Here is a 54067-nt window from a genome sequence, read left to right on the forward strand (position 1 = left end):
TAAGACGTGCATAGCGGTAAAGAAGGCGGAAGACAAAGAGAATTCCATTCCGGTAGCAAAGGTCCCGTTGGGCAGCTAGGCAGGTAATTTCTGCAAGCTTTCGTCCCTGGGCTCGCAGTTTGTCAAGTTCTGCTTTGTAGGTACTGTCACTGGGGAGACCAGTTCAGGGTCAATTACCACCGTAGAGGTGCTGGTTATCTTGGAACTCATCTTATTATAAGCTACGCAGACTCGCACTAGACTTTTTGTATTTTTACGATTTTAAGCTGCTTCTTCACACATAATCATATCAAATTTAAGAGAGAAGAATTTCTGAAATTGAGGAGGAAAGGAGGGGAAAATTGTCCAGTAATCCATAAAAAAGAACCAGAAATCTTTCGCACTCATATTACGCACTTTAGACAGTTCTAAAATGTCATCTAGATAATCTATGTGGACAAAAAAATCAGCAAAAATTTTTCCTTCAGGAAATTCATTGTAAATTTTATAAAAATATTCATAACCCACGGTCAAATCGAGTCTTTCTAAAACAACTAAAGTATTAAAATAACTTTTATGAGGTTTTTCTTGTCCTATTTGCTTAAAAAGAAGGATTTCTTCATAAAATTTTTTATGTTTAGGTCTGATAGAAATTATAAAATCAGTAACACCTTTTTGGCAAGCATAACGATATATGAGACGAAATATTGAGAATATACCGTTACGGTAATGTATATCATGTTTAGCAGCTAAACAGCTTATTTCTGCTAATTTGCGGCCTTTTGACCGAAGGTTATCTATCTCTTTTTTATATATGCTATCACTTGGTAAACCAAGTTCTGAATCTATTACTATAGTAGCGGTGCTAAGAATTCTTTTGTCAGAAGGGTTATAGGCGAAGCAAACTCTGCTATCTGGTAAGGCTTGATAAGGGGTATAAAAAAGTTTTTTTTCGTTGGGTTTTATATAACCACTTTTTAAGTAGCGATCATAAACCAAACTAAATACATTTAAAAATTCTTTTCTTTTGGAAGCAAATTTGACTCGGAAATTATTTTTATTTACTAGGTCAGGGATTTTAGATAATATAAATCGCCTTTTTTCCCAACATAATTTACTTTTTAAGCTTTTTTCTTTTGAACAGCTGTTCACGATTTAAATATTTAATTTTTAAAAGTTGTCATGATCTAGAACTTTTTGTAAAATAGAATAGAAGCTTTCTCTCCTCTCAGGCTATTAGCGGCCCTGATATCATTGCCATAAAAAGAAACTTTCATAATTACTAAAAACCAATTCTAAAAAGTTTGCAAGTTAAAATTTTTGGGACTGGAGGCAGGGCCATTTTTTAAAAATGATTTCTGATTTGATCCCTTGAAAACGGTTTGAAAGATGTATAGCGACGCTTTCTCAAAATAGCAACAGCTTCCATGTATACTTAAAATTTAGTTTTTTTCTTTTAGAGCCGATATAATTAATCAGGAGGAGAAATCCATGATAGCAGTTTTAAAGCAAAGTATACCTAGGGCTTCCTTTGATTTTGATAAGGAAAAAAAATTAATTTTAAAAAGGCTTAAATTGTCCGGTTTCCCTGAATTCATTAAAACTTGGCAAAAAGAAGTTAATATAACCTTTGTTAGAGAGCCCAAAGCTTTAGAAAGAATTTATCGTTTTGTACACGATCGTTATATTGACGCAGGAATAATAGACCCTCAGCCAGATGGAAAGTGGGTTACAAAGTATCTTCTTTTTCCTGATACCAGAATTGTGGCTGCCTACAAAAAAGAAGATAAATTACTAAAAAATCCTTTGTGTACAGCAAGTATTGTTTTTGACAAAGTTGGTCGTGGCTTACCATGTGACGCCATTTATGGTGATATAATTGATGATTTAAGAGCAAAAAATAAAAAAATAGTAGAACTTTGTTCCTTAGCCGCTCTTCCTAATTTAAAAGCTAGAAATATTTATTTTCCTATTTTCAAAGTCATTTATGAATATATAGTTAGTAAAAATTATACTGATATCGTAATAGTAATAAAACCCAAACACAGGTTTTTTTATGAAAAAATACTACGTTTCAAGTGTTTTGAAGAACGCAAATACTCTCGCTTTAAAAATGTTACAGCCATGCTTGCTCACTTAGATTTAAAAACGGCAGAAGAAGAATTCAAAAGAATTTATGGAGATTTACCGTCTGAATATAATATTTATCTGTTTTTTAAAAAGCAATTTTTAAGTTAGAACAAAAATAAAAGGGAGGGACTTTTCCCTCCCTTTTATTTTTATTTTCTACCAAGTTTTCTGCGGGCAAGATAGGAAGTTAAAAACAGCCCAGAACCTACTAAAAGAACAGTACCAGGTTCTGGAACAGCCTGAATCTTTAACGTAGCGTCACCTTCGCCATACTGAGCTATTTTGTCCGTCCAACCATAATTATTAGCTATATTGCCATCTATCCAATGAAGAGCATCTGCTTCGGCGCTTTCACTAGCTATACCTAAGAGCATATTAAGGGTTACTAATTGTCCTAAGTCAAAGGAGTCACTTGCAATATAGTTAGTATCTACATATGTAATTTGAGCCAAAAGAGATGCTGTCCGCGCAGGATTGCCTATAATGGTATGTAAAGGAGCCTCGGCTTGTCCTCCAATAATAGTTCCTTGTAATACTAAAAATCCATCATTAAAGCCAGAATCTGTATCCATTTGAACATTTGTACCATCATAATACTCAAATGGGGAGCCACTTACTCCATCATCAGCATCTGGAGAATAATCTATATAAAGATAAAAAGTTCCAGATGTATATTCTCCCTTTATTGAATCGGTTGTAATTTCAGTAATTGTTCCTGCAAGATTCTCCCAAACTAAGGTTAATTCCCAGTCTGTATTCATATTTTTATCATCAACTTGAATTCCCCAAAGGGTCCGTAATTCTGTGGCTACAAAGTTTCCATAATCCCTAAAGGAGTCTCCTACCCGAAGATCAAAACGATCTATTGTGCCATCTCCGTTTCTATCGCTAAGACCTGAATAATAAGAAATAACATCATCATCACCTTCTATTTGAGCAAATCTATCTGTTTCTCCACTAGGGGTGTTTATATAAAGATCGTCTATCGTAACCGGTTGAGCCCAAACTGAACTCGAAAGCAAGATCAATGCAAAGAAAAAACTTAGAAATACTTTCATTTTAACCTCCTAAAAATAATTTTTTATACTTTTAATTGTTCCTCACCTCTTTCCTATCTTTATAGGAAAAACCTACTTCACCCCATTTTCCACCTCCTATCCCAAAATTTTCTTAGCTTGTATTAAATGCAAAGATGGTGCCAAGATTGATTACGATAAAATCAGTGGTTATGAGGCAGAAAATTTGGGGATAGTGGAAAAAAATTTCACACTGAGGGAAATTTTTTTCCATTTTATTTTGCTTTGTTTTGGAATGTATTGGAAGTAAAGGGTTTTATAAGTTTTTAGGTGTCTGATTCTCTTAAACAAGGGAAAAATTTTTCCACGGCCAAGACTTATGCTATGCTGGGCACTTAGTTGTCACTGCGAGGAATCTTCTATTTGCCTGACATAGGCGAAACAATCTCTTGTTTCCTCTATTTGCTGAGACTGCTTCGCTTCGCTCGCAGTGACAACTGATGGAGCCTTTGCGAAGGGCGAAACCCCGAAGCAATCTCTTTCCCGAGTGATATCGGAGAGATTTAAGATCGCCACCGCGACTTAGTCGCCTCGCGATGACACCTATATTTTAATAAAAGTTATTTTGAGGGCCGATAATAAATTATGAATTTCTCTATGGAGAAAAGCAGATGTTTAAAGTGCCACCACGAAAGCTCGAGCCAGAAGTCATGCTAACCCTTGAAGAAGTGAGGGCTTACGACGGCCTGGTTAGAAAATACTTAAAAATATTACACTATGGTTTTCTTGAAACCATTATCAACTTTTCTCCTGAAAAAGGTCTTTTTCTTGACGTAGGCACAGGAACTGGCCATCTTTCTGTAGGGCTGGCCAGGTTTTGTCCAGAGGTTACTGTTTTTGCCGTTGACCTTTCGGAAAATATGTTAAAGGTAGCCCGGGAGAATGCTGAAAAAGAAGGAGTTTGCGAACGCATTATCTTTTTAAAGGCCGATGCCAAAAGGCTTCCTTTTAGAGACCACACTTTTGATTGTGTATTTTGCCACGATATGCTTCACCATTTACCCGACCCCCTTGACCTGCTCCTTGAAATAAAAAGGGTTGCTAAAGAAGATGGAGCTATTCTCGTTCGGGACTTGATAAGACTTTCTCCTTTAGAGAGGAAACTTCATGTAAATTTATTTGGCCTGACCTACAATGAACTCATGAAAAAAGAATACGAAGATTCCATCAAAGCAGCTCTCTCTAAAGAAGAATGGCTTGAACTGGCAAGGCTTGCTGACATTCCTCAAGCCAGGGTGACTTACCAGTTCGTAACTCACCAGAGCCTTGAAAGGCCAGCAGCTAATCGCAGGCGCGTTTACCTTGAGTTGCCTGTTCCATCTCATCTTAGGCCTGCAACTAATTTTTATGTATCAAAGCCAGCTCAAACCGCTTTGCCTTCACTTAAAAAAAAGCAGAAAATTTCTCCACGGATTAAAACCCTTATTAAGGCTGCAGTGATGGCTCCTTCTGGGGATAATCTTCAGCCCTGGCGTTTTCACATCAAAAGCGAGAAAGAAATAGACTTTCTTTTAGACCCGCGGGTGGATAAGTCCTTTTTTAACTTTGAGCAAAATGCCTCTATCTTTGCCGTGGGCGCGGCGGTGGAAAACGCAAGCTATCTTCTTGATAAGGAAAATATTAGGTACGAATTTGTTTTTGACTATGCTGAAGAGCAAGGCTTAATAAAACTTGGCACTTTAAAAATTAATTGGCCTGCCGACAACTTTGAGTTTAAAACTTTCCTTGCCAGAACAGCTATTATGAAACGCCATACTAACCGCAAATTTTACGAAAAAGCAAATCTTTCGGAAAAAGAAATTGAAAGGCTTTCCGGGCTTGCCGCTGACTTACCAATAGAAGTTAGGGTATTGAAAGGTGAAAAATTAGCCCTGGTGGCTGAACTAGCTTATTATGCCGACTTAATTCGCGTTGAAAGAAGGGACTTACACGAATTTTTACACGAAACCATCCGCTGGAAAGAACAGGAAATATTTGCCACGCTGGACGGCATGCCTATCGCCGCTCTTGAGGCCGGGATAGCTGGAGAGGCCTTTTTGCGAATGACCCGCCCCTGGCCTGTGATGAAGGCTTTTCTGCGTTTAGGAGTCTCTAAACAGCTGGCTGACTACACCCGCAAGCTCGTTCTTTCTTCAGAGGGAATAATTGCTTTAAGTGCCGAAAAATATACCCCACACCGTTATTTTGAAGCTGGCCGGGTGGCTGAGCGCCTGTGGCTGGCCTTAACGGAAATAGGCCTGGCCGTGCAGCCCATGGCGGCGGCTCCCTTATTTATGATCCGCTGGCGCAAAGGGCGCTTCCTTGATTTTTCTGCCAGGCACCAGTTTTTTATGCGCAAAGTTGAAAGAGGCTTTGAAAAACTTGGCTTAAACTATCCTTTAATGCTTCTTCGTTTTGGTAAGGCCCCTCTTCCATCAGCCAGAGCCTTACGAAAAGAAGTAGCGGAGTTTCTGGTAGATTGAAGTAGTTTTGGCTCGGTAATTTTTATAGATAAAATTTGGGAGCTGTCATTGCGACTGAAGCAGTCTCAGGGACTGCTTCGCCTGTCTCGAGCGACGAGCGAAGCGAGGGATCTCCTCGCAGTGACAATTTGAAAAAGCGCTTCTCTTAATTACCCGCTAGGGTCACATCGTGGCCTTCGCCTCCTCACAGTGGCAAAACGACCAAGTCCTTTGCGGGGCACAAGGTGGTAAAGCAATCTTTCCCCGGCCGAGCGAAAAAAAACTTCCACTTTTTACCACCATATAGGCTCAAGATAATGTAGTTTGTTTCCGCTTTTAGTCCAATATTTTGTATCTAAAGTTTTTATTGACATCTACGATATATTTTTAATAGTCTAGGTGGTATAAAGTGGAAAAAAGTGGTCGGAGGTGGTTTTGAGTTTTCGGGGGCGTTCCACCCATAACCTTGACCCGAAAGGACGCCTGAGTATTCCGGCGCGTTTTCGGGAGGTGCTTAAGCAAAAATACGGGAACGCCACCCTTATTGTTACCAATACACCGGAGTGTTTACAGGTATATCCCTGGCCGGAATGGCAAAAACTTGAGGAGCAACTTTTGATTTCGCCATTTGATCCGCCAGAGTTACAACTTTACAAGAGATATTTTTTGGGCTCTGCGGAGGAGTGTCAGCCAGACCGCCAGGGGAGAATATTGATTCCTCAGCATTTAAGACAAGAGGTCGGCATAGACAAAGAAGTCGTCCTTTTAGGGATGATTAACTACTTTGAAATCTGGAGTCCAAGGCGTCTTGAAAATGAATTTAACCGGGTGCGTGAAAAATACTCAGAAATCAGCGCCTCGGTGGCCAGCTACTTCGTCCCCAAGCCCTCGGCATGAGAGTGTTTTGCTTGATGAGGCGCTTGAGTGGTTAAGGGTGGCCCCAGGTGGCACCTACGTAGATGGTACGGTGGGGCTAGGGGGGCATAGTCTGGCCATTTTAGAGCGTAGTGCCCCGGATGGGTTCCTTATAGGGCTTGACTGGCACGAAGAATCCTTGGCTCTTGCTAAAGAAAGACTTAAGCCATTCAGTGGTCGCTATGTGCTTGTACGCGAAAACTTCGCCAATCTTAAAGAGGTTCTTGAAAAGCTTTCTCTGGGGCCGGTTGGCGGCATTCTTTTAGACCTGGGTATTTCTTCCTATCTCCTTGAAGGAAGTGGTGGAGGGTTTAGTTTCAAGCTGGACGAGCCCCTTGATATGCGCATGGATAAAAGGAATATCCAAACAGCCAGGGACCTGGTTAATCAACTAAGTGTTACCCAGCTTGAGGAATTGCTCAGGTCTTTCGGTGAAGAGCGCTTTGCCGGTCGTATTGCCCGGGCTATTTGTGAAGAGAGAAAAAAGGGTTCTATTAGAACTACCAAGCAGCTGGCAGATATCGTCTGGCGAGCATATCCCCCAAAGGCCCGAAGAGGTAAAACCCATCCGGCTACCAAGACTTTTCAGGCCCTACGTATTGCTGTGAATAAAGAGCTTGATAACCTGGCTAAATTTTTGCGAGAAGCACCAGACCTTCTCAAGCCAGGCGGGCGGCTGGTAATCATTTCTTTTCACTCTCTTGAGGACCGTCTGGTCAAGCAAGCCTTTAAAGGAGATGAAAGGCTTAAGGTGTTAACCAAGAAACCAGTTGTTCCTTCGCCAGAAGAAGTATCAAAAAATCCCAGGGCTCGAAGTGCCAAGCTTAGGGCCGCTGAAAGGGTATAGGAGGCTAATATGGGAGCCAGAACAGCCTATGTGCTTAACCATAAAACCAGGAAAAGTGAGTCTGTAGTCAATGCGTTAGGGGACATAATCAAAAAATTGGCTTTGTTTATGATAGTCGTTTTATTACTGGCAGGTGGAGTGGTTTTAGGCCAAAAATATTTCGAATATCGGGGACTGAAAAAAGAGGTTGCTCTTCTTTCTCACCAGGTAACTGCGCTGAATATTGAATATCAGTCTCTTACCACCAAAGAGGTGGTTTATAAAAAAGCCAAAGAGATGGGGCTTCATCTTCCTAAAAAAGAACAAATAGTTCGTTTAAAGTAATTAAGATGAAAAAGTTCTGGTTTTTGAGCCTAATAGGGTTGATATTACTGGTTCTGGCAGGAGAAAAGGCCAAACTTTTCTCCTCTCCTGAGCCTGTTTTATCTGAAAAAAGCGGGGTCAGACCGCTTGGGCCAGTCTATGACCTTGAAAGAAGAGTTCTTGCCGAATCAGTAAGCCGGACCGGGTTATTACTGGTGCCAGGGGCCTTTTCACCGTCTCCTGTAAATTTAAAAATGCTAGCTGATTCTCTGGGGAAAGAAGAAAATGACATTTCAATGCTTCTTGCTACCTATAAGGAGCCGGTTTTATTCCGCAAAGTGAAAAATGTTCCCCAAATAGAAGGGGTTTTTCCAAAAAAATACTTTGAAAGAATTTATCCTTACCAGGAGGTATGTAACGCTTTTCTGGGAAATGAAGGTTTTTGGGGGATTGAAGCCTATTATCACAACCTTTTAAGACGTAAAGATTCTTATCTGGTAACAGCTATAGAGATAGAAAAACAAAAAGAGCTTTTTGAAGACCTGAATCGCAGTTTAAAAAGGCTGCGGGCCAAAAGGGGTGGGGCTTTAATCCTTGATCTTGAAACAGGAAGAATAAAGGCCTTTGTTACCAAAGGAGATAGAGACCTTCTGCTAAAACCCCGCATTCCCCTTGCGTCTTTGAGTGAGGTATTTGAAAAAAGCTTTGAACAAAGCAGCTATAGTGACCTGGCCACCTTTTTACGTGACCTTGGCTTTGGTGAAGCCACAGGGGTTGACCTTCCAGGAGAAAATCCCGGGTTTCTTCCTCCATCTGTTTCTTCTCTGGAAGATGTCAGGACTTCTGGTGTTCAGCTAGTAAGGGCCTTAGCCGCTCTTTATACAGGAAAACTTGTGTCTCCCAAACTGGCCCAGGAAATAAACCTTGAAAATGGAAAACAGCTCATAACAGTTGAAACGAAAACACTTGAAGACCTTCTCCCTCTTAAAAAGGGTGGTGTTTGGTGGTGGGGTGGAAGTTACCGGGTGGGGGCTTTTGTAATAGCTGGCCTCTGGCCGCGTAAAAATCCCAAAGAGGCTTTTTTAGTTTATCTTGAAGGGGTAAGGGCTTACGGGCTTCCCTGTTACTATACCCGTTTTATTCCTCAGGCGGTGAAAAATAGCCGTTTTTATATGGCCAGGCAAAAAACGAAGCGTTCTCAAAAATTGGCCGAAAACAGGATGCCAGACTTAAGAGGGCTTACTCTAAAAGAGGCCCTTGAAAGGCTTTCTGCCCTTGGGCTTGAGGCTGAGTATCAGGGCTTTGGCGTTACCGTTAGCCAGTGGCCAGCACCGGGCACACCCCTAAAAAAAATTACCAGATGCAGGCTTGTTCTCAAATGAAACGCCTTGAGGAGCTTATAAAAAACCTAAAACCTGAGTTTTTACATAGGCCTGAGACGCCTATAGCCGGCTTAACGGCGGATTCTCGCGAAGTAAAGCCGGGAGACGCCTTTGTGGCCTGCCGGGGCACTTCAGCTGATGGCCATAGTTTTATTCCGCAGGCAATAAAGGCCGGAGCAGCGGCCATTATTGCCGAAAAAAAACTGGATTTACCTGAAAACATAGCCCAGGTAGTTTTACCTGACACGAGGAAAGCCTTACCAGAGATTGCCAGCGCTTTTTATGATTATCCCGAAAAAGACCTTACTTTAATAGGTATTACAGGAACAAATGGCAAGACCTCTGCTACCTACTTTATTTATCAGATTTTTAGAGCACTCACCGGCCAGGCCGGCCTTATTGGCACGGTTTTTTACGATACCGGGCTTGGCCTGGAAAAGGCCTCACTTACCACGCCAGGGCCGGTTAAGTTAAGGGCCCTTTTGGCCAATATTCGCAAGGCCGGTTATCGGCACGTGGTTATGGAAGTCTCTTCACACGCCCTTGACCAGGATAGAGTGGCTGGCCTTGCCTATCAGGTGGCAGGGTTTACCAACCTTAGCCGTGACCACCTGGACTACCACGGCACCATGGAGGGCTACTTTCAGGCCAAGAAAAAACTTTTTACCAAATATTTGAGAGCTTCGGGCCAGGCCGTTATAAACGTGGCCAATCCGTGGGGAAGGAGGCTCGCCCAGGAAATCTCTGCGCCCGTTATTAAGATAGGGGAGGAACTTAGGGGGATGGTGACAGAGCGCTCCCGGGCGGGTTATTCCTTCCGCCTGGAATTTGGCCACCATAAGCATTCCTTGGCGACGACCCTCTACGGAGATTTTCAACTGGAAAATCTCCTCATGGCTATAGGATGTTGCCTGGCCCTCGGCTTTTCTTTTAAAGACATCCTTTCCTGCTCCCGTGAGCTTAAGCCTCCTCCAGGGCGGCTTGAGCTTATCGGCCAGAAAAACGGAGCCCTGATATTCGTTGACTACGCTCATACTCCAGAGGCTCTAGCCGTAGCTCTTAAGAGCCTCAAACCCATTGCCAGAAGGCTTATTGTTCTTTTCGGCTGCGGGGGCGATAGAGATAAGGGAAAACGTCCACTTATGGGTAAAGTGGCTGAGGAGCTTGCCCACGTGGTTATACTTACCTCTGATAATCCCCGGGGTGAAAGCCCGGAAGACATTATAAACGATATCCTAGCTGGCATGGAAAATTCCCCATTTCTGATTGAGCCACACCGTGAGGAGGCTATCTCTACCGCGGTTTCTATTTTAAGGGAGGGTGACGTGCTGCTGGTGGCAGGTAAAGGCCATGAAGATTATCAAGAAATTTCCGGGAAGAGGATTCCTTTTTCTGACCGCGAGTTTTTGCGGGCACTACTGGCAGAGGAGGCGGCATGATTTCCACTGAAGACGTGGTAAAAGCTACAGGGGGTGTGCTTCTTAACGGAGACATGGGGATTACCTTTACCGGGGTAAGCCACGATACCAGAACCATCAAGCCCGGAGAGCTTTTTGTGGCTATAAAAGGCCCGCGCTTTGATGGCCATGACTTTGTGCTTGAGGCCATTGAAAAAGGAGCAAGGGGAGCCCTTGTTTCTTACTGGCCAGAAAACATCAATATTTTTGAGCTTCATAAAGCCGTTTCCATAGTCAAAGTCCCTGATACTTTAAAGGCTCTGGGGGATCTGGCGGCCTATTGGCGTAAAAAGCTTAATGCGAAAGTTTTCGCTATAAGTGGTACTTGCGGAAAAACCACCACTAAGGAAATTTTAGCCACCCTGTTAGAAGACTATCAAACTTTTAAGACGCCTTGGAACTGGAATAACCTTATCGGGCTTCCCCTAACTATTTTAAATACCCCGCTTGAGGCCCAATTTCTGGTGCTAGAACTTGGCACCAATATCCCCGGTGAGATTGCGAGACTTACCGAAATAGCTTCTCCTGAAGTAGCGATTTTTCTGGGCTCAGCCCCTTCACATCTTGAGGGCCTTGGCACACCGGAAAATGTTTTCAAAGAAGAAATAGACGTCCTGTTAAAAGCCTCGCAGGCAACCTGGGTTTATCCTTACGATTCAAGTGAAACGAGAGATTTTATCGCCTCCCTGAACCACCAGGGCCGTGAGATCTCTTTTGGCTTTGAAAAAGGGGCTGACTTAAAGGGTGAGATAATAAAAGTTAGTTTAGACGGCACCCAGGTAAAAATTTACTACCAGAATGACATTTATGACGCCAGAATCCCCCTTCTGGGGAAACCGTTTGTTTTTGATACCCTGGCGGCCCTGGCCGGAGCTTTGGGCACCGGGCTTGACCTGCAAGAACTCATAACCAAGCTTGAGAAACTAAAGTCTCCTCCTCATCGCCTTGAACCCAAACGCGGAGATAACTTCTGGGTCCTTGATGATACGTATAACGCCAACCCGGCTTCTTTTAAGGCGGCGGCAGAAGTTTTAGCGGCTATTAAACCTCAATTTTCTAAGGTTCTAGCGGTAGTGGGAGACATGAAAGAGCTCGGCGAGAAAGCTTCTTTTTATCACGATGAAGTTGGGCGCATGCTTGCCGAGGTCTGTGATCAAATACTGGCAATAGGTGAATATGCCAAAGACTTGGCCCGTGGTGGCGGAGAAAAGGTCAAGGTTTTTTCTGATAAGGCGGCTCTTCTTGAAGAGTTAAGGCAGGTCATTGTCCCAGAAACCCTTGTATTTGTAAAAGGTTCGCGAGCTATGGCTATGGAAAAAATCGTTGAGGAGCTTTTGGGAGAAAAGGTCTAAATGCTTTACCACTTACTTTATTCTTTACATGAATGGCACGTTTTCTTTAATGTTTTCCGTTACATCACTTTTAGGACTTTTTGTGCCGCTTTTACCGCGGCTTTGATAGTTTTTGTTTTAATGCCCCGTTTCATAACCTATATGCAGGCTCGCCAATTTGGTCAGGTCATTAGAGAAATCGGCCCTGATCATCAGCACAAAGCCGGCACGCCTACTATGGGCGGAGTGATAATTATTCTGGCGGTGTTGGTAGCAACTCTTCTTTGGGGGAAACTTACGAATATTTACCTCTGGATAACCCTTGGGCTTTTTCTGATTTTTGGCTTAATCGGCTTTTTTGACGACTGGCGCAAGGTTTCTCGACAAAAAAGTCTGGGGCTTACGGGGAAAGAAAAACTTTTTCTTCAGTCCTTAACAGCGGGCATATTCTTGTTTCTAGCCCTTAAGTACGGCTCTTTTGATACCAGGCTATCAGTACCGTTTTTCAAAGAATTTAGGCCAGACCTTGGCTTTTTATACTTCCCTTTTGTTATGATAGTGGTGGTTGGGGCTTCAAACGCCTTCAATTTGACAGACGGCCTTGACGGCCTGGCCACCGGGCCTTTTATCGTTACAGCAGGGGTTTATCTGCTTTTTGTATATTTGGCCGGCCATGCTAGATTGGCCTCTTATTTGCAAATTCCTTATGTAGCTGGAGCTGGAGAGCTTTGCATATTTTGTGGGGCCCTTTTAGGAGCAGCCCTTGCTTTTCTCTGGTATAATGCTTATCCGGCAGAAATTTTTATGGGAGATGTTGGTTCTCTCTCGCTGGGGGCTTCTCTGGGGGCGTTGGCGGTAATTTCCAAACAGGAACTTTTGCTGGTTATAGCTGGTGGTGTTTTTGTGGCTGAGGCTTTGTCGGTAATGCTTCAGGTGGCTTATTTTCGGCTAACAGGGGGCAAGCGCATTTTTTTGATGGCTCCACTTCATCATCATTTTGAGAAACTTGGTTGGCCTGAGCCCAAAATCATTGTCCGCTTCTGGATTATAGCTATATTCTTAGGGATCCTGGCTGTAAGTACTTTAAAACTCAGGTAAGGGCTATGTTTGAAGGAAAGATGATAGACAAAAAGGCCGTGGTTCTAGGTTTTGGACGTTCTGGGCAGGCGGCAGCCCGATTACTTCTGCTTTCAGGGGCTAAAGTTATTGTTTCTGATCGTCGTCCTAAAGACAAGCTTTCTACAGCGTTAGTGCGGTCTTTTGAAGAGCAGGGGGTTCTTTTTGATACCGGCGGTCATCGTCCAGAATTATTTGAAGGGGCTGATCTCGTAGTCATTAGCCCGGGAGTGCCCCGTGAGGTGGCGGCGGTGGCCTATGAAAAAGATATACCGGTTATCGGAGAGCTTGAACTGGCTTATCGCTTTCTTCTTCCAGAGAAAAAGATTATCGCCATTACAGGTACTAACGGCAAAACCACCACCACCGCCATGGTAACTGACATTTTACGTCTTTCTGGCCAGAAGGTCTTTGTGGGTGGGAACTATGGTACACCGCTTTCTGAATTTATAATCAATGGCCAGAAGGCTGATTACGTGGTGCTTGAGGTTTCAAGCTTTCAACTGGAGACCATTGAGACTTTTAGACCCCATATAGCCATAATTTTAAACATTACTCCTGACCATCTTGAACGCTATGCAGACTTTAATGAATATGCCCTAGCTAAGGCTCGCGTTTACGAAAATCAGACCATTGATGATTTTCTCCTTTTGCCAGAGGAACTTTCAGCTCCTCTCCCCTTTCCCAAAGCCAGGGTGCTCTTTTTTGGTGAAAAGGTAAACTCTGGGGCTGAACTCAAAGGGAGTTCTTTTGTTTTGCACCTGCCTCAAGGGCGAGAAGAATACTCTCTGGCAGGCTTTAAGCTTTTAGGAGAGCATAATCGTTTAAATTTTGCGGTGGCGGCGCTGGCAGCCAGGTTGGCTGGGGCAACTCCTCAGGGAATAAGAGAGGCCATAAAAAATTTTATAGGTTTTCCGCATCGTCTGGAATTTGTAGGCACTTTTGGTGGGGTTTACTTTGTGAATGATTCCAAGGCCACTAATGTTGACGCTACTTTAAAGGCCCTTGAGGGGCTGGTAGGCCCTATAATTTTAATCATGGGCGGTAAACACAAAGGAGCTTCTTATTTTCCTCTTTTGCCTTTAATAAGGCAAAAAGTAAGGCTTCTAATTCTTATGGGAGAATCGCGTTACGTGATGGCTGAGGATTTGCGGGAAAGCACGGAAATAAAAATTGTAGAAAACCTGGAAGAGGCGGTGGCGGTGGCCATTTCAGAGGCCGTTCCTGGAGATACGGTTTTACTTTCACCTGCTGCAGCCAGTTTTGACCAGTTTGAAAACTATCAGGAGCGAGGGGATATCTTTAAAGAGTTAGTTAAAGGCTATGCTCCCCAGTTTCTTGGAGAAGACAATCGTGCAGATATGGTGACTTACCATTGATGAGGGTGGTTATAACCGGAGGTGGCACAGGAGGGCATCTTTTTCCTGCCCTGGCCGTGGCCGAAGAAATCGTTGCTCGTGGAGGAAAAGTGTTGCTGGTTGGCAGTGGCCGAAAAATTGAAAAGCTGGTTGCCACTAAAACGCCTTATCAGGTGAGTTATTTGCCGGTAGAAGGTGTTTTGGGCAGGTCTATGGGAAGTAAAATAAGGGCCATGGCTAAAATGTTTCTGGCTACTGGCAAGGCCTTAAAAATTCTCAAAAGGTTTTCACCACAGGTTGTACTTGGCGTAGGAGGTTACGCCTCAGTGCCCATAATGCTTGCCGCGAGTCTTCTCAAAATAAAAAGGGCCATTCATGAACAAAACGCCATACCTGGCCGAGCCAATCTCCTTTTGGCCAAATTGGCTCATCGTATCTTTATTACGTTTCCTGAAAGTCAAGCTTATTTTTCCGGAAAGCGAACGGTGATTACCGGCCTGCCTATCAGAAAAGAGCTAACCTGTGGCCAGCGAGAACATGATGGCATAGGGCTTCTGGTAACAGGGGGCTCTCAAGGGGCACACCGTTTGAATAAACTGGTTGCAGAGATATTCCCTCGTTTGGTTGAAAAGGTACCCGCGGTTCGGCTTTTCCATCAAACAGGTGAAAGAGATTTTAACTGGGTAAAAGAGGCCTATCGGCCATTTTTAGAAAGGGTGGTGGTTAAGCCCTTTTTTCATGATATGGGCTGGGCCTATGCCCAGGCGGATTTAGTACTGGCAAGAGCCGGGGCCTCTACCGTGGCAGAAGTTGCTATTTTGCAAAAGCCAGCGGTTTTCATTCCCTATCCCTACGCCATAAATGACCACCAGTTTTATAATGCCCAGGTGCTTGTCAGGCGAGAAGGGGCTTTTGTTATGCGCGAGAATGAACTCTCAGAGGAAAAGCTCCTTCACACCTTGAGTTCTCTTCTTGCCGATGAGGAACGCCGCCAGAAAATGGCCAGGAATCTTTCTGGAGTGCTTCCTGAAAATGCTACCGAAAGAATCGTAAAAGAATTGGAGGAATTTATCGCTTATGCGTGAATATAAAAGAGTTCACTTTGTAGGTATTGGTGGGATAGGCATGAGCGGGCTTGCTCGCCTGCTCTTAAGGCTTGGCTTTGAGGTATCAGGCTCCGACTTAAACCCTTCTGAAACTACAAAGATGCTTGCTGATGAAGGAGCCATTATTTTTTACGGCCACCACCCTAAACAGGTGGAAGGGGCTGATCTCGTAGTTTACTCATCAGCCGTGTCTCAGGACAATCCAGAACTCAAAAGGGCGAAAGAGCTTGGCTTAAAAGTAATGCCTAGAGCCCAGATGCTCGTAGAGATTATGGAACTTCACCGTTTCAACCTGGTGGTAACCGGTGCCCATGGCAAGACTACCACTACTTCCATGCTGGCTTCTGTGCTAACCAAAGGCGGTTTAAGCCCAACAGTGGTGGTGGGGGGCAAGGTAAACGGCTTTGATGGTAACGCCTGGCTGGGTGACGAAAGAGAGTATCTTCTGGCGGAAGCTGACGAAAGTGACGGTTCTTTCCTTAGAATGAGCCCTGACCTTGCTATTATTACTAACATTGACAAAGAACACCTTGACTTTTACCGGGATTTTGAGGAAATCCTTGAAGCCTTTGCGGCATTTGTAGATAAAGTAAAAGGAAAAGTTATAGTCTGCCTTGACGACGAAGGCGTTAAAAGGCTCCTCCAAAGAAAGCCTTATGCCAAATATATCACTTATGGCTTTGATGAGCAGGCTTTTTATAGGGCACGGATTATTAAAGAAGGAGCTCGCTCGGTCTTTACCGTGTTTGAAAATGATAATTTCCTTGGCGAGGTGATGGTGCCCTTCCCAGGCAAGCACAACATTTTAAATGCCCTGGCCACGGTGGCACTGGCCAGAACCTTAAAAATCCCTTTTAAAAAGATTAGAGAAGGCCTTTCGGCTTTTAAAGGAGTCCGGAGGCGTTTTGATTTAAAAGGCCAGGTGGGTGAAATTTTAGTTTTTGATGATTATGCCCATCATCCTAAAGAGATTGAAGCTACGATAAGAGCGTTTAAAAATTCTTTTCCTGAGAGGCGTCTGGTAATCCTTTTTCAGCCACATCGTTTTACGCGCACCAAGGCCCTTTTTGACGACTTTGTCAGGTGTTTTGATGAGGCTGAGGTGCTGCTGGTTACAGACATTTATCCGGCTTCTGAAAAACCAATTCCTGGAGTTACGGGAGAAGCTCTGGCTAAGGCCCTTAGCAAAAGGCGAAAGGGACTTACTTATTACGTGCCAGGAAATGGCCTGGCGCTTGCCCGGGTATTGGACATTTTGAAACCAGGCGATGTTTTCGTGACCATGGGAGCTGGAAACATTTATCGCCTGGGGGAGAAACTTTTAGAAGAACTTGGTTTGCGTCAGCGAGAGGTGGCATGAAAGTTTCAAGCTTGTTAGCTAAAGAAGGTTTTATATTCAAAGAGAAAGAGCCCCTTTGGCGGCATACTACTTTTAGAGTTGGTGGGCCAGCTGACTACCTGTTTTATCCTCGCAATTTTTTAGAGCTTTCCCGGGGGCTTGAAATTTTTAAAGCCGAGGGAGTCCCTGTCTATTTTTTGGGCGGAGGAAGTAATCTCCTGGTAAGAGATGGTGGTTTTCGGGGAGCCTTTATCTCTCTTTCAAGGCTTGATTTTTGTGAACCTGAAGGTGAAAGAGTGAGGGCTGGAGCAGGGGTATCGTTAGCAAAGCTTCTTAATTTTTGTGCTCTTAATGGTTTAGCAGGGCTTGAGTTTCTGGCAGGAGTTCCTGCCACGGTGGGCGGGGCTGTTAAAATGAACGCCGGGGCCTTTGGCCAAGAAATAGGGCAGTTGGTAGAAGAAGTAACAGTTTATAAGGACGGAAACTTTCTTTCTCTTAGTCGCGCCCGGCTTAGTTTTGCCTACCGTTTTTCCAATATTCCTGATGAAGCGGTGATTATGGCTGTTACTTTTCGTCTTAAGAAGGATTATCAAGAGCGAATAAATGAGCGCATGGCTGATTGTTGGCGGCGGCGCAAAAAGACCCAGCCCTTAAATGAGCCATCTGCTGGCTGTGTTTTTAAAAATCCACCAGGCTTTTCCGCCGGAGCTTTGATTGACCAGGCAGGGTTGAAGGGTTTGCGTTCTGGTGGCGCAGAAATTTCTCGCAAACATGCTAACTTTATCGTAAACCGAGATGGAGCAAGGGCCCAGGATATTTTGAGGCTTATTGATTTTGCAAGAGAAAGGGTTTTTCAGCTCTTTGGGGTGGAGCTTGAGGAGGAGCTTCGTGTGGTGGGCGAAGGCTAAAAAATTTTTGGTCCTGTTAATAGGCTTTATGACGCTGGCGGCTCTTGTGGTAGCCGGGGTCTATATTAAAAAAAGCCCTTATTTTGCCCTATCAGGGATAGAAATAACCATAGAAGGTAAACGCTTTCTCAGTAAACGGGATGTTTTTGAAAGGGCAAACCTTATTCTTGGAACAAATATTTTTGCCTTAAATCTTAAGGAAGTAAAAAAGCGCCTTGAATTTCACCCCTGGGTGGCTGAAGCCTTTGTTTCTCGTAAACTACCCAACAGGGTTTTTATAAAAGTAAAAGAAGAAAAACCCATAGCTATGCTTTCCATAAACGGCGAAATCTGGTTGGTGAATGAAAAGGGATACATCTTTGCCCGGGCTCCACGGGTTTTATTAAAAGAATTGCCAGCCCTTGAGGGCGTTTCCTCAAAAGAAATTGAAAATCGCCACTTGGATCCTCAAAAGTTAGAGGTCTTAAGACTGCTGGTGAAACTTAAGAAAAATGAAACTTTAGTGCCACCTTACGCTAATATTTCGCAGATAAAGTTTTTACCAGATGGCTTTTTATTGCTTACGAGAGACGCTTTGTTGATAAAGTTTGCCGGAAATAGCCTTAAAGAATATGAAAAGGCTTATAAAAAGCTTGACCGCATTTTTGTATATCTTTATGACACCAAGCAGTATCATCGGGTAAAAATGGTAAGGCTTGATTATCCAGAAAATTCAGCGGCTTTGATTTTTAAGAAAGGCCAGAGGAGTTAGGGTTAAATGATTGTCGGGCTTGATGTTGGTACAACTAAAGTATGTTGCCTAGCGGCAGAAGAAATAGAAGGCGAGTTAAGGGCCATTGGTTTGGGTATGGCCAATGCCTCAGGGCTTCGCCGCGGGGTGGTAGTAAACATTGAGAGCACGGTAAGCGCTATAATAGAGGCTGTGCAACAGGCGGAAGAGGCCTGTGGAGAAGAAATTACCAACGTCATTGTAGGGATTGCCGGAAGTCACATTCGCAGCCAGCAAAGCCACGGAGTGATTGCCTTAAAGTCAGGAGAAGTCACGGAAGAAGACGTTCAGCGGGTTCTTGAAGCAGCCCAGGCCATTAACCTTCCTAATGACAGGCTTATCTTACACGCTATCCCGCAAGAGTATATCGTTGATGAGCAGAGCGGGATTGAACAGCCTATAGGCATGAGCGGAGTGCGCCTTGAGGCCAAGGTGCATATTGTAACAGCGGGTGCTTCAGCGGTGCACAATCTAGTTAAATGTGTAGAAAAGGCCGGGCTTACGGTTGACGCCGTAGTTTTACAACCGCTGGCTTCAGCGCACGCCGTGCTAACAGAGGAAGAAAAAAAACTCGGGGTAGCTTTGATAGACTTTGGCGGCGGCACTACGGATGTGGCTATCTTCCTTGAAGGAAATCTTAGATATACCAGTGCAGTAGGAGTAGGGGGCCAGATACTTACCAGCGATCTTACCGTTGGGCTCCGTACCACCATGGCAGCGGCTGAGAAGCTCAAAGTCCATTACGGTAGCTGCCTTGCCCCTTTGGTGCCAAGAGAAGAATATATTGAAGTACCAGGGCTTGGCAATCGTCCAGCTAGAAGGCTTTCGCGTCAGGTTTTAGCAGAAATCCTTGAACCGAGGGTAGAAGAGCTCCTTGAAATTATAAATACTGAACTTGAAAACTCGGGCCTTAAACCCCGTCTTGGTTCAGGGGCTGTTATAACCGGAGGCTCCTCTTTGCTTTCAGGACTTCTTGAGATGGCTGACCAGATTTTTGAATTGCCCACAAGAATTGGCTATCCCAAAAGACTCCCTGGTTTAACTGAGGAGGTAAATCATCCTCGCCTGGCTACCGCGGTAGGACTGGTGCTTTTTGGGCGTGAAATGGATCTTCACAGACAAAAAACGCAACCTAAAAACCCACTTAAAAAATTATTTGAAATCCTGGGGAGGGGGCTATGAGCTTTGAACTTTTAGAAAGTGAATATCAGGCCAAAATCAAAGTAATTGGTGTGGGTGGTGCCGGCGGAAACGCCGTCAACAATATGATAAGCAAGGGGCTAAGGGGAGTTGAGTTTATCGTAGCCAATACCGATTATCGTGTTCTTGACCTTTCTCCCGCGCCGGTAAAGATCCAGCTAGGCAAAGAACTGACCAAAGGTTTAGGGGCTGGTGGAAACCCTGAAGTGGGCAAAGAAGCAGCTATTGAGGCGGAAAACGAGATAAGAGAGGCCCTTGCCGGAGCGGATATGATTTTTATAACCGCCGGGCTTGGCGGGGGCACCGGTACTGGAGCAGCTCCCATTGTAGCCCGTATCAGTAAGGAGCTTGGGGCTTTAACTATTGCCGTAGTAACAAAACCATTTTCTTTTGAAGGAAAACCCCGTGCCAAGATTGCCCAGAAAGGTTTTGAGGAGTTAAAACGAGAAGTTGACACCATTATCACCATTCCCAATGACCGCCTAAGGGCTCTAGCCTCTCCCAAGGCCAAGTTGCTGGATATGTTCCGCCAGGCTGATGATGTGCTTTACTATGCGGTGCGAGGAATCTCCGATTTAATCCTTTTCCCTGGTTATGTAAACCTTGACTTTGCCGACGTAAGGGCGGTGATGAGTGAGATGGGGATGGCCCTTATGGGTACAGGCGTTGCCAGTGGAGAAAACCGGGCTGAAGAAGCGGCGCAAAAGGCTATCTCTAGCCCGCTGCTTGACGACGTTTCAATCTCCGGGGCAAGGGGTGTTCTTTTGAATATTACGGCTTCTGCTGAAAGTCTTACCATGGAAGAAACTGAATTTATTTCTGAGCTGGTCTCTAAAGAGGCTCACGAAGAGGCCAAGATTTTCTGGGGCGTAGTATTTGACGACCAGGCGGGCGACGAACTGCGGGTTACGGTGGTAGCCACTGGTATCGGCGCAGAGGAAGAGGCGGCTGAGCCTATAGCTGAAGTGGTTAATCTTGGAGAGGTTAAAAGGGAAAGCCAGCCAGAAAGAGAAGGGCAACCTAAGCTTGCTAAATTCTTAGAGACGAAACGCAAAAAACGCATTCTTGAGAAGCTCCCTTCAGAGGAAGAGCTTGAGGTGCCGGCGTTTTTGCGGCGCAAGGCGGATTAGTTTTTTCCTTTGGCTTTACCCATGGGAAAAGGAATTATTTTAGCGTTTGTTTTAGGTTCAGAGGGCAGAGACGGTGAGCGGCCTTCTTTAACATCTGTAAGAATGGCTTTAAGAGTTTCTAAGGATTCCAGAAAACCGCCTTTGCCGTAAACCATATCAAGTAACATGTCATAAAGCCTTATACAGGCCCCAAGCGGGGTCTTGGCTTTTTTCCTCTCCATATCAATACGCCACTGAAACTTGCGTAACTTTTCCTGGGTTTCAGTAGGAGCCCGAGAAATGGCTTCATCAATTAGGGCCTGGCGTTCTTTTTCAAAGGCCTCTGGGTCTTCTCTGGCAAGTCTTGCCATTTTTTCAAACCAGTCATCAAAATGTTCCTGGTTAATCATAGGTGACTCCTGATTTAAAAAGGCTTCATCTTTTTCTTTTCAGATAAGTCTTTCTTAATGGGAATCAAGTTTTCCCCGTAAAGAACAGTTTTTAGCCATTTGAAACCAAACTGGAGTAGAGAAAGGTCATCTTCTTTGATTTTTTCAAGGGTTTCTTTATCAACTTCGTAAATATCAAGAAAACGGCTTTCAAAGACGAAACTTCTGAACCTTTCTGGGTTGGTGCTGACCATAAAAAAGAGTTCAAGGCTTTTTTGAGGTACGTCTATCGGGCCTAAAGATTCCTTTTTCATGATGATTTCTACCCATTCAAGAACTGGCTCTTCAAACTCAGGAATGCCTTGGGATTTACGATATTCTTCTACGGTGATTTCTGGGCCGGAATCAAGCCCCTGGCAGAAACCTTCTTTTACCAGGTAGTAAAAGTCTTCGTTGCGGCCTTCGTCCCGGTTGCGGAAAATTCCAAGGCCAAGGGGATAATAGCGACAGGCAAGTGGACGGTCTTCATAGACCTGGCAGCCTTTATCTGAAACAAAGGGGCACGTTTTGTGTTCATCATCGCGCATTTTGAGACGGGCCACCGGGAGTTTAGATTTAGGTAGAATAAAGGGCTCGGTGTAAGCCAAAAGGAACTGATCTGTAGTGAGCTTTAACCTGTTGCGCAGGCGCAGAATATCATACGGGGTAAGAGGAAGATAAAGCTCAGAGCAGCAGAGCTTAAAACACGGGACTCCAGGGCCACAGGTAAACTTAAATTTGGTGTGTGGCTCAAGTTTTATAGGGACGATTATCCTATCTGTGCCTTTAAGTTCTGTTATAGCTTCACCCATAGGGCCTCCTAAGTTTTATAATCTTCTTATGTTAGCGCAGATAGTGGCAGTGAGCAAATTTTTGTGGATGAGGCTAGACGAAATTTTTGGCCCGGTTTTTCGCTTAAGCTCAATGGAATACAAATTCTGTTATCGCCAGGCAAGAAGGATTGCTTCGCTCCGCTCGCAATGACGCAGTAGGGAGGCTCGTAATGACAACCCAAAAAATTGTCATCTGTTTTATATTCTCAATTAATTATTCAAATATTTTGTTTAGGATATGCTTGGGGTTGGAAAATATTATATCAATATGTAAACTATTTATTCGTAATTATAGTATATTCTAATAATCACATTAAGGAGTCTTGAATGCTATTTTGTTGTAATATAAGAAAAGACTTGCCAAATTTTTTTCTTTATTTTATCTAATCATTAGGGACTTAAATTTTCACCCAATTTTTAAAGTTAATTTAAATAAGGAGGGAGTTATGGGGAAAGGTAGATGTTTTCTAAGTATTTGCTTGGCTTTGGCCTTTTTGATGTCAGCGGCTTATTCTTTGGCTGCTCAAGACGAAGAGAAAGTTAAAAAAGCCTGTATTTCCTGTCATGAAAAGATTAGCCCTGGTCAGGTGATGGATTGGCGTGCCAGTAAACACGCTGCCGAAGATATTTCCTGTGCAGACTGTCACGGAACAGCGCATACTTCGGAAAAAGATGTTGCCAAGGCTAAACTTCCAGATGAGCATGTATGTGCTGAATGTCACCAAGAGCAATTTGATCAATTTGTGCGTGGCAAACACAATCTTGGCTGGAAGGCTTTAAATGCCCTTCCGGTAACTCATCTTGAACCTGATGAGCTGATGGAAGGTGGTAAAGGTTGTGGTGGCTGTCACAACATGGGTATAAAGAGCGAAAAGGAAAAGCAAGAGCTCCATGCTCGTGGCTATCGCTACCAAAATAACTCCTGTGACGAGTGCCACACCAGGCATGCCTTTTCCAAGAAAGAGGCTCTTGATCCCCATGCCTGTCAACAGTGTCACATGGGTTATGACCATCCTCAGTGGGAAATGTGGTCAAGCTCAAAACACGGCACACGTTATTTTGCGAAGTTAGCCGGGAACCTGCCTGAAGGAGCAGCGGCACCTAAGTGTCAGGACTGTCATATGCCTAATGGTGACCACGAAAACCGTACGGCCTGGGGCTTTCTCGGGGTAAGGCTCCCTCTTCCTGAAGACAAAGAATGGGCTGCGGCTCAAGTTACTCTTCTTAAGGCTCTCGGCGTACTTGACCCCATGACTGGTAAGCCTACCGCTCGCTTGCAAGTAGTTAAGGATCTCCAGCTGGCCCGCCTTACTAAGGAAGACTTTGACCGTGAGCGTAACAAAATTAAAAAGGTATGTTATCGTTGTCACTCTAAAGACTATGTTGATTTCCAGTTCAAACAGGCTGACCAGTATTATAAGCAAATAGACATGATCATGGCTGAAGCGATAAACATTGTGGCTGACTTATATAAAGATGGTATCCTTAAAAAGCGTGGTAATCAGGCTTATCCTTATCCTGATTTTCTCTACTTTATGAGAACTGATTACGGAGCGGGTTTTGATAAGCTTGAATACATTGAACAAGTGCTTTTTGAAATGTACATGAAGCATCGTATGAGGGCCTACCAGTCCTTCTTCCACATTAATCCTGACTATGCTTACTGGTACGGCTGGGCTATGATGGTAAAAGACTTAGGTGAAATTAAAGAGCTAGCCAAACAGATGCGTGCTACTCACGGTAAATAGTTAAAAAAAATTATTAAAAAAAGGGGGCGCTTAGCGCCCCCTTTTTTTATTTGCGTTTTTTGAAGCGTTCAATAAGAATCTTTGTACTTATTCGTAGCCTTTCTAAAGCAATAGCTACTTGTGTTAATTCATCTTTCACTTTTTCTTCATCTAAACCTTTAACCCCTAAGTCAACATCTAATTTTCCTATACTAATATTTCGCGCAGCATCTCTTATTTGTTTGATACGTATTACCATCCAATAAACTACTACAAAACTACCAAGCGTCATGAAAAGAACGGTTAAAAATATGGCCAGAAGGAAAAAGTTTTCAGGTGCAGGTCTAAAGAAATGAGCTGTTGTTCCCTTAAAGTCAGGAAAAATGGTAACACTTATAATTCCTCTTAAATCTCCTTCTTTATAATTCATCCCCCGTTCAGCTGAGGGGCCATATTTCTCTATGATTGCTTGTTTAAATCTTGGATCTATTTTTTCAGTAGTTCCATGACACTTAAGACAGCCTTTTTTAACTTTTAAAACTTTTACATACCGATAACGGTAACTCTTGAAGTTGAAGAATCCGTCTTTTAGGAGTGTCCCAAGTTCTTCTTTGTTTTCATCTTTAAGTTTTTGGATAGCCATTTTTTCAAATTGGTCAGGTTTACCTTCTGGACTTATTGGTCTATCTGATACTACTTTAAAAATCCATTTGTATTCTTTTAATTTTTTCTGTGATATATTAGAAAGTTCTCTGGTTGCTAGGGCTGGATTATGTAGATAGAAATTTGTGTTAAATTCTTCGGTAATTAAGTTTTCTTTAGTAGTATACAAATTTGTTTTTTCATTGTTGGCTTTTAATAAGTATCCAAATTGTTTTTCATATTTATCTTTTGTCCATATTCCTCCATAAGATGCTGTCCACTGCCTAAACATTATGATTTGTTCTGCTACTGTTTTTGCTTTTTCATATAAAAACCAGTTGTATAGTTGATAAATGGTAACTATCGTGCATCCGACTAGCCCTAAACCTAAAATTATCCAAAAAAATATGTATTTTGTCAGAATAGAAAGTTTGTTTGACATTTATTCCCTCCCAGTTGCTTCTATAATTTCAAAAAATTTATTTTTTACTATTTCTTTACATAAATAGCCTTCAAAGATGCAATCTTCAGGAATTTTTTGGGCAATAGATTCTATAAATAATGATGTTTCACTATATGAGAATTTTTCTTTTTCTATATTTAGCTCATCTAAAGTTTCAATGATTAGCAATTCAGCTACAGGCCCTATTATTTTAGCTAAAAATTCTTCAAATTCTTCTATTTTTTCTTTTTCTACTAATCTGTTTTCTTCTTCTTTTGTTTCTTCCGATATTTTTGCTTCAATTAATCCAGCTTTGAATAATTTGTTTATGGATTTTAGTATCCCTTTTAAAGGGATATTTCCAAAAATTATTTCTTCAATATTTGTTCCTTTTATAATTTGTCCATATACCCATAGATCTAGTGTGTTAAAATTCTCTTCTTTTAATTCACCCTTGATAGAAAAGTTTATGTTATTATTTATTAATTTTTTGATTATATGACTTATTTCATCTCTTTCAGTGGAAAAGTTTAGCAGAAAATGGGATATAGGAATGCATTGTTTGTTTTCCTTAATTTTTTTTTCTTTAAAATTAAAATAGAAATTATTCCATGCTGAATTTATATAGTGGAAGTAGCTTTTCCATGTTTCTGGTATCTTTTCTTTATCTTTTAATTTGCTTAAATAATTTGCATTTGTATTTATTTCGTGTATATGTCCTTTTTTTACTTTAATTATAAAATTTTCTTTGTCGTTATTTATTATAAGATTTCCTTCTTTGTTTTGATTCTCTATTATCTGCAAAATATCAAAAATTTCTTCTATGTCTTTTGCTTTGCCGGCGAAGGCCATTATTCTATCCTTTCAAGGACTTTTATTAAAATTTTTTTAGTTAATTTTCTGTTAATTATTTCTTTTATTTTTTCTTCTATTTCATCTATTGTTTCTTTTACAGTTTCTACTACTTCTTCGTCTGATATTTTTTCTTTTTTAATTTCTTCTTTGACCAGGGATATGGGCACTAGTTTTTCTTCTTGTCTTATTTCTTTTTTTTCTTCAATTTTGTTTTCAATGTTTTCGTTTTCAAATATGTTTTCCATGTCACCAAATATTTCTTTTATTATGGTTTCTTTTTTGGTTTCATCGGTTTTAATCATTTTCTTCCTCCTTGTTTAATTTGTTAATGATATTTTCTTTTTCTTGTGGTGATAAATTTATTTCTTTTTCTATGAAATTTGATATGGCTTGTTTGAATGGTCCTATGAATTCTTTTAATCTTTCTTTTTCTAATATAGTTAGTTCGCTGTTTTCTAGTTTAAATACCCCTAAAAAAGGGTCAATCACTGGAAATTTTTCAGCAAGATTTTTATGTATGAAAAATAGAAAGTCTTCATCAAAATCTCTTTTAGTGGTTTGTTTATACGTTTTTGATAATTCTCTGATTGTTTCTTTTATTTTCCTCATCTCTTCTTGATAGTTGATCTTTTTCCCTTTATAAATCCTGGCTTTTACTTTTTTGTTTTCGATAAAAATTGATTTATCACTTAGATTCCATATTATTTTTCCTTCCCATAAATAAATGGCCTGTTTTTTATCTTTTGAATCTATCTCTATTATGCAATTTTCTTTTTTTCTTTTTAGTGCTACTATTTTTTCTCCAAGTTCAAGTCCAAATATTTCTAGTCTAGTTGTTAGTTTTTTAGTCAAAAGTTTTTCTAATATAAATATTTCATCAGGGTAGCTTTGGTAGGCTGTTATTACGCCTTTATTTTGCTTCCATGTGTTTTCAACTTCCTGAAGCGTTCTTTTCTGGCGAATATTCTCTTTTTCTTCTATGAAGCTTAAAAGGCTACCTTCTTCAAAAAGACCTATTAATTCGTGGTTATTACCAAAGGATACATGTAATAAGCCCGTAAATAATTCCCCGCCAAAGGTCTGGATTAAGTTCATCGGAGTGGTCATTTCAGAAGGGATATTGGTAAATTTTGTTTGAAAAGGTGGAACAACCATACTTTGTCTTTCCCCCTCTTTTTGTTTCTTTTCGGAAGATTGACTTCACACATTAAATTTCGGTAATTTTCTTTCTTATTTACAAATGTTTTCTTTTGGCCTATCTTTCAAAGCGCAATCCAAATAGCGGGAGTAAATTGATGGAAAAACAGGATCTTTTAGCTTCTATTCCGCCGATAAATGAGATTAAAGAGGAGCTCAAAAGCCTTTATCCTAAGGTTTTAGAAAAACTCTTGGTGTTAGTAGCCAGAGAAGCTGCCTCTCAAATTAGGCAGGAAGTTCTAGCTGGAAAGAGAGGTACACTTAATAAAGAAGAAGTTTTAAAACTTGCCCGAAAAATCCTTGAAAAAAAGCTAAAACCAAGCCTGGTAAGGGTAATAAACGCCACCGGGGTGGTGGTTCACACCAACCTGGGGCGTTCGCCCCTGGCTAGAGAGGCCCTTGAAGCCATAGAGGAAATCTCGGCCTACTACTCCAACTTGGAATACGATCTGGCTACCGGCAAAAGGGGTAGCCGCTATGTTCACGTGGAAGAGATTGTTCGGGAAATCACCGGAGCAGAAGCGGCGCTGGTGGTTAACAACAACGCTGCCGCTGTTCTATTAACCCTAAACACCCTGGCTTTAGGGAAGGAAGTAATTGTTTCGCGAGGGGAGCTTGTGGAAATCGGGGGGGCTTTTCGCATTCCAGATGTGATGGCTCGCTCTGGGGCTATTTTGCGAGAGGTAGGGGCTACCAATCGTACCCACCTGCGGGATTACGAAGAGGCCATAAACGAAAATACAGCCTTGCTCCTTAAGGTCCATAAGAGTAATTATGCCCTTCTTGGTTTCACTAAAGAGGTTTCAGGAAAAGATCTGGTAGAACTGGGCCGAAAATATAATCTCCCTGTAGTAGAAGACTTAGGTAGTGGTTGTTTTGTGGATTTGTCTAAATTTGGTCTTCCAAAGGAGCCTACTGTTCAGGAGGTTTTAGCTGCTGGTATAGACGTGGTGACTTTTTCAGGAGATAAGCTCCTGGGAGGGCCCCAGGCTGGTATCATTGTAGGCCGCAAGGAGCTTATTCACGCTATTCGTAAAAACCCCCTTAACCGGGCAGTGAGAATAGACAAAATGACCATCGCTGGGCTTGAAGCTACTCTCAGGCTTTATCGTGACGAAAAAGAAGCCCTTTTTAAAATTCCCACGCTGCATTTTATAACTTTGCCTCCTGAAGAGATAAAGAAAAAGGCTATTCGTTTAAAAAATCGTCTGAGAAAGAGGCTTCCTAAGGAGGTAAAGCTCAAAATAGTTGATACTATTTCCCGGGTAGGAGGAGGGGCCATGCCTCTGGCTAATCCTTCTTCTTACGCTTTAGCCATTGAAACTCCCAGGCTTTCAGCCTCAAGATTGGAGCGCTCTTTAAGAAATGCTTCGCCACCTATTATTGGCCGCATAGAAGATGACCTTTTCTTATTGGATATGAGAACGGTTTTTCCAGAAGAAATACCAATTATTAGTGAAGTTTTAGAAAAAATATTTGAGGAGGTATGATTGAAGCTACCCCCAAGATGGGCCCTTGAACATCTTTTTCCCTTGCTTGGAGAAGTTTTAGCCCCCCTTTTGCCAGTGGACTTTAAAATTTCTTCTGAAAAGAGTGACTGGCCATTAAGGTATTCAGGAGAAGAAGTCGCTTATTTACATGTGAATTCTTCTCTTACTGAAGAAGAATATAAAAGATGGCAGCCATTAATGCTGGCACACTTTGAACAAACCCTGGCTTTTCTTATCAGGGATTATCTTATTAAAGGCTTTCCCGGGCCTGAAGTCTTGAAGCGCGTTTTAAAAACAAAACCCCTTACCGGGCTTTTATTAAAGGTTAGCTCAACGAGCTTTCTTCCTGAAAAAGCATATGCTATCTCTACCAGGATTTTTTTTATTCCTGTTCAGGAGTTAAAACCTAAAACTTTCCTCAAAAATTTGTGGCAGAAAGGGACAAATTTTTTAGCTATTTCCTGTTCTTTATCTTCTCCTGATGACATAAAGCAGGCCCTTAATACTTTATCTCTTGCTGAAAACTTTGGTTTTTCCTGGCTTACGGAAAGGGGTGAAAAATATTTTCCTGTATCATTTTTCCTTGAGCAGCAAAAAGTTTTGAACCAATTTTTAAGGTGCTCAGGGAAATATACCCTGGTTTGGGCCAAAGGGCCAAAACCTTCTCTTAACTGTTTGACCAAAAAGGCCAGGAGGGTTTTTCCTATGGCTGATGACGAAGCTATCCTGGCCTTTTCCGAAAATCTGGAAGAAATAAAATATCTCCTCTCTTCACTTTCTTTAAAGGCTGGGGTAAGGCCGCCTGGCAAGACTAAATATCCCTTAAAAGAAGTTTGGGCTGCTTTTGAACACGCCAAAAGGCTTTCTTCTGATGAACCGGTAGTCTTTAGTCCATACAGCCTTCACGTGTTAGGAGATGTGTTGCTTGATATGGGAGACTTGTTCGGGGCTTTAGCCTGTTATCACGCGGCCAAAGAAAAAACTCCACAGCCAGTTGAGCTTTTAAACAGTATGGCCTACATATTCCTTGAACTTAAAAATTTCATTGAAGCCGAGAAGGCCCTTAAGCAAGCTATTGCCATTTCTCCAGAAGACCCTATGCTTCACTATAATCTCGGGCTTTTTTTTGAAAAAATAGCTAAAAACCCTTTACCAGCCTTTGAAAAGGCTTATTCTCTTGCTCCCAAAGACGCTATTTTTGCTGAGTCTTTGGCGGCTTCTCTGGCCAGAGAAAACAGTTGGGATAGAATTAGAAATATTTTAGAGGGACTTTCCCTTTCTAAGAGGGGAAGATTATTATTGGCCAGGGCATATTATGAGTTAGGTGAGCTTGATAAAGCCTTTGAGATTTTTAGGGCGCTTGCCAATGAAGAGCCGCAAAACCTTGAAGTGCTGGCTTATCTGGCTTTACTTTACATTCAGCTTAAAGGAGACTTTGGAGTGGCAGAGGCGGTGCTCCCTCAGCTTGAGGAACACCACGAACTTAAAAAATTGGCTGAAAACATCAGATTTTTCATGGAGTCATAGATATGAAGCTTACTGTCCTTGGTTCAGGAACAGGCTGGCCACGCCTTGAAAGAGGTGCTCCAGGTTATCTCTTACAAATAGAAGGGGAAAACATCCTCCTTGACATTGGCCCGGGCACTATTCCTCGCCTGCTCAAGGTGGGTTTAACCCTGCCTGATATTGACGCCATATTTTTGAGCCATTTCCATCCCGACCATGTAACGGACTTGATTCCCTTCTTTTTTGCCACCCGTTACTCCCTGGGTTACCAGCGAGAAAGGCCTTTTCTCCTGGTGGCAGGAGAGGGCTTTTCCCTTTTTTGGGAGGGTCTTAAGGCGGCTTTTGGCCACTGGGTTGAGCCTCCTCAGGGGCTCCTTAAACTTCAAGAGCTTTCTTGTGCCTATGAGTCAGCTTTTATGAGCCCTCCTTTTATGGTGCGGTCAGCCCCGGTTAAACATAATCCAGAAAGCCTTGCCTACCGCTTTGAACACCAGGGTAAAAGCCTTGTTTATTCAGGTGACACTGATTATTCTGAAAATCTGGTAAAGCTGGCAGAAGAGGCTGACTTATTAATTCTTGAGTGTTCAGCCCCTGAGGGCATGAAAAAAGATGGCCACCTCACCCCGGGCCTTTGCGGACGTATTGCTGGTGAGGCCAGGGTCAAAAAACTAATGCTTACCCACTTTTATCCACCCTGCGATGAGGCTGACCTTATTTCTCCCTGCCGCGCTCTTTATGACGGAGAAATTATTCTGGCCAGAGACTTCTTGACTACTGAGCTTTAACCAAGGGTAAGCGGGCCCTCGCTTTCGCCTTCGCGCCATTCTATTTCTACTTCGAGGGAATATTTAGTTTTAGAGGCCTTGATTTTTTGTTCAGCTTTTATCTCAAGGGTAACATTTTGGGGCATAACCAGGGTGATTTCTTCGGCCCCTTTTCTCAAGATAACTTTTCCTTCGGTAATTTTATCAGCCAGGGCCCTTAAAAAATCAGCCACTTCGGCAAGAGACTTGGGTTCTTCAGACTTAAAAAGAACTTTTTCTTCGGCCATAAATCCTCCTTTCTAAAAGTTTGAATCAAATCATAACAAAAATTTTTAAAAGTGCCAGAATAAGTAGATATTTTTGGTTGACAAGACATTTATTTTTGCGTTTAAAAGGCCCTAAAACTTTGTTAGGAGGGGCTATGAAGAAGAGACTGGGTTTAATTTTGGTTTTTCTTTTATTGGTTACGGGTAGGGCCTTTGGTGCAGGGTTTCAGCTTTTTAATGAAGGTTCGGCCAGGGTTATGGGCCTTGGAGCTGCGGTTACCGCCCGCGACGACATGGTTGAGTCAGCCTGGTATAACCCTTCGGCTGCGGTTTTTTTCTCCCGGCCTGAGGTGCTGGCAGGCTCTGCTTTAGTAATTCCTTCTATTAAATACGAGCCTAAGGCCGGCGGTGAATACGAAATGATAGACCGTGTACATCCTCTACCATTTTTCTATGGAGTTTTTCCGGTTACCGAGCGGGTGGCCCTTTCTTTCTCTTTTAATCTTCCTTACGGGCTCACCACTGATTGGCCTGATGACTGGCCAGGAAGATACGACGCTGACTATACCAGCCTTAAGACTTTTTTCTGGGTGCCAAGCATTTCTTTTAAACTTAATGACAAGTTTGCCATCGCCGTGGGAGCTCAGCTGGTTTACGCTGACGCCAAAATGGAAAACGCTATAAATGTTTCTCCTTTACCAGACGTAAGAGCCCGTCTTGAGGGTAGTGACTGGGCAAACGGTTGGCTGGTGGCTTTAACCTTTAAACCATGGGAACACACTACTTTTGGCCTCATTTACCGTTCAGAAATCAACCTTGACCTTGAAGGTGTGGCCAGTTACGAAAATGTTCATCCCCTATTGTCTAACGCCTTTAAAAGAGGAGATGGCGAGGTTTTTCTCACCTTGCCTGATACCCTTTCTTTGGGAGTCTCTACCAGGATAATACCTGGGTGGATATTGAGTGCAGACCTTCTCTGGAGCGGCTGGTCTTCTTATGAAAATTTAACCTTTAAGTTTGAGTATCTCCCGGGAACCGGGCTGCCTGGCACTCTGGTTAAACCTAAAAACTGGCATGACCGCTGGGCTTTACGCTTGGGAGCAGAGTATGCTCTTAAGCCCAGCTGGAAGCTTCGCTTTGGTTATGTATATGACCCTTCACCCATTGATGATTATACCCGCGGCCCAGAGCTTCCCACCAACGACCGCCAGCTCTTTAATATCGGTGTGGGTTACCTTAAAGGTAACCTTCAAGTTAATGCCGCTTATACCTATTTAATCATGGATGATGCTTCCACTGCTCCCCTGGGTTCACCGGCTAATAGCTCTGGTCTTGATGGGGACTACGAAGGTGATACGCACATATTTGGCGTGGATGTGAAATTAAAATTCTAACAAAAGGCCCCGTAAGGGGCCTTTCCATAAAGGTTAAGCCAATACCAGCTCGCCTTTAAAGACCTGCATATTTTGGATTATTTTGCCTGTCCCTGAGACTGTTTCGCTTGTCCCGAGCGAAGTGAGGGAGCTCCTCGCAGTGACAAAGTGAGCTTGTCATTGTGAGCTTCCATGCACTCTGTCATGGTGAGCCCTTCTCTCCTACTGTGTCATTACGCGCTTTTTTTCTACTTTGTCCTTGCGAGCCAAGAAGTGTGAAGCAATCTCGCCAAAGCAGTCTCAGCCAAAGCAATCCTTGTCGCGAGGACCCCGCTACCGTACTAATCTCAGGTCCCAAGACCCAGAAATTTTAAAGTCTTTTTTACTGGTAAAAGCCATGATATCCTGACCTAAATTCTCATTAGGGGCTTCCTATGTCCAAAAAAATCCTGGTAACCGGGGGCGCTGGTTATATCGGGTCACACGTGGTTAAACTGCTTTCAGAAAGAGGTTACGAGCCAATAGTACTAGACAATCTTTCTTCTGGGCACCGTGAAGCCGTTTTAGGTGCCAGGCTTATTCAGGGTGATTTAAGGGATAAAGTATTCCTTAAGAATTTTTTTGAGGCGGAAAAGCCCGTTGCGGTAATGCACTTTGCGGCTTACATCGTGGTGCCAGAAAGTGTGGCGGCCCCTCTAAAGTACTACGAGAACAATCTTGCGGCCACAGTTAACCTTTTGCAGGCTTCCGTTGAAAATAAAGTCTCGGCTTTCATTTTTTCTTCAAGTGCAGCTGTTTATGGAATACCAGAAAAAGTTCCAATCCCCGAAGAGCACTCTGTTTCTCCCATTAACCCTTACGGAGCCAGCAAGGCCATGGTGGAGGCCATGCTGGCTGATTGTCATAACGCCTATGGACTTCCCTATGTTTCTTTGCGCTATTTTAACGCCTCTGGAGCTGACCCTTCAGGCCTAATAGGCGAGGCTCACGAGCCCGAAACCCATCTTATTCCTTTGCTCTTACAAACGGCCCTTGGTAAACGTGACAAATTTTATCTCTTTGGCACAGACTACCCCACGCCAGATGGCACCTGTATTCGGGACTTTATTCACGTAAATGACCTGGCGGAAGTGCATATTCTGGCCCTTGAATATCTCCTTGATAAAGGGGAGAGCCTTACTTTGAATTGTGGTTATGGCCACGGTTATTCGGTGAAAGAAGTTCTTGAAGAAACCAGGCGTATTACTAAAAGGGATATACCTTACGAGGTAAAAGAAAGGCGCCCTGGAGACCCACCGGTGCTTGTGGCTGAAAGTGAAAAAATCAAAAAGGTTTTCGCCTTTTCCCCTGGGTTTGATGACCTGACCCGTATTATTGAAACGGCCTGGAAGTGGGAGCTCAATCGGCGCTATTAGTTTTTAAGCTCAAGCCAAAATTCGGTTAAAAAGGGCATTTGTAAGAGCTTGGCCTTTATCCTTTCGGCACGTTCTTTTTGCCCGCAGGCCTTCAAGGCTTTATAAAGGTCTGGATAAAAACCCCAGGCATCAGGTTTTAAAGCTATAGCCTTTTCTATGAGCTTTATGGCGTTTTCGCAATCTTTTAGGCCAAGCCTGGCCTTGCCAAGCAAGAAAAAAGCCTCGGCAGTTTTAGGCGGTGTTTCTAGAAAGACTTTTTCCATCCAGGCGTACTTTTTTTGTTTGAGATAGATAAAAGCTCTAATAACTCTTGCGTTTTCAGCCGGGTCATTTTTGAGAAAAAGAAGAACGCGGTTTTCTAAGTTTTTGTTTTCGCGGGCTATTTTGAAAAGAATGTTATAAGCTTGAGGGGGAAGCCCCCCTTTTTCTTCTCTCAGTTTTTTTAAGTAATTTAAGGCCCTTTCCGCCCAGCCGATATGCATCTCAATTTGGGCCAGCAATAAATAATTTTTCTCTTTTTTGGCCGCCTCGTAAGCCCTTTTTCTTTGGGTAAACCAATTTTTTAAAGGTTTTTTGATGTTCTCAGTGGGTTTTAAACTTGCCAGAGGGTCTCCCAGAAGGACAGTCTGCCAGCTCAAATAAGCCAGAGAACGATAGTAGCTTTCTACTAAGGTTTTGCCTTTAAGGTACGCCGGAAAAAGTAAATGCGGCCTGGCACAGGCGGAAAGATAAGGCTCATAGGCGTTTCCCGAAATGCCGGTTATGCCCAGGCGCACCAGGTCAGCGATGAGGGACTGAGGAGACCCCTGATGAAAATGCTTTCTCCCACGGTTTACCTGCCAGTGAGCTGGAGGCTCAATAAACGTGCGGGCACTGGTGCTTACATAAGTAACCCCAATGGCACCTGGCAAAAACTTGAAATAGAGCTTCCGATCTTTGGGGTAATTGGGGTCATTTGAGCCCCAGGAGGCGTAGCCAATTACCCTTTCGCCTGAAACCAGAAAAGCCGGGTCAAAAGAGGCTTCAATCTCCAGGCCGGGAAAATCCTTAAGAAGTAAGTAAGCAGCGTGCAGCCAGTTGTCACCCGGCCTTGCTGGCCCATTTTTGGCGTCCAATACCAGCGTATAAGGAGGCCGGGTTTCCCTGGTAGCTATGGCCCGTTTTATTAGAGCTAAGGCGTCTTTTTCAGTATAGCCGTCAATACGGGCCACCAGATAAATGTCATAACGGTCGTGCTCAAAAGGCTCATTAACAGCGCTCTGAAAATAGGGGTTAGGTAACCAGCCGTTTTTATTGTAAGGGCCAAAGAGCATTTTGCGGTAGAGCAGGGTGAGTTCAGAATCAACTGAAGCGGCATCGCCATTTTTAGCCACTTTTCCGGCAATTTTGTGAGGCACATCAGGCATAAGAAGAATGACGAGAATTTTATCCTGCCAGCCCTTTTTTTCTAAAAACCGGCGCATAGGGGTTTCAATGAATTTTAGATAAATAGGTCGTGCTATTTCTTCACGCGTGGGCATGGGAAGATAGAGCATGTTTTCAGGAGGAATATGGCGGGCTTTCTGGTAAAAAGCAGCCACTCTTTTAGACTTGGGGCTTTTGGCATTTACCACCACCAATATGCGTTCAGGGCTCAGGTGAGTTTCAAGGGCAAAAGCGTGAGAAGGAAAAAGAACAAAGACAAAAATAAATAGCCAAATTTTTACGCGGAGCATAGAGGGAGTTCGCCTCCGAAGAAAAGATTTTTACCATCGTATAAGATGCGGCTTATTTTTAAAGTAAGGCCCTCTTTTAGGGCTTCACTGAAAAGCCCGGCAAAGAGTGGGTCAATTTCTTCTGCCGGGCGGAAGCAAGTGGCTTCAGGCCTGAAAACAAGCAACCACAGGCAGGCGTTAAGGCCTTTTTGTTTGAGTTCCAGCAGATGCCGCAGGTGTTTTTGGCCGCGGGTGGTAGGGGCATCAGGGAAAAGGGCTATTTCACCCTTAGCCCAGGTGCATCCCTTTACCTCTACCAGCATTTCTTCCTGGGATTTGAATTTTAGAAGATAATCAAGCCTTCCGCCGTCAAATTTAGGCTCAGCCTGAAATTCTTTAAGCCCTGGGAAAATTTCCTGCCCCAGTTTTTTAAGTAAAGCCCCGGTTAAGCGGCGATGATACCCGGAGTTTACAAAGATCCAGTGGTTGTCTTTGCGCGCGGCAATGAGGCTAAAAGCTGTTTTTCTCTTGGGGCTTTGGGCATGTTTTAGTAATACCGGTGTTCCAGGAAACAAAAGGTCAGGTAAGCGCCCGGGGTCATGCACGTGCACCATTACAGTTTTTCCCTTTAGTGCTACCTTTCCTAAAAAGCGATTTGGGCGTTCAAGGAAGATACCTTCTTCGTCAGCGGGGAGCTTCATTATTTTTAAGGCCTTCCAGGATGAATCTTTCAAGGGCCTCCTCCGGTTTGGCTTCTATGGGCAAAAGGTAGCACGGCTCAAGAGCCTGAACAAATTTTTTTAACTTAACAGCGTCTTTTTCTGTAGTGACAAAAACAGAGGCAGAAGCCCTTTCTTTCTGGGCCAGAAGATAATTTATTTTGGCCTGGTCGTATTTAACATGGTCCTCAAAAGGAATTTTCTGCGCTAAAGAAAAGAACTTTTCCGCAGTTTTAAAAAACATTTCTGGCCTGGCCAGACCACAAAAGGCTATGGCCTTTTCTCGCCCTTTTTTAATGGCTTTTTTTTCTCCTTGCCAGAAGTCTTTGAGCTTATAGGGGTTTTCGCTTTCAAAAGGAGACCAGAAAATGGGTTTGCCTAAGTTTTTGAGCTTTTCAGCCAGTTTTTGGGCCTCAAGGTGTTCTGGCAAGCTTTTGGTTATTATAAAGGCACTCGCTCGTTTTAAGGCTGGCCATGGCTCTCGCAAATAGCCAGCGGGAAAGACTTTTTCTTTAAACGGATCGCGCCCAGGTGCCATAAGCACCAGGTCAAGGTCTCTTTGGAGGCGTAAATGTTGAAATCCATCGTCAAGGATTACAACCTCAGCCCCTGTTTTTTCAATGGCCAGGTGAGCACCGGCTACTCTATCTCTGGCCACAATTACCGGGATTTTAGTTTTTAAACTCAGTAAAACGGCTTCGTCACCTATATCTTCCGTGGGGAAAAGCACCTTACCATGGTTGCCGGCAAGTACAGGCCCTTTGATTCGCCCCCGATAACCCCTGGTGACAATGGCTGCCTTAATTCCATGGGTTTTTAAAAACTCGGCCAGCCATATGACCAGAGGGGTTTTCCCTTCGCCACCTAGAGAAAGATTTCCCACGCTTATAACCTTGGCAGGGACTTCGTGGCTTTTTAGTAAACCCCTTTCATAGGCCATATTTCTGGTGCAAATCAGAAAGGAATAAGCCCTTCCCAGAGGCCCCAGCCAGGGAGAAATTTTTTGCCAGAGTTTTTCAAAAGACATCGCCATTACCATTACCAATTACCATAAACATAATATTTCTTCGTCTTTAACTCACGTCCAAAAAGAGGGACAGGCAAAATTCTGTCTCCTGAATTGGCCCGTTCTAAATGAATCTTTGAGTTGGTTATGTCGGCACTTATTATAGCCTATAGCCTCCTTGTTTAGGTGGAGATAATTCGTCAAAGGTTTCTATAAATGTGCTAATTCTTATAGAAAAATTCTATTTGACTTATCTTTTTCTTTATTTATCTAATGTGAATAAGTTAACATTTTAAAGAAAAGATAAGAATTTATCCTTTCAATTAGGTTTAAACAAAAAAATTAGCATTAAAGACGTATTTTTTTCTCACCCTACATTTAATTAATCTATATTAGTAAGGTATAGTTTTAAATAAAACATTTTTGGGAGGGCTTATGTTAAAAAAATTATCACTGATTTTGTTTGGACTGCTTTTAGTTTACGGAAAAGGGTGGGCCATAGAGGTTTACAATAAAGATGGAATGTCTTTTCATTTAGGTTTTTGGGGCCAGGCCTGGTATCAGTATGTTGACGATTACAGAGACACAGATGGTGATAAAAGGGGAGACGAAAATCTTAACGACTTTATGATTCGGCGAGCCTACTTTTATCTTAAAGGCACGGTTAATCCCTGGCTCAGTCTCTTTGTTCATTTTGCAGGAGATCGCCTGGGGCAAGACGGTTTAGATAAGCCTAGTGTGGGTTTAGGTTCAGGCCTGGCATTAAGAGACGGCTGGATAACAGTAAAGCTAGCAGGTGAGGCTCTTATGCTTCAAGCAGGGCGTATGTATATCCCCTTCACACGGAACTATGGAACTACTTCTACTAAAGCTTTGCTAACTACGGATCTTGACTGGGGACAGGGAGGAGTACGAAGTGGTATCTTTTATCCTAGCAAAGTGGGACGAGATGATAGCGTTACTCTCTGGGGAAATCTTGTTGATGGTAAGTTCCAGTATCGTTTTATGGTGGGAGAAGGAGTTGAAGATGGTGATAAAAATCCTGAGGATAATTTAAGATTTGCTGGCCGTATTGCTTTGTCCCTTTTTGAGCCGGAAACAGGCTGGTTTAACAAGGGTACATATCTGGGAAAGAAAAAGGTGCTATCTTTGGGCTTTGGTTTTGATTATCAAGAAGATATTAAGTTTGCTTTGGAAGAGGATGATTATTCGGCTTGGACTCTGGATTTATTCTGGGACCAACCTTTAGGGCCTGGGGCTATTACCTTGGCCTTTTCGTATATTGATATTGAGAACTCTGTTAATGGTATAACTTATACTAATTTAGGGTCAGGTGATGATGGTTCTATCTTCTCTTTCAAAGTGGGGTACTTTTTTCCTGATAAAATTGGCATAGGTCAAATTCAACCTTTCTTTCACTATCAGAATTTTGATGTTGACGGAAAAGATGACACAGATGTCTACGGTTTTGGTTTTAACTACTATTTGAAAGGCCAGGCCAACAAAATTAGCCTTGACTTAACTTTTGTGGATCAGGACAAAGAAACCCCAGAGGCAGAAGATCATTTCATTTTTACCCTTCAGATAGGGGTTGGCTTCTAGCCTTAGATCTTGAATCAAGGAAGAGGGTAAGCGCGAGCTTGCCTTCTTCCTTGATTCTTTTTCCTCTGATACTGCTTTGTCTCTTATGCATGCGCTCCTCGCAGTGCCCAAAAATGGCCTTTTCGCGGTGACAAAAAATCTCTACTAATAAGTGGAGTATTCTTGCAGTTATGTTTGGGGCAGTCATTGCTAGAGAGGCGAAGCAATCCTCGTGAGACGCTAACACAAAAATTTCTCCCTTGCTATTCAAACAAATGTTTGATACAAATGTTTGTATGGATAACGGGGCGGCAGTAAATGTCAAAGAGAGGCTGGTTTTAATAGCAGAGAAGCTGTTTGCAGAAAAAGGTTTTAACAGTGTCAGTGTGCGTGAGATAACCAGTAAGGCCGGGGTGAACCTCGGGGCTATAAATTATCATTTTGGTTCTAAAAAAGGCCTTTATCTTGAAGTCTTTCGCGCGCGCTTTCTTGATAGGGCCAGACGTTTGCGGGGAGCCTTTGAAAAGAACCTTAAAAAAGAAAAAGACTCTTTAGAGGGTGTTATAAGGAGTCTTGCCCGGGCTATATTATGTGGCCCTCTTACCGATGAAGAAAGGACTATTCACTTCAAACTCTTGGTAAGGGAGATGGCCCACCCAACTGAAGCCTTTGATTTGATAACTGAAGAGGCTTTAAAACCTTTGCTTAGTTCCTTTGAAAAGGCTCTAAAAGAATATTTGCCTGCGCTTTCTGAAGAAAAAATGCGTTTGGTGATGCTGAGTGTTCTTGCTCAAATTCTTTATTTTAACTTTGCCAGACCCAAAATTCAGGCGGCCACTGGAAAGACTTTTGATGAAGAATTTAAAAAAGCCCTGGTAGAACATATAGTTGCTTTTTCCCTAAAAGGCATAGAAGGTCTATCATGAAAAAAACGTTATTGATGGGAGTAGTTTTTACATTACAGGGCCTCATCGCGAGGCGACTAAGTCGCCGTGGCGATCTCTCAGGATTGCTTCGGTATCGCTCGGGGAAGAGATTGCTTCGCAACTTCGTGGCTCGCAATGACATCTTTCCCTGTCACTGCAAGGAGCCGGAGGCGACGAAACAGTCCCGAGGATCGTTTTGCTCCGCTCGCGATGACAAGAGAGGAGCTCGTGATGACAGAAGAGGAGCTCATAATGACAGGGAGAAGAAACACCATGAGAGCCCTAATTTTGTGCTCTCATTATTAATGGCCTGTTTTTCTCTGTTGTTTATGTTTTCTGTGGCACAGGCCCAGTCTAAACTCACCCTTGAAAAAGCCATAAGCCTTGCCCTTAAAAACCATCCTTCTATAAAGGCCCAGAAAGATGTCTTAACTGCTTCTCGTTTTGCCAAAGACGCTACCAAAGCCAACCGTTGGTTTAAGGCCAATCTTATTGTTCAAGCAGAACGTCACAACGACCCAGTAACTATCACCTCTATAAAAGGGCCTGGTCAGTTCCCTCCTTTTAGCCGGGATATTTACTTCTGGCAGGTTGAGGCCACTTTCCCTCTATACGAAGGCGGGCGGGTGGCTCAAGAAGTAAAGATTAAAGATCTTGAAATCAACATAAGACAGAGCCTTTTAAGGCAATCCACTGAAGACCTTATAGCCAATGTAAAGCAACTCTTCTTTCAAGTGCTTTATCTTAAAAGTCTTGTTAAGGCGCAAAGGGAACTTTATCACCTGCTTAAAGAGCAATACCATGATGCCAGCTTAAAATACCAGGTAGGTAGAATTGCCAGGCTTGATCTTCTTTACTTCAAAAGGGCCCTAGAAGAAGAAAAAGCCTTACTTTTGGCCAGTGAAAGTAACCTGCACCTGGCCAAAAAACTTCTCGCCCTGGTCATTGGTCTTGAAGATAATTCTTTTGAAGTTTCTGGCCACTTAGAACCTTTAAAAAATGTGAACATTAAGTCTTTTTCGGCTGAGAAGTTTTTAGAGGAAAGGCCAGACGTAAAAGCCGCTCGCTTAAAAGTTAAACAAGCAGAAGCTGCTATTTCGCGAGCTAAGAGAGAGTATTTGCCAACTATATCCGCTTTTTCTTCTTATGGTCGGCGAGCCGGGGCTGGACTCAATAATGACGAAGAAGTATGGGTGGCTGGCGTGCGGTTAAACTGGTCAATATTTGATTCCGGGGTTAAAAGAAACTTGCTCAAAGAAAAGCAGGCCCTCTGGCTAGCTGCTAAAGAAGAGCTTCAAAACCTTAGACTTTCTGCTTCACAGGAAATAATTTCAGCTGTAAGCCAAATAAACCTGGCTAAAAGCCAGGTAAACCGCCTTAAAGCCGCTGAGGAATTTGCCAGAGAAGCATATAAGCGAGAGGCCCTACGCTATCAGGCTGGTGCAGGCTCTATAAATGACTTATTGCAGGCCCAGGAAGCCTGGCTGCGCACCAAATCAAACCTGCTTAAGGCCTACTATGACCTTAATACCGCTGTTGTTTCCTTTGAACTGGCCACCGGGCAAATAGCCAAGGAGTTCTCAAATGAATAAACTTAAACCTTTTCTAATATTGCTGGTTGTTTTTCTTTTGATTTTCGGGGCTTTGCGTGTTGTTAACCTCAAAAAAGAAGCTCTTAAAAAGGTTAAACCTCCCCAGAAAGTACCTCTTTCCGTTGAAGTGGCCAGGGTAGCTAAGGGCACACTTGAAGTACGTGAAAATTACTTGGGAACTATTATCCCTGTGCACCAGGCCAACATATCCACCAGGATATCCGGCTACATTTTGAAGATCACCAAGTATGAAGGGGAAACAGTTAAAAGAGGAGAGCTTTTAGTTGAGATAGAAGCCAAAGATATTGAAGCCAGGCTGGGTGTCCTTAAAACACAATTGGCTTCGGCCCAAACAGAACTTTTAGTGCGTAAAGGCATTTTTGAGCGCAACCAAAAACTCCTTGAACATGAAGCCATTTCCCGGGAAGCTTTTGACCTTTCAAAGGCGGCCTACCAGGCTGCGCTTTCAAAGGTGGAACAGCTAAAGCAAGAGATAGAAGCGGCTAAGGTTAATCTTTCCTATGCTGTTATTAAGGCTCCTTTTAATGGAGTAGTTACCAGGCGTTTCAAAAATCCTGGAGACATGGCCACTCCTGGGGCTCCCATTATAACACTTGAAGATCCCAAAGCAGGGTATCGCCTTCTGGTAAATATTCCTCAGGAAAAGGCAGTTTCAATTACTCCTGGCGCCAAAGTCTATCTCGTGCTTGGGGACAGGCAAAAAATCGCCAGAGTTCATAAGGTTTATCCAGCAGTGTCTAAAGAGGCCTTAGCCACGCTGGAAATCAGGTTAAAAGATAGGCCTTTTTCTTTGCCAAGTGGAGCCTCTCTGGGAGTAGAGGTGGTGTTAGCTACCCCTAATGGTTTTATTCTGCCGGTTAAAGCCCTTGTGCCCGGGAAATCCCCGGGGGTTTACGTGCTGGCCAAAAATGGGCTTAAGTTTGTCCCGGTGAAAGTACTTGGCCAGAATAAAGGTCTTATGGCTGTCTCTGGAAATCTCAAAGAAGACGAGCGGGTGGTTGTGGGAGACCCTGGACTTCTTTTAAGGCTCTATCCGGGTCAAAAAATTATCCCAGTTAAAGGAGGCCATGATGAAAGTATTTAAACTTGATGAGACCCGCATATTTGAAAAAGATTTAAACAAGTTTTTAGTGCACGATTCTCCTTATTTTCGGATAATCAACTTCAATATTAAGGCTGGTAAGGTCTTTCCCGTACATTCTCACCCCGTAGAAGGTGAACTCAGTATCGTGGTGCTTGAAGGTGAAGGCTTTTTCCTGGGAGATGAAGGATCTAAAACTCCAGCCAAACCAGGAGACATCTTTATTTGCTCTATTGATGAACCTCACGGCATGGAGGCCAAAACTGATATGCGCATTCTGGTAACCATAGCTCCACCGCTATAAGGAAAAAAATATGACCTTTGTAGAACGTTACCTTAGGTGGCCACATCTTATTCTCGCCCTGTTGTTTCTGGGAGTGGTGCTGGGTGTAAAAAGCTTCCGGGAACTTCCCTTAAATCTTTTTCCTGATGCCAACTATCCCCAAATAGTGGTAGTGCTTTCTCTGCCCGGAGCTTCAGCCGAGGATGTAGAACAGGAAGTGGTTATCCCTGTGGAAAAAGAGCTTGCCACTCTTTCTCTGGTGCGCAAAGTGCGTTCTGTGGCAAGAGATGGGGTAGGAGTCCTTTCAGTAGAATTTGAGTATGAAAAAGGGCTCTCTGCAGCACAGGTGGACGTTTCATCTGCCCTTGACCGCATTTTAAGTGACCTTCCCCGAGGGCTTTTGCCGCCACGTATTTTTAAAGTAAGTGACGCCACCAATCCCGTAATGACTGTGGCTATAACCCCACGGCCTGGTTCAAATCTTTCTCTTGCCGAAGTAAGACGTCTGGCTGAAGAATACCTCAAACCCGCCCTGCTAAATGTGCCTCAAATTGGCGATGTAGAAGTATTTGGGGGCTATAAGCCCGAAGTAAGGGTTGAAATTAAAAGGGACGCTCTTGCTCGCTATGGCTTAAACCTGGCCAGTATAACGGCTGCTCTTTTCTCGCAAAACAGCAATCTTCCTGCGGGTATAGTAAGGTCAAAAGATAGCGAGATTTTTATAAAAATTCCCGGAGAAATAACAGAACCAGAGCAGCTGAGAGACATTGTTATTCCACTAAAAGGAAAGTCCATCCGTCTTGGAGATATTGCCAATATAACTCTTGCCCATGAAGATAGAAATAGCTTGTTTCATGGTAACGGGAAACCAGCCATAGGCCTTAATGTTTTAAGGCCAGAAAATGGCAACGTTATGGCTACTATTGAGGCGGCAGAAAAGGCCTTAAAAAAACTTCAGGCCAAATATCCCGAGCTCAACTTTTCCATAGCTGATACCCAAAAGAACATAATCAAGACTTCGCTTTCCAATCTGATAGGGGCATTAAGAGACGCCATAATCCTTACGGTAGCTGTAATCTTTCTTTTAATGGCCAGAGTTAGGGCTACTCTTTTAGCGGCTGTTTCCATCCCTGTAACTTATTTTCTTACTTTCTTTTTTATGAAACTGTTTGGCCTTGAGCTTAACATCGTTACCATGACGGCGGTTATTCTGGCAGTGGGCCTTCTGGTTGATGACTCCATCGTGGTGGCTGAAAATATAGAACGCCACCTGCGCGAAAAGGGCCTTTCCCCAAGGCAGGCGGCTATCTCGGGCACGCAGGAGATAATGCTGGCAGACCTCTCAGGTACTTTTACTACCATTCTGGTGCTAATTCCCATAATGTTCGTTGGCGGCTATGTGGAAAAGATTTTACGGCCGCTGGCCATGGTATTAACCATGGCGCTTACGGCTTCTTACATTGTTTCGGTGACTATTATTCCTCTTCTTGCACCCTATGTGTTGCGAAAAGGGGAGCCATCACGGCTTGAAAAATTCCTTTCCCGTTTAAGCGAAGGGTTTCTAGAAAAATTTAGGGCCTTTTACCTTACCCTTTTCAGGTTTGGCGTTCGCTACAAAATAGTTCTTGTTATGCCAGCTATCCTTCTCATGGTGCTCAGTGTAAAAAAAGTTATGCCTCTGGTAGGGCGAGATCTTATGCCTCCAATGGATACCGGGATAGTCAAAGTCTCTTTTGAAGTAACGCCCAATACCCCTATAGAAGAAGCTGAAAAGATAATTAATCAAATGGAAAAGGAACTCGTTAGTTATCCGGGCTTTATTCGTATGGCCACAGTTATGGGCTCAGAGCCAGGGGTGATAAGTTTTGGAGCTGACCGTACGCCCAGGCAGGGAATTATAACAGTCCATTTTGTAGATCGCTTTCATCGTAAAGAAAACATCTGGCAAATAGAAGACGATCTTTACCAAAAATTTTTGAAAATTCCAGGCCTAAAGACCCTTCATGTGTTTGAATTCGGGGCTACTCCTCTTTCCTCTATCGCCGCACCGGTAGATGTGATGGTTTCAGGCTATAACCCTCGTATTTTGCATCACCTGGCCCTGGAAATAGAAAAAAGACTTTATAAAGTACCAGGGCTTGTTAGTCTTTCTCATACGTGGGATTTTGACCGCCTGGAATATCTAATAAAGCCAGATATAGAAAAACTTTCTGCTTATGGTCTCACACCCGAAATTCTTGCCCGTGAGATCTATATGGGTTTTTCAGGGGGCAAGGCCTCTTTCTGGCGCATACCCGAAGAACGCCCTTACGCCATAAAGGTGCGCTTTTCTCCTGCGGAGAGAAATTCTCTTGATGATCTTTTAAATTATCTTGTGCCTACTCCTAAAGGTCCGGTGCCTTTGAGGGAAATAGCCACTGTGGAAAAAGATTTCGTAAGAAATGTTATTGTGCGCGAAAATTTATCCCCTGTTATTGATGTCCTGGGTTATCGCCGTAAAACCGCTATAAGCCATATTCAGGCCGGCGTAGGAAAGGCCCTATCGGACCTCAAAATTCCTTCAGGGTATAAGGTTTCACAAGAAGGCGAAGTAAAACCCATGCAAGAGTCTTTCGGCCGCCTAAAAGACGCCCTTATACTTTCGTTGATACTTCTTTATTTTTCTCTGGTTCCCACTTTCAGGTCTTTCAGACATCCTATAACTATAATGGTGGCCATTCCTCTGGCTTTGATTGGGGCTATCTGGGGGTTATTGCTGGTGGGCAGGCACTTTTGTATGCCAGCTTCCATGGGTATGATTCTTCTATCTGGAGTAGTGGTTAATAATTCCATTTTGTTACTTGATTTCATTGAAAAGGCTCGAGAAAAAGGAAAAGACTTAAGAGAAGCAGTGGAAGGAGCTATTCGCGCAAGAACCAGGCCCATTTTAATGACCGCCCTTTCCACCATAGCCGGCATGATACCCATTGCCGCTGAACGGGCTATCGGGCTTGAGCGCCTATCGCCTCTGGCAGTAGTGGCCATTGGCGGCCTACTGGTAGGAACTGTGCTAACCCTTGTTTATGTACCGCTTTTTTACGTGTTTCTGGAAAAACTTCGTACCTCAGGCTCCAAAGGGATAAGTCTTCTAAAGGGCGTGTTCTGGTCAAGAGTCTAGTCAGCCTTACACAAGGAAGCTCCCTAAAGGAGCTTCCTTGTAAAGTTCAGGTTAGGCAGCGGCCAGGCCTTCGCGTCTGGCCATCTCAACCAATTTGGCAATACGGTCTTGAATAGGTGGATGGGTGGAAAAGAGCTTGTAAAAACTGCCACCAGACAGCGGATTAACAATGAACATCTGGGCCTGAGCCGGGTTTACCTGCATTGGCACCTGGCGGTTCCAGGCCTCTAGCTTTTCAAGGGCCCGGGCTAGTGAAAGCGGGCAACGGCAAATTTTAGCTCCAGTAGCATCAGCAAGATACTCACGGCTGCGGCTTACCGCCATTTGAATAATCATGGCGGCAAGAGGTGCGAGAAATATCATTAAAAATATGCCCACATAACCCAATACGCCGTGATCTTCCTCGTCATCTCCAGAAAGGCCGCCAAAAAGCAAAGACCAGGAGGCCATATCAGCTAAGTAGGCGATGGCTCCAGCAATCACCGCTGCTATAGACGAAATCAGAATGTCCCGGTTTTTAATGTGAGCAATTTCATGGGCTAAGACCCCTTCAAGTTCGTCTCTGTTGAGAATTTGCATAATTCCTCTGGTAACTGCTACCACGCCTTTTTCCGGGTTCCTTCCTGTAGCAAAGGCATTCGGTGTTTCAGTATCCATAATGAAAACCCTGGGCTTGGGAATGCCCGCCTGAGCAGCGAGTTTGGCTACCATATTGTGTAGTTCAGGGGCTTCAGCTGGAGACACTTCTCTGGCTCCAGTCATCTTGAGAACCAGCTTATCAGAGTACCAGTAAGCAAAGAAATTCATCGCTCCAGCTAAAATAAGCGCAATAATAGCTCCAGTTTTACCACCCAGCAGTTGACCACAGATTACAAATAACGCAGTCAAAGCAGCGAGTAGAATAAAAGTTTTAAGCGTGTTATACACGGCTTACCTCCTCAACATTGTTTTTTATTAAAAATAACTAATATAAAATTCCCTTTTTTTCAAGATTTCTGAAGAAAAAGATTGAAATGAGCTACGCACATTAAATATAAGGCGGCGGTTTCAGCTCTCAATATCAAATGGCCTAAGCCTGCGGGTTTGAACTGGTGTTTTAATAATAAAGCAGCTTCTTGCCGGGAAAAGCCGCCTTCAGGCCCGGTTATAAAACAAGCGCTTTTTACCTTTAGACTGGTTTTTAAGGTTTCAGCCAGGGTTTTTTGGCTTTCTCTTTCATAGGCAAACACTTTGAGGTCAGCTGTTATCTTTGCCGCTTTACTGAGCGGAAGGGGTTCCTTTATATGGAGAGGCCAGAGCCGGCGGCATTGTTTAAGGCTTTGCCTGGCCCTTTTTTCTAGCTTGGCCGTTAAATTGGGGCCAGGTTTAACCACGGTTCTTTCAGTTAGAACAGGAATTACCTCATAAACTCCAAGTTCTACGGCTTTTTCCACCAAAAAAGAAAGCCAGTCTTTTTTAAGCAAGGGAAGAAGGAAGATTAGTTTAGGTTTTAAAGGTTCTTCATATCGTAAAAGGCTTTCAGCCTTAACTAAAACCCCAGCTTTATCAATTTTTAAAACTTTTCCAAGATATTCCCGGCCTTCTAAGTCAAGAAGAGCTAATTTTTCTCCTGCTTTCAAGCGCAATACATTTTTTAAGTGATGACTTTCTTCAGGATTTAGCCAGTAAGGAACCCCCGGTTTTATTCCTTCAGCTAAAAAACAGGCTAGGTCTTTTGAAAGGCAAGCATGGTCCATTCCTTAAATTCCCGGTCAATTTTTTCCGCATAAAGTTTAAGCCCCAATGATAAGTACTTTTCTTTGAGTTTAGGAGCTTCTTCTTTTAAAAAGCCAGACAAAAGGATAAAACCTTTGCTGTTTAACAATTCGGTAAGTTTTTCGGCCATAAGTTCTAGCTCGTAAGCTGAAATATTGGCACAAATCAAGTCAAACCCTGAGAAGATTTCCCAAACCGGAGTGGTGGAAACAAAAACTTTGTCGTGTAAGTGATTGCGGAGGACATTTTCTCTAGCCACTTCAGCCGCTTCTGGGTCAATATCAATGGCAATTACTTCTCTGGCTCCCAGCTTAGCCGCTGCTATGGCCAGGATGCCCGTGCCTGTACCTACGTCTAACATGGTGGGATCTTTGAGTAGTTCTTTTTCAAAAATTTCTTCCAGTGTCTCAAGTATTAAATAGGTTGAAGGGTGATGCCCGGTACCAAAGGCCCTTCCCGGATCTATTTCAATAACAATGTCTTCTGGCTCAGGCACATAAGCTTCCCATGAGGGTTTTATAACCAAACGTTTTCCCACTTTTATGGGCTTAAAATAGACCTGCCAGGCCGTTTCCCATTCTTCTTCAGGTAGAGGCTGATGTTCAAGCTTGAATTCATGTTCTGGATAAAGCTCCTCAAGAGAGGCAAGATAGGCGTAAATTTTTTTTATTAAACCGGTTTCCGCCTGTTCGGGAGCAAGGTATCCCGTAACTTTTACTAAAAGAGTTCCCTCAGGATGCGGTTCTACGTCTTCACACTTTACACCGTGGCCTGTGGTTTCTACGAAGAAATTGGCCACAGCATCACTCAATTCCGCAGGTACCACTACGGATATTTCCAGCCAAATACGTTGTTTAGGTTCTTTCATGATTTCAAATAGTAAGCACAAAACTCTTGCCTTTCAAAGAATTTTTTGGCATCATCTTCCTATGCCGTTAAAAAAGACTTGGACAGGTTTAAAAGGGACGGGGCGAGAGCGAGCAAGTGTATTTTTAGCAGTTTTTTTCTCTTTAATTTCCACCTTCCTTTTTTACCAGAACATTAAACTTAAACAGGAAATAAAAAGTCTTAAAAAAGATATTACTTCTCTTGAAACAGAAGTCCTTTCTCTAAGGCTTAGAGAAAAAGAACTTGAAACCCAGATTGACCAGCTTGAAAAAGAAAAAGAAGAACTCCTTAACCAGGCGGTAGGGGCTTTGCGCCAGTATGACCGTTACGTTAAAAAGGTGGTACGTCAGCTCGGGCTTTCGCGCCATTTTAGAGTTTCCTCAAATAAAGCCGTTGGTGGGCCTTATCTTCCACCCAAAAAAGAATATGAAATTCTGGTAACCAAAATAAATGAATATTTGTTAAAGCTTGACAAAATCCCCATAGGCAAGCCTGTTAAAGGTTATATATCTTCTTATTACGGGTATAGGAGAGATCCTTTCACTAAAAAGCGGGCTTTTCATTCAGGGATAGACTTAGTTGCCCGCTACGGAGCTCCTGTTAGGGCTACGGCAGATGGTGTGGTTTACCAGGTAGGCTATACCAGGGCCCTCGGTCGGTACGTGAAAATCAGGCATGCTCATGGCTTTATGACAGTTTACGGGCATCTTCGTAAATATGTAGTCAAAAGAGGAGAACAGATTAAAAAAGGAGAAATAATCGGTTACGTAGGGAATACTGGCCGAAGCACAGGCCCTCATGTACACTATGAAATCAGGCGCTGGGGAAGAAGTCTAAATCCTTTGAGATTTGTTAGAGCAGAGAAAAAACTTGCCAAGGTAACCTCTAAAGTCAAAATTTCTGAGACCATTTCTTTAAAGAAAACAAAACAAAGTTAAGTTATTAGACCTTTCCAAAGCTTAGAAACAGGGATTACTTCGGCTATCAGCGCAGTCTCGCAATGATTTTTTCCTTTGGAATTGCAAACCCGTACTAAAGCATTTACAAATGTTCCATTTATGGAAGACAAAAAGATAAAAATTCCTTGGCCTTATAGGACCAGTCTTCTTTGGCCAATTTTTCATGAGGAATTTTGGGTGGACATAGTTTTCTGTTAATTATGTCGTTAATAACTTTAACCCACTCTTCAGGGGTTTCAGCTATTACCACGTAGGGTTCAAATTTTTTAATTTCTTTTAAAGGAACACCTACTATTGGTTTCCCTGTGGCAAGATATTCTTTTAGTTTAAGGGGGTTAATAGTTTGGGTAAAGCTATTTACGATATAAGGAAGAATAAGTATATCCATAGACTGAAGAGTTGAGGGAACCTGTTCATAATCAATAGGAGGAATATAATAAAAATTACTGTATTTAATTGAAGTCATATCTATTTCATTTCTACCTATAAAAACAAAATTGATATTAAGAAGATTTGACAATATATGTCTTATTAAATTCAAGTTTAGACGAGCATCAATAAGTCCTATATATCCTATTCTAGGACGAGGAATTTTTTGTAAGGTTAGTGGTTCTTGTAAAATTGGTTTATGAAAAAGTTCAAAATCAAAACCATGAGGTAAAAAATATATAGGTTTTTGATATCTTTCTAATCGCTTAAAAAGCTCTTCTGATGTAGCCACAAAAACATCACTTTTCCTTATAAGCTCCTCTTCCATTTTGAGGATTAAGTCTTTTTCGTGGCCAGGCCAATTGGCAAAATCGTCAACACAGTAGTAAACCACCCGCCTTTCCCCGAAGGCTCCAATGTAGTCGCAGGCGTTAGGCACAGTGGTGACTAATATGGGCCTTTCAAGCCCGCGGCGTTTAAGTTCTTGCCTCACGGCCTTTATGACCGAATGGCGATTGATCTGGCGGAAAAAGCCCTTGTTATAAGGAATCATGGGAGGCTGTATCACTGATAAGTTTTCTGGTAACATCTGCCTGGAAGCTTTTTCCCTGCGGGGAAAAAACATCCTTTTTAATTTGCGAAAACCTTTAGCCAAATCGGCTTTACAAAAGCGGGGAAGGCGCATGCCAACGGTGTTTACCCAGATGACCGGATACTCTTTTACGATGTGTCTAAAAATATGCTGGCAGCTTGAGGGATGTTCGCCCCAGTCATCGGCAAAAACCAAGAATGAAATCTTTTCAGAAGGCATGGTGATCACCAGCTTTTTTTAGCAAAACCTAACCGGCGTAAATGTTCGCGCAAAAGGCGCTCCTCTTCCTCTATGGCAGTTGGATCTATATTATTTTCTGTAGCCGGTATAAACCCTTTTTCTTCAAGATAAGAAATTATTTTCTGCATACTTTCTTCAACGGTTTCTTTGTCAGTAAAAACCTCTATTTCGGGGTTTTTGGGTGGTTCGTAAGGATCAGAAATACCAGTGAAGTTAGGAATTTCTCCACGGCGAGCCTTGGCATACAAACCCTTCACATCGCGTTTTTCAACCACTTCAAGGGGGCAGTTACAGAAAACTTCAATGTAATTGGGAATAAGTTTGCGATTTAGCTGGCGGGTTTCTTCGTAAGGAGCAATGGCCGCCACCACACTAATTATTCCGTGTTTATTTAAAAGCCAGGAGAGAAAACCGATACGCTTTACGTTAATATCGCGTTCCCGTTTGGTAAAACCCAATTCCTGGCTGAAGTTGGTGCGGATAATGTCTCCATCAAGAAGTTCGGCCTTAAGGCCACGCCTTTTTATTTCCAGATAAGTCCTTCTGGATAAGGTAGATTTTCCAGAACCAGAAAGCCCGGTAAACCAGATAGTGAATGCTTCCACTTAAACCTCCTTAATTACTAATGGGATCATTTTTTACATTACAGAGCGTCATCGCGAGGCGACGTAGTCGCCGTGGCGATCTTTGATCCCTTCGCTACTGCTCAGGATAAAGATTGCTTCGCTTCGCTCGCAATGATAACTCAAAAATTATCATCTATTTCGCTCTCATTAATTAAAGATACCCGCCTCTTTGAAAGGTTCATCTGGATTATATAAATCTTTTCGGCTACCTAAAAGCTTTTTTCAAAAAAATTTTAACTGGCATCAAAGTATTTTGGCTCTTTAAAATTTCGTGTTAAAAAAATTGTGGGGAACTTATGATAAATATTAACTAAAAACTATTAAAAAATTAAAAAATAATTTATAATTTTGGGGTGGGCGAGGAAATGGAAAAGAAAAGGGTTTTAATTGTAGAAGACGATACTGGCGTTCGCGAAGTACTGGCGGAATTTTTTAGTCTGCTTGAATTTGAAGTCCATCAGGCAGGCAACAGTCAGGAAGCTGTGAAGCTTATAAATAACGAAGAATTTTCTATATATCTACTTGATATCAAGCTCCCCCAAATTGATGGCCTTGAGTTAGCCCGCTATATAAGAAAAATAACAGACAAACCGATTATTTTTCTAACCGGGCTCATTAATGATCATACAAAAACATTGGCCGAAGAATTTACTAATTCTTATTATTTGCGGAAACCTGTTACTTTTGAAATGTTAAAAAATATTCTTGAAGAACTAGGAGTGGCTTAATGTTACGTTTTTTAATATGTTTTTTTCTCATAGTGTTTTTCCCTTTTATTTCCTGGTCGTTTGATTTTGGCGTTTTGAAGCAAAGGCTTATATCAGAAGGTTTTTCTCCTTCATATATAGAGAAAGTTTTTTCCCGTCCAGAAGTAAAATTTCTTCCTCAGATAATGCCCAAAAAGCTACTACACGATGAATATAAGTTAAATTATGCCCAGTTTTTAAAACCTGAACGGGTAGCCCGAGCTCAAAAGTTTTTGCAAGAAAACTCTGAACTTTTATCTTCTCTTGAGAAACGTTTTGGTGTGCCTAGAGAGGTACTGGTGGCCATCTTTTTAGTAGAAACAGACCTTGGCCGCTATACTGGAAAATATGAGACTTTTAACGTGCTGGCCAGTATGGCTGTAGCTTCTGATTGGGAAACAGTCAGAGATTTTCTCCCTGAAGGCCTTTCTCTTGAGGAAGAAAAGCGGCTAAAGGCTTTTATGGAAAGGCGAGCCAGATGGGCTTATAAAGAACTAATAGCTTTTTTGCGTTATGCTTATGAGTACAATATTGATCCACTTGCTATAAAAGGCTCAGTTTTTGGAGCTTTTGGGCTTCCTCAGTTTGTGCCTTCTAGTCTCCTTTCTTACGGTTATGATTGGAATGGAGATGGAAAGGTAGATTTATTTAACCTGGAAGACGCCCTGGCTTCTATGGCGAATTATCTGGCACGTCATGGTTGGGGAAAGGCCAGAGATTATCAAACTCAGCTAAAAGTAATCATGACTTATAATAAGAGCCGCCCTTATGCTGAAACAGTCTTAAAACTTGCTGAGAAGTTAAAACATGCCACCGGATAAAGAAGAGTTTGCCCGCCGAGTAACTCTTTTAGCCCGTTATCTTTCAACTAAAGGTCTAGACACTGCTCTTATTCGCTATCCCTTAAACATTTTTTATTTTACAGGCGCTTTTATTGATGGACATCTGGTTATAACGCAAAAAGCAGAAACTTTTCTGCTGGTTTATCGTACTCTGGGAAGGCCAGATCTGAAGCCCTTTGGTAAAGTTATTCCCTTTCGTTCTTTTAAAAAACTTCCGGATTTTTTGTCTGAGCTGGGTATTAAAATAATAGGCCTTGAGGAAGACCGCCTCCCTCTTAGCCAATACCGGCGATACCAGAAGCTTCTTTCAGCCTTTGAGCTTGGAGATTTAGGCGAAATCATTAAGAAAATTCGAGCTATCAAAAGCCCTTATGAGATAAACTGTCTCAAAAAAGCTGCGGAAAAACTTTCTGATGCTATCTGGAATTTTTTACCTAGACTTAAACCTGGCCAGAGCGAACTTGAGGCCGCTGGTTTGCTTGAGGCTGAGCTCAGAAAAAGGGGCTATCCGGCGTTTACCCGCACTTATGGTTTTGGCCAGGAACTTGCCTATGGTCATCTTCTTTCGGGAAAATCCGGGGTAATACCCGCTTATGTTACCACCGGTCAAGGGGGCCAGGGAGTATACGGTTTCCCACAAGGGCCTTCAGAAAAGAAGATTAAGGCAAACGAATTAATTCTTATTGATTATGCCGGCTGGCACGAGGGATACATGATTGACCAGAGCCGTCTTTTTTATTTTGGGGAAATTCCTGAAAAAGCCGTTGAAATTTACGCTAAAGTTTTACTCTTGCTTAATGAGCTTGAAAACTTCCTGCGCCCTGGGACAAGCGTAAGGGAGTTATATGAAACAGCTTTTAACAAAGCCAAGGAGTTGGGAATAAGTGATTATTTTATGGCTCACGGTCCAGAGAAGGTGCCTTTTGTAGGCCATGGGGTAGGGCTTGAAATTGACGAGTGGCCCCCTATTGCTTCCCTGGATATCCCTCTTGAAGAGAACATGGTTATAGCCCTTGAACCAAAATGCCATGTGCCTGAAATAGGCCTTGTAGGTATAGAAGACACTTATTGGATTACGAAAGACGGTGCCGAAAGGCTTACCTCTTTTCCGCGGAAGCTGATTAACCTTGAAAGCATATCTATGACTTAAGCTCTATCATGCTAGGATGCCTTTCCAAAAAACTAGACCTTTAAGATGTAAAAGTTTAGACTTTATCTGACAGTCA

At 42.8% G+C, this 54067-nt stretch carries 49 protein-coding genes and 1 pseudogene; 32 read left to right on the plus strand and 18 right to left on the minus strand.

Features of this window, described 5'->3' with window-relative positions; genetic code table 11:
* Nucleotides 1–148: pseudogene (locus TH606_RS12070) on the minus strand (N-acyl amino acid synthase FeeM domain-containing protein); the annotation flags it as partial.
* A 113-nt stretch (nucleotides 149–261) separates the two neighbouring features.
* Entirely contained in the window at nucleotides 262–1131 is an 870-nt protein-coding gene (locus TH606_RS03840) for an N-acyl amino acid synthase FeeM domain-containing protein (RefSeq protein WP_068541442.1), read from the minus strand.
* A 339-nt stretch (nucleotides 1132–1470) separates the two neighbouring features.
* Here TH606_RS03840 and TH606_RS03845 point away from each other — a divergent pair, with 339 nt between their 5' ends.
* A complete protein-coding gene (locus TH606_RS03845) occupies nucleotides 1471–2217 on the plus strand; it encodes an N-acyl amino acid synthase FeeM domain-containing protein (RefSeq protein WP_068541443.1) in 747 nt (248 codons plus the stop codon).
* Nucleotides 2218–2258: 41 nt separating this feature from the next.
* Here TH606_RS03845 and TH606_RS03850 read toward each other — a convergent pair whose 3' ends face one another.
* Complete coding sequence (locus TH606_RS03850; protein ID WP_068541446.1) at nucleotides 2259–3167, minus strand: PEP-CTERM sorting domain-containing protein; 909 nt, start codon at nucleotides 3165–3167, stop codon at nucleotides 2259–2261.
* 629 nt (nucleotides 3168–3796) lie between these two features.
* On the opposite strand from TH606_RS03850, the gene TH606_RS03855 reads away from it, so the two are divergent.
* The 15 genes from TH606_RS03855 (at nucleotide 3797) to ftsZ (ending at nucleotide 20787) form a co-directional block, all read left to right on the plus strand.
* Nucleotides 3797–5647 (plus strand): methyltransferase domain-containing protein, encoded by a 1851-nt coding sequence (locus TH606_RS03855; RefSeq protein WP_068541447.1) that lies wholly within the window; start codon nucleotides 3797–3799, stop codon nucleotides 5645–5647.
* Nucleotides 5648–6055: 408 nt separating this feature from the next.
* Nucleotides 6056–6523, plus strand: a complete 468-nt coding sequence (gene mraZ / locus TH606_RS03860) for a division/cell wall cluster transcriptional repressor MraZ (protein WP_231887734.1) — start codon at nucleotides 6056–6058, stop codon at nucleotides 6521–6523.
* A gap of 7 nt (nucleotides 6524–6530) precedes the next feature.
* On the plus strand, nucleotides 6531–7388 hold the full coding sequence (gene rsmH, locus TH606_RS03865) for a 16S rRNA (cytosine(1402)-N(4))-methyltransferase RsmH (protein WP_068541451.1): 858 nt from the start codon (nucleotides 6531–6533) through the stop codon (nucleotides 7386–7388).
* Between the two features lie 9 nt (nucleotides 7389–7397).
* A complete protein-coding gene (locus TH606_RS03870) occupies nucleotides 7398–7712 on the plus strand; it encodes a hypothetical protein (RefSeq protein ID WP_068541453.1) in 315 nt (104 codons plus the stop codon).
* 5 nt (nucleotides 7713–7717) lie between these two features.
* Nucleotides 7718–9073, plus strand: a complete 1356-nt coding sequence (locus tag TH606_RS03875) for a penicillin-binding transpeptidase domain-containing protein (protein WP_068541455.1) — start codon at nucleotides 7718–7720, stop codon at nucleotides 9071–9073.
* Nucleotides 9070–10512: a UDP-N-acetylmuramoyl-L-alanyl-D-glutamate--2,6-diaminopimelate ligase gene (locus TH606_RS03880; RefSeq protein WP_068541457.1), complete on the plus strand. Its 1443-nt coding sequence runs from the start codon at nucleotides 9070–9072 to the stop codon at nucleotides 10510–10512. The genes TH606_RS03875 and TH606_RS03880 overlap by 4 nt, the downstream gene beginning before the upstream one ends.
* Nucleotides 10509–11882 (plus strand): UDP-N-acetylmuramoyl-tripeptide--D-alanyl-D-alanine ligase, encoded by a 1374-nt coding sequence (locus TH606_RS03885; RefSeq protein WP_068541459.1) that lies wholly within the window; start codon nucleotides 10509–10511, stop codon nucleotides 11880–11882. The genes TH606_RS03880 and TH606_RS03885 overlap by 4 nt, the downstream gene beginning before the upstream one ends.
* A complete protein-coding gene (mraY, locus tag TH606_RS03890; RefSeq protein ID WP_068541460.1) occupies nucleotides 11883–12959 on the plus strand; it encodes a phospho-N-acetylmuramoyl-pentapeptide-transferase in 1077 nt (358 codons plus the stop codon).
* A gap of 20 nt (nucleotides 12960–12979) precedes the next feature.
* Complete coding sequence (gene murD / locus TH606_RS03895) at nucleotides 12980–14356, plus strand: UDP-N-acetylmuramoyl-L-alanine--D-glutamate ligase (RefSeq protein WP_231887735.1); 1377 nt, start codon at nucleotides 12980–12982, stop codon at nucleotides 14354–14356.
* Complete coding sequence (gene murG, locus TH606_RS03900; RefSeq protein ID WP_068541464.1) at nucleotides 14356–15420, plus strand: undecaprenyldiphospho-muramoylpentapeptide beta-N-acetylglucosaminyltransferase; 1065 nt, start codon at nucleotides 14356–14358, stop codon at nucleotides 15418–15420. The genes murD and murG overlap by 1 nt, the downstream gene beginning before the upstream one ends.
* On the plus strand, nucleotides 15413–16801 hold the full coding sequence (murC, locus tag TH606_RS03905; protein ID WP_068541465.1) for a UDP-N-acetylmuramate--L-alanine ligase: 1389 nt from the start codon (nucleotides 15413–15415) through the stop codon (nucleotides 16799–16801). The genes murG and murC overlap by 8 nt, the downstream gene beginning before the upstream one ends.
* Complete coding sequence (murB, locus tag TH606_RS03910; RefSeq protein ID WP_068541467.1) at nucleotides 16798–17688, plus strand: UDP-N-acetylmuramate dehydrogenase; 891 nt, start codon at nucleotides 16798–16800, stop codon at nucleotides 17686–17688. Before murC ends, murB begins: the two co-directional genes overlap by 4 nt.
* Nucleotides 17669–18439, plus strand: a complete 771-nt coding sequence (locus tag TH606_RS03915) for a cell division protein FtsQ/DivIB (RefSeq protein ID WP_068541469.1) — start codon at nucleotides 17669–17671, stop codon at nucleotides 18437–18439. The genes murB and TH606_RS03915 overlap by 20 nt, the downstream gene beginning before the upstream one ends.
* A 6-nt stretch (nucleotides 18440–18445) precedes the next feature.
* Nucleotides 18446–19639, plus strand: coding sequence for a cell division protein FtsA (gene ftsA / locus TH606_RS03920; protein WP_068541470.1), 1194 nt, complete (start codon nucleotides 18446–18448; stop codon nucleotides 19637–19639).
* Nucleotides 19636–20787 carry a cell division protein FtsZ gene (gene ftsZ, locus TH606_RS03925; protein ID WP_068541472.1) on the plus strand — a complete coding sequence of 384 codons (1152 nt, stop codon included), beginning with the start codon at nucleotides 19636–19638 and terminating at the stop codon, nucleotides 20785–20787. Before ftsA ends, ftsZ begins: the two co-directional genes overlap by 4 nt.
* Here the strand turns inward: ftsZ and TH606_RS03930 are convergent.
* Nucleotides 20784–21176 carry a DUF3135 domain-containing protein gene (locus tag TH606_RS03930; protein ID WP_068541474.1) on the minus strand — a complete coding sequence of 131 codons (393 nt, stop codon included), beginning with the start codon at nucleotides 21174–21176 and terminating at the stop codon, nucleotides 20784–20786. The genes ftsZ and TH606_RS03930 overlap by 4 nt on opposite strands.
* Before the next feature lie 14 nt (nucleotides 21177–21190).
* Complete coding sequence (locus tag TH606_RS03935) at nucleotides 21191–22006, minus strand: YkgJ family cysteine cluster protein (RefSeq protein ID WP_068541476.1); 816 nt, start codon at nucleotides 22004–22006, stop codon at nucleotides 21191–21193.
* A gap of 467 nt (nucleotides 22007–22473) precedes the next feature.
* On the opposite strand from TH606_RS03935, the gene TH606_RS03940 reads away from it, so the two are divergent.
* The gene (locus TH606_RS03940; RefSeq protein ID WP_068541478.1) at nucleotides 22474–23775 is read left to right on the plus strand and encodes a multiheme c-type cytochrome; all 1302 of its coding nucleotides are present in this window, start codon (nucleotides 22474–22476) and stop codon (nucleotides 23773–23775) included.
* A 46-nt stretch (nucleotides 23776–23821) separates the two neighbouring features.
* Here TH606_RS03940 and TH606_RS03945 read toward each other — a convergent pair whose 3' ends face one another.
* From TH606_RS03945 to TH606_RS03960, 4 genes are read right to left on the minus strand one after another with little or no spacing between them, the layout of a single operon-like run.
* The gene (locus TH606_RS03945) at nucleotides 23822–24838 is read right to left on the minus strand and encodes a c-type heme family protein (protein ID WP_068541480.1); all 1017 of its coding nucleotides are present in this window, start codon (nucleotides 24836–24838) and stop codon (nucleotides 23822–23824) included.
* Nucleotides 24839–25690, minus strand: a complete 852-nt coding sequence (locus TH606_RS03950) for a hypothetical protein (RefSeq protein ID WP_068541482.1) — start codon at nucleotides 25688–25690, stop codon at nucleotides 24839–24841.
* A complete protein-coding gene (locus tag TH606_RS03955) occupies nucleotides 25690–25995 on the minus strand; it encodes a hypothetical protein (protein WP_068541484.1) in 306 nt (101 codons plus the stop codon). The genes TH606_RS03950 and TH606_RS03955 overlap by 1 nt, the downstream gene beginning before the upstream one ends.
* Nucleotides 25988–26848, minus strand: a complete 861-nt coding sequence (locus TH606_RS03960; protein WP_068541486.1) for a hypothetical protein — start codon at nucleotides 26846–26848, stop codon at nucleotides 25988–25990. The genes TH606_RS03955 and TH606_RS03960 overlap by 8 nt, the downstream gene beginning before the upstream one ends.
* Nucleotides 26849–26988: 140 nt before the next feature.
* On the opposite strand from TH606_RS03960, the gene selA reads away from it, so the two are divergent.
* Genes selA through TH606_RS03975 form a run of 3 tightly spaced genes read left to right on the plus strand, consistent with a single transcriptional unit; the run spans nucleotide 26989 to nucleotide 30671 of the window.
* Nucleotides 26989–28380, plus strand: a complete 1392-nt coding sequence (gene selA, locus TH606_RS03965; protein WP_068541488.1) for an L-seryl-tRNA(Sec) selenium transferase — start codon at nucleotides 26989–26991, stop codon at nucleotides 28378–28380.
* On the plus strand, nucleotides 28381–29907 hold the full coding sequence (locus TH606_RS03970; protein WP_068541489.1) for a tetratricopeptide repeat protein: 1527 nt from the start codon (nucleotides 28381–28383) through the stop codon (nucleotides 29905–29907).
* 2 nt (nucleotides 29908–29909) lie between these two features.
* The gene (locus TH606_RS03975) at nucleotides 29910–30671 is read left to right on the plus strand and encodes an MBL fold metallo-hydrolase (RefSeq protein WP_068541490.1); all 762 of its coding nucleotides are present in this window, start codon (nucleotides 29910–29912) and stop codon (nucleotides 30669–30671) included.
* On the opposite strand, the gene TH606_RS03980 is transcribed toward TH606_RS03975, so the two are convergent.
* Nucleotides 30668–30937: an amphi-Trp domain-containing protein gene (locus TH606_RS03980; protein ID WP_068541491.1), complete on the minus strand. Its 270-nt coding sequence runs from the start codon at nucleotides 30935–30937 to the stop codon at nucleotides 30668–30670. The two genes, TH606_RS03975 and TH606_RS03980, sit on opposite strands and share 4 nt — an antisense overlap.
* Before the next feature lie 134 nt (nucleotides 30938–31071).
* On the opposite strand from TH606_RS03980, the gene TH606_RS03985 reads away from it, so the two are divergent.
* Both TH606_RS03985 and galE read left to right on the plus strand, forming a co-directional pair.
* The gene (locus TH606_RS03985; RefSeq protein ID WP_068541492.1) at nucleotides 31072–32310 is read left to right on the plus strand and encodes an OmpP1/FadL family transporter; all 1239 of its coding nucleotides are present in this window, start codon (nucleotides 31072–31074) and stop codon (nucleotides 32308–32310) included.
* A gap of 413 nt (nucleotides 32311–32723) precedes the next feature.
* Entirely contained in the window at nucleotides 32724–33704 is a 981-nt protein-coding gene (galE, locus tag TH606_RS03990; protein ID WP_068541493.1) for a UDP-glucose 4-epimerase GalE, read from the plus strand.
* On the opposite strand, the gene TH606_RS03995 is transcribed toward galE, so the two are convergent.
* The 3 genes from TH606_RS03995 to lpxK are packed head-to-tail and all read right to left on the minus strand — an operon-like array spanning nucleotide 33701 to nucleotide 37156.
* Nucleotides 33701–35419 (minus strand): TIGR03790 family protein, encoded by a 1719-nt coding sequence (locus TH606_RS03995; protein ID WP_068541494.1) that lies wholly within the window; start codon nucleotides 35417–35419, stop codon nucleotides 33701–33703. The two genes, galE and TH606_RS03995, sit on opposite strands and share 4 nt — an antisense overlap.
* The gene (sfsA, locus tag TH606_RS04000) at nucleotides 35407–36132 is read right to left on the minus strand and encodes a DNA/RNA nuclease SfsA (protein WP_157627855.1); all 726 of its coding nucleotides are present in this window, start codon (nucleotides 36130–36132) and stop codon (nucleotides 35407–35409) included. Before sfsA ends, TH606_RS03995 begins: the two co-directional genes overlap by 13 nt.
* The gene (gene lpxK, locus TH606_RS04005) at nucleotides 36083–37156 is read right to left on the minus strand and encodes a tetraacyldisaccharide 4'-kinase (RefSeq protein ID WP_082863501.1); all 1074 of its coding nucleotides are present in this window, start codon (nucleotides 37154–37156) and stop codon (nucleotides 36083–36085) included. Before lpxK ends, sfsA begins: the two co-directional genes overlap by 50 nt.
* A gap of 402 nt (nucleotides 37157–37558) precedes the next feature.
* On the opposite strand from lpxK, the gene extI reads away from it, so the two are divergent.
* The 6 genes from extI (at nucleotide 37559) to TH606_RS04035 (ending at nucleotide 45764) form a co-directional block, all read left to right on the plus strand.
* The gene (extI, locus tag TH606_RS04010; RefSeq protein ID WP_068541500.1) at nucleotides 37559–38725 is read left to right on the plus strand and encodes a selenite/tellurite reduction operon porin ExtI; all 1167 of its coding nucleotides are present in this window, start codon (nucleotides 37559–37561) and stop codon (nucleotides 38723–38725) included.
* A 275-nt stretch (nucleotides 38726–39000) separates the two neighbouring features.
* Complete coding sequence (locus tag TH606_RS04015; RefSeq protein ID WP_068541502.1) at nucleotides 39001–39630, plus strand: CerR family C-terminal domain-containing protein; 630 nt, start codon at nucleotides 39001–39003, stop codon at nucleotides 39628–39630.
* Nucleotides 39631–39959: 329 nt separating this feature from the next.
* Nucleotides 39960–41222: a TolC family protein gene (locus TH606_RS04020; RefSeq protein ID WP_197460503.1), complete on the plus strand. Its 1263-nt coding sequence runs from the start codon at nucleotides 39960–39962 to the stop codon at nucleotides 41220–41222.
* Entirely contained in the window at nucleotides 41215–42327 is a 1113-nt protein-coding gene (locus TH606_RS04025) for an efflux RND transporter periplasmic adaptor subunit (RefSeq protein ID WP_068541505.1), read from the plus strand. Before TH606_RS04020 ends, TH606_RS04025 begins: the two co-directional genes overlap by 8 nt.
* Nucleotides 42314–42628 carry a cupin domain-containing protein gene (locus TH606_RS04030; protein WP_068541508.1) on the plus strand — a complete coding sequence of 105 codons (315 nt, stop codon included), beginning with the start codon at nucleotides 42314–42316 and terminating at the stop codon, nucleotides 42626–42628. The genes TH606_RS04025 and TH606_RS04030 overlap by 14 nt, the downstream gene beginning before the upstream one ends.
* A gap of 10 nt (nucleotides 42629–42638) precedes the next feature.
* The gene (locus tag TH606_RS04035) at nucleotides 42639–45764 is read left to right on the plus strand and encodes an efflux RND transporter permease subunit (RefSeq protein WP_068541510.1); all 3126 of its coding nucleotides are present in this window, start codon (nucleotides 42639–42641) and stop codon (nucleotides 45762–45764) included.
* Between the two features lie 51 nt (nucleotides 45765–45815).
* Here the strand turns inward: TH606_RS04035 and htpX are convergent, their stop codons facing one another.
* The 3 genes from htpX to prmA are packed head-to-tail and all read right to left on the minus strand — an operon-like array spanning nucleotide 45816 to nucleotide 48387.
* The gene (gene htpX, locus TH606_RS04040; protein WP_068541511.1) at nucleotides 45816–46691 is read right to left on the minus strand and encodes a zinc metalloprotease HtpX; all 876 of its coding nucleotides are present in this window, start codon (nucleotides 46689–46691) and stop codon (nucleotides 45816–45818) included.
* Between the two features lie 59 nt (nucleotides 46692–46750).
* A complete protein-coding gene (locus TH606_RS04045; protein WP_068541514.1) occupies nucleotides 46751–47500 on the minus strand; it encodes an RsmE family RNA methyltransferase in 750 nt (249 codons plus the stop codon).
* Nucleotides 47470–48387 carry a 50S ribosomal protein L11 methyltransferase gene (gene prmA, locus TH606_RS04050; protein ID WP_068541516.1) on the minus strand — a complete coding sequence of 306 codons (918 nt, stop codon included), beginning with the start codon at nucleotides 48385–48387 and terminating at the stop codon, nucleotides 47470–47472. The genes TH606_RS04045 and prmA overlap by 31 nt, the downstream gene beginning before the upstream one ends.
* Between prmA and TH606_RS04055 the strand changes: the two genes are divergently transcribed.
* Nucleotides 48386–49345 (plus strand): M23 family metallopeptidase, encoded by a 960-nt coding sequence (locus tag TH606_RS04055; RefSeq protein WP_068541518.1) that lies wholly within the window; start codon nucleotides 48386–48388, stop codon nucleotides 49343–49345. The two genes, prmA and TH606_RS04055, sit on opposite strands and share 2 nt — an antisense overlap.
* Nucleotides 49346–49463: 118 nt before the next feature.
* Here TH606_RS04055 and TH606_RS04060 read toward each other — a convergent pair whose 3' ends face one another.
* The gene (locus TH606_RS04060; RefSeq protein WP_068541520.1) at nucleotides 49464–50606 is read right to left on the minus strand and encodes a glycosyltransferase family protein; all 1143 of its coding nucleotides are present in this window, start codon (nucleotides 50604–50606) and stop codon (nucleotides 49464–49466) included.
* 5 nt (nucleotides 50607–50611) lie between these two features.
* A complete protein-coding gene (cysC, locus tag TH606_RS04065; protein ID WP_068541521.1) occupies nucleotides 50612–51232 on the minus strand; it encodes an adenylyl-sulfate kinase in 621 nt (206 codons plus the stop codon).
* Between the two features lie 386 nt (nucleotides 51233–51618).
* Here cysC and TH606_RS04070 point away from each other — a divergent pair, with 386 nt between their 5' ends.
* From TH606_RS04070 to TH606_RS04080, 3 genes are read left to right on the plus strand one after another with little or no spacing between them, the layout of a single operon-like run.
* A complete protein-coding gene (locus tag TH606_RS04070) occupies nucleotides 51619–51981 on the plus strand; it encodes a response regulator (protein ID WP_068541522.1) in 363 nt (120 codons plus the stop codon).
* Nucleotides 51981–52820: a lytic murein transglycosylase gene (locus TH606_RS04075; RefSeq protein WP_082863504.1), complete on the plus strand. Its 840-nt coding sequence runs from the start codon at nucleotides 51981–51983 to the stop codon at nucleotides 52818–52820. Before TH606_RS04070 ends, TH606_RS04075 begins: the two co-directional genes overlap by 1 nt.
* Nucleotides 52807–53991 (plus strand): M24 family metallopeptidase, encoded by a 1185-nt coding sequence (locus TH606_RS04080; RefSeq protein WP_068541524.1) that lies wholly within the window; start codon nucleotides 52807–52809, stop codon nucleotides 53989–53991. Before TH606_RS04075 ends, TH606_RS04080 begins: the two co-directional genes overlap by 14 nt.
* The last annotated feature ends 76 nt before the right edge of the window (nucleotides 53992–54067 follow it).

This window comes from Thermodesulfatator autotrophicus (genome assembly GCF_001642325.1).
Taxonomy (GTDB): Bacteria; Desulfobacterota; Thermodesulfobacteria; order Thermodesulfobacteriales; family Thermodesulfatatoraceae; genus Thermodesulfatator; species Thermodesulfatator autotrophicus.

What these genes read in the sequence shown, in the direction of transcription:
- TH606_RS03845 (WP_068541443.1), top strand. Translation starts at nt 1,471, where the DNA reads ATGATAGCAGTTTTAAAGCAAAGTATACCTAGGGCTTCCTTTGATTTT.
- TH606_RS03850 (WP_068541446.1), bottom strand. Translation starts at nt 3,167, where the DNA reads ATGAAAGTATTTCTAAGTTTTTTCTTTGCATTGATCTTGCTTTCGAGT.
- TH606_RS03855 (WP_068541447.1), top strand. Translation starts at nt 3,797, where the DNA reads ATGTTTAAAGTGCCACCACGAAAGCTCGAGCCAGAAGTCATGCTAACC.
- TH606_RS03870 (WP_068541453.1), top strand. Translation starts at nt 7,398, where the DNA reads ATGGGAGCCAGAACAGCCTATGTGCTTAACCATAAAACCAGGAAAAGT.
- TH606_RS03875 (WP_068541455.1), top strand. Translation starts at nt 7,718, where the DNA reads ATGAAAAAGTTCTGGTTTTTGAGCCTAATAGGGTTGATATTACTGGTT.
- TH606_RS03880 (WP_068541457.1), top strand. Translation starts at nt 9,070, where the DNA reads ATGAAACGCCTTGAGGAGCTTATAAAAAACCTAAAACCTGAGTTTTTA.
- TH606_RS03885 (WP_068541459.1), top strand. Translation starts at nt 10,509, where the DNA reads ATGATTTCCACTGAAGACGTGGTAAAAGCTACAGGGGGTGTGCTTCTT.
- mraY (WP_068541460.1), top strand. Translation starts at nt 11,883, where the DNA reads ATGCTTTACCACTTACTTTATTCTTTACATGAATGGCACGTTTTCTTT.
- murD (WP_231887735.1), top strand. Translation starts at nt 12,980, where the DNA reads ATGATAGACAAAAAGGCCGTGGTTCTAGGTTTTGGACGTTCTGGGCAG.
- murG (WP_068541464.1), top strand. Translation starts at nt 14,356, where the DNA reads ATGAGGGTGGTTATAACCGGAGGTGGCACAGGAGGGCATCTTTTTCCT.
- murC (WP_068541465.1), top strand. Translation starts at nt 15,413, where the DNA reads ATGCGTGAATATAAAAGAGTTCACTTTGTAGGTATTGGTGGGATAGGC.
- murB (WP_068541467.1), top strand. Translation starts at nt 16,798, where the DNA reads ATGAAAGTTTCAAGCTTGTTAGCTAAAGAAGGTTTTATATTCAAAGAG.
- ftsA (WP_068541470.1), top strand. Translation starts at nt 18,446, where the DNA reads ATGATTGTCGGGCTTGATGTTGGTACAACTAAAGTATGTTGCCTAGCG.
- ftsZ (WP_068541472.1), top strand. Translation starts at nt 19,636, where the DNA reads ATGAGCTTTGAACTTTTAGAAAGTGAATATCAGGCCAAAATCAAAGTA.
- TH606_RS03930 (WP_068541474.1), bottom strand. Translation starts at nt 21,176, where the DNA reads ATGATTAACCAGGAACATTTTGATGACTGGTTTGAAAAAATGGCAAGA.
- TH606_RS03935 (WP_068541476.1), bottom strand. Translation starts at nt 22,006, where the DNA reads ATGGGTGAAGCTATAACAGAACTTAAAGGCACAGATAGGATAATCGTC.
- TH606_RS03940 (WP_068541478.1), top strand. Translation starts at nt 22,474, where the DNA reads ATGGGGAAAGGTAGATGTTTTCTAAGTATTTGCTTGGCTTTGGCCTTT.
- TH606_RS03945 (WP_068541480.1), bottom strand. Translation starts at nt 24,838, where the DNA reads ATGTCAAACAAACTTTCTATTCTGACAAAATACATATTTTTTTGGATA.
- TH606_RS03950 (WP_068541482.1), bottom strand. Translation starts at nt 25,690, where the DNA reads ATGGCCTTCGCCGGCAAAGCAAAAGACATAGAAGAAATTTTTGATATT.
- TH606_RS03955 (WP_068541484.1), bottom strand. Translation starts at nt 25,995, where the DNA reads ATGATTAAAACCGATGAAACCAAAAAAGAAACCATAATAAAAGAAATA.
- TH606_RS03960 (WP_068541486.1), bottom strand. Translation starts at nt 26,848, where the DNA reads ATGGTTGTTCCACCTTTTCAAACAAAATTTACCAATATCCCTTCTGAA.
- selA (WP_068541488.1), top strand. Translation starts at nt 26,989, where the DNA reads ATGGAAAAACAGGATCTTTTAGCTTCTATTCCGCCGATAAATGAGATT.
- TH606_RS03975 (WP_068541490.1), top strand. Translation starts at nt 29,910, where the DNA reads ATGAAGCTTACTGTCCTTGGTTCAGGAACAGGCTGGCCACGCCTTGAA.
- TH606_RS03980 (WP_068541491.1), bottom strand. Translation starts at nt 30,937, where the DNA reads ATGGCCGAAGAAAAAGTTCTTTTTAAGTCTGAAGAACCCAAGTCTCTT.
- TH606_RS03985 (WP_068541492.1), top strand. Translation starts at nt 31,072, where the DNA reads ATGAAGAAGAGACTGGGTTTAATTTTGGTTTTTCTTTTATTGGTTACG.
- galE (WP_068541493.1), top strand. Translation starts at nt 32,724, where the DNA reads ATGTCCAAAAAAATCCTGGTAACCGGGGGCGCTGGTTATATCGGGTCA.
- TH606_RS03995 (WP_068541494.1), bottom strand. Translation starts at nt 35,419, where the DNA reads ATGCTCCGCGTAAAAATTTGGCTATTTATTTTTGTCTTTGTTCTTTTT.
- lpxK (WP_082863501.1), bottom strand. Translation starts at nt 37,156, where the DNA reads ATGGTAATGGCGATGTCTTTTGAAAAACTCTGGCAAAAAATTTCTCCC.
- extI (WP_068541500.1), top strand. Translation starts at nt 37,559, where the DNA reads ATGTTAAAAAAATTATCACTGATTTTGTTTGGACTGCTTTTAGTTTAC.
- TH606_RS04015 (WP_068541502.1), top strand. Translation starts at nt 39,001, where the DNA reads ATGGATAACGGGGCGGCAGTAAATGTCAAAGAGAGGCTGGTTTTAATA.
- TH606_RS04020 (WP_197460503.1), top strand. Translation starts at nt 39,960, where the DNA reads ATGTTTTCTGTGGCACAGGCCCAGTCTAAACTCACCCTTGAAAAAGCC.
- TH606_RS04025 (WP_068541505.1), top strand. Translation starts at nt 41,215, where the DNA reads ATGAATAAACTTAAACCTTTTCTAATATTGCTGGTTGTTTTTCTTTTG.
- TH606_RS04030 (WP_068541508.1), top strand. Translation starts at nt 42,314, where the DNA reads ATGAAAGTATTTAAACTTGATGAGACCCGCATATTTGAAAAAGATTTA.
- TH606_RS04035 (WP_068541510.1), top strand. Translation starts at nt 42,639, where the DNA reads ATGACCTTTGTAGAACGTTACCTTAGGTGGCCACATCTTATTCTCGCC.
- TH606_RS04045 (WP_068541514.1), bottom strand. Translation starts at nt 47,500, where the DNA reads ATGGACCATGCTTGCCTTTCAAAAGACCTAGCCTGTTTTTTAGCTGAA.
- TH606_RS04055 (WP_068541518.1), top strand. Translation starts at nt 48,386, where the DNA reads ATGATTTCAAATAGTAAGCACAAAACTCTTGCCTTTCAAAGAATTTTT.
- prmA (WP_068541516.1), bottom strand. Translation starts at nt 48,387, where the DNA reads ATGAAAGAACCTAAACAACGTATTTGGCTGGAAATATCCGTAGTGGTA.
- TH606_RS04060 (WP_068541520.1), bottom strand. Translation starts at nt 50,606, where the DNA reads ATGCCTTCTGAAAAGATTTCATTCTTGGTTTTTGCCGATGACTGGGGC.
- TH606_RS04070 (WP_068541522.1), top strand. Translation starts at nt 51,619, where the DNA reads ATGGAAAAGAAAAGGGTTTTAATTGTAGAAGACGATACTGGCGTTCGC.
- TH606_RS04075 (WP_082863504.1), top strand. Translation starts at nt 51,981, where the DNA reads ATGTTACGTTTTTTAATATGTTTTTTTCTCATAGTGTTTTTCCCTTTT.
- TH606_RS04080 (WP_068541524.1), top strand. Translation starts at nt 52,807, where the DNA reads ATGCCACCGGATAAAGAAGAGTTTGCCCGCCGAGTAACTCTTTTAGCC.